The sequence below is a fragment of the Spirochaetales bacterium genome, from assembly GCA_016930085.1.
GTDB lineage: Bacteria > Spirochaetota > Spirochaetia > SZUA-6 > JAFGRV01 > JAFGHO01.
Window position 1 is genome coordinate 1 of the sequence record JAFGHO010000092.1, and the last position, 57,671, is coordinate 57,671.

The window sequence follows — 57,671 nt, forward strand, 5'->3', positions numbered from 1 at the left end:
GAATTTCCGTGGAGGACGGAATTTCCGTGGAGGACGGAATTTCCGTGGAGGACGGAATTTCCGTGGAGGACGGAATTTCCGTGGAGGCTGAAATTCTTCTCGTTCTTCTCTGGTACAAGGGAAACTCGTATTATTTTCTAGACCGATACAACGAAGCCCGGGAATGTTATCGGCCCGTCGCTGATCATTATCCCTATCCGGACGGTTATCTCTATGCGTATTATGCCTCCGCCTTTTTCAAGGACGGGAAGAAGGATGAGGCGGTCTCATTGCTGGACGAGGCACTTTTAAAGCTCGAAGACAACGGGGCGAAGGCTGTCGTTTACTGGTATCTTTCCTCGTTTCATTATGCAGAGGAAAATTATGAAGGGGCGATAGAGGCGGCAAACAGGGGATATGAAGCCGATCATAGCCTGATGGGACCCGTCTATTTCGGACTTCTCTCACACCTTACCCAACGCAGTAATACCGATGCACTCCGCTCATTGCTTATCATTATCAACCACTGCTTCCATAATCGCGTCTTCGACTACCTCCCTGAAATCTATGACGACATTCTCCTCTTCACGAAAAGCGATCCCGGACATAGCGGGGCATACACATGCCTCTGGTTCCTCGCTTGTGCCATGGAAAAGCCCGACGAAACCGGGATTTTCAAAAATATCGACCACTCGCTCGTAAGCATGGACCTCCTGAACGGCATCGATTATCCCCATGGCATCCTCTACTCATTACTCGGCCGGTATTACTCCCTTACCGGAAACGACACTATGAAGAAAGCGTGCGCGTATTATTGTTATACCACGCCATCCGGTCTCGCCGGATATGACGGCAGTCCGGATGGATATTTTTTCATCTGGGAGGAAAACGGCAGATTGCCATGGTCAGCCGAAAATTATCTCCTTACCCGGGCTCGCGCTGCAGGGAGACATTTCCCATCCGATCATACAAAAGAGGCGGAACTTGTCGTGCAGCAGGGCCACTCCCATGCCGTCTGGGGCCTTGATTACAATCGTGAAGGAAACCTTATCCTCACCGCATCCCTTGACAACACAATCAGACTCTGGCGGACGGACGGAAGGCTTCTCAGAATAATGAAGGCCCATACGGATGACGTAAACAAGGCCGTCTTTATTCCCGGAAGCAACCTCATCGCGTCGGCGGGCCAGGATCGTACGATCCGTTTCTGGGACATGGAGGGGAGACTCCTTTCGACAATCGAATCCGCTCACCCGGATGACGTGGATACGATCGCAGCGGCGCCTGACGGTTTGAGTCTCGTTACGACCTCGACATTTTACAAAGCCGAATCGAATGACGAGGTGTCCTTCGATTCGACGGCAAGTAATAACGTGATGATAAAGTTCTGGTCTGTCGAAGGGGACTGCCGTAAAACCGTCGAGATCGAAAATATGGAACGGATCAACGATATCGCATGGAGTCCCGACGGCTCTTTTTTTGTTACCGGACACGGCCATTTCTTCCTCGGCCGGGGAGATAACGCGGTCAGGCTCTGGAACCCGGACGGCGTGCTGCTGGCGGAAATGACAGAACATATCGATGCGGTCAATTGTGTGGCCCTCAGTCCCGACGGCATGACAATCGCATCGGGCTCGAAGAATGGGGAGATCATTCTCTGGAATCCGGAAGAATCGGGAAACCCGCCCCGCATTATCGGCGGAAGCACCGACAGCATCAACGATATCGCCTTCAGCCCCGACGGAAAACTCTTTGCAACGGCATCGGGTGCCTTTTCAGGCGGCGATGGAGACAATACCGTGAAGCTCTGGACTCGTGCCGGAAAACTTCTCAATATCATGGAAGGTCATATCGACAGCGTCATGACCGTTTCATTCGAGCCGGAAGGACATATACTGGCATCAGGCTCCAAGGACGGGACGGTTAAACTCTGGACCCTGGACGGTTCCCTCATCCGTACCTTCGAAGCCAACTGGAACTTCCTTTACTGTTGCGCATGGAGTCCCGCGGGAAATATCATCGCGACAGGATCGAATGAAGACCGGATCTCATTCTGGGAAACTTCCGGGGCACTCTATTCATCGATCGACCCGACATCCGAATATGTCGGTGTCCTCGATTACAACCCGGACGGCACAATCCTCGCGTCCGGTTCGGGCGACGGTAAAATAAGGTTGTGGGACAGGGAAGGAAGACTGCTTTCGTCCTTCCAGGCCCATGAAACGGGATTCAACGATCTGAAGATAAGTCCGGACGGGCGCATGATCCTCTCCTCGGCATTCGATAATACCGTCTGCCTCCGGGATATGAACGGCGGGATCCTCCATGATTTCGGCAAACCGGATTCGAGTGCGGAAGCCATCGGGTTTACACCGGACTGCACACACATAGTCCTCGGTATAAAAACGGAGATAGTCTTTTACGGTCTCGACGGAAAAGAACGCAACCGTATCCGGTACCAGGACGAGATAGAAGACTTCAAACGGCCTTTCGATTATATACGCTCCCTCGCCGTCAGTCCGGACGGCCGCTATGTGGCCGCAACCGCCGACGATCCATTCGGCAATGGAAATCATGCGGTAAAGGTGTTCGACATCTCGGGGAGACTCATCCGCGATTTCAGGGGTCATACGAACGGTATCGCCCGAATCACCTTTTCACCCGATTCGCGGCTTCTCGCTTCAGGTTCCATCGACACGACGGTACGGTTGATGAATGTCGAAACGGGAGAGGTAATGGTCCTTTCCGGCCATCACGATAAAATCGAGGACCTTGATTTCAGTCCGGACGGAAGGTTTCTGGCAAGCACCGGCTATGACGCGACACTCCGCATCTGGAATACGCAAACGGGAAAAGGATTCGCGATACTCAGTGAAGGCGATGAATGGATATCCTATACGGATACCGGGTACTTCGACTCATCCCGCGGCGGGGGTGAGTTGATCAATATGGTAGAAGGTTTGAACGCATACGGTATCGACCAGTTTTCCGCATTCAAAAACAGGCCCGATATCGTGCTTGAAAGCGCGGATATCGCCGAAGATGCCGAAATGCAGCACTTCCGGATGCAATATATAAAACGCCTGCTGAAAAACGATTACGTCCCCGACCGGATACCCCTCTCCGCTTTCAGGAAGATACTTGAAGAAGTGACTGACGCGGTATGGAAGGATCTTCTTTCATCGTGCTACGCTTTCCGGGAAGGTGATACGGTGATCCGTTCCCGTGATCTGTCATACGGGGAAAAACTTGATCTCCTCCGGATACCTCCTTATCGCCTTTATATTGAGACAACATCGGTCCATGATTACCATGTTCCCCGCGCCGTGATTACCGGGACGCGAAAGTCCGGCAATCGTCTTTTTCTCGAGTTCACGTTAAGCGACTCACGTTACGATATTACCGGCTATAATATTTTCGTCAATGACGTCCCCGTCTTCGGTTCCGGCGGCCACATCCTCGAAAAAAGCGGAAGACGGGTGTACGCACACAGAATGCTCGAGCTGACACCGGGGAGGACCAAAATCGAAGTAAGCTGTATCAACGAAAAACTCACCGAGTCCTACAGGGATCTTCTGATCATCGATCATAAAGGCATTGAAAGGGGCGATCTCTATTTTATCGGCTTTGGCGTGTCGAACTACCGGGACCCGTTACTGAACCTCCTCTACCCCCGCAAGGACGTCGAAGACCTTGCATCCCTTTTTGGAAAAATGCGCGACGGTTTTGAGAATATTTACTGCCGCACCGTGACCGACACCGATTGTACGGTACGGGCCATTAAAGAGGCGACGTCATTTCTCGATGATGCACAACCCGAAGATACGGTCGTGCTGTTTATTTCCGGCCACGGCGTCCATGAACGGAACGCCGAGGCAACCTATTATTTCCTCACGAATGAGACGGATGTTTCCGATCTTGCCGGCAGTGCGGCCGAATTCGGCCTGATCGAAGACATTCTCGACGACATCAAGCCGAGAAAAAAACTCTTTCTCATGGACACCTGCGAATCCGGTGAAGTCGACGAAAACTATGTCGATGATTTCATGACTGCCTCGGAAATCGAGGGAATCAGACCGAGGGCGATTATCCGCCTCAGGGAGGGTAAACGGGAACAAACGGGAATGATGCGTGCAGACGGCAGGACTTACCTCTTGAACAAAAACCGGTTCATCTACAACGATATCTTCCGCAGAACCGGGGCGATTGTTTTTTCCAGTTCACGCGGGGGAGAATATTCTTACGAACCCGGCGTCTATATGGAAAACGGAAACGGCTTTTTCACCGCAGCACTTCTCGAAGCCCTCTCAGCCGGGGAAACGGATACGAACGGGGACATGAGGATTTCGATGGATGAACTGAAAACATATGTGATCGGCGCGGTTTCCAAACGGAGCGGGGGCCTGCAGAACCCCACGGTCGACAGGGACAATATTTTCATCAAACTGGGCTTTCCGCTTGTGGAAGAAAATCAATAGCACCGGTTGAATAAATGCATGGAATGTGAGAAAATAATGTGAACAAGACATCGCGTAATCAAAGGAAATCGTCATGTCATTCATTAAAAGCAAAATTGTTATCGCCCTGCTTTTGATTTCAGCTTCCGTCGTATTGTACTTTTTTCATTATCTGATGTTTCATGATTCACATCATATATTCATCTACCTCCTCGGAGATATCGCCTTTCTTCCCCTCGAGGTACTCCTTGTCAGTCTTGTTATTGAAAACCTCCTCAGCCGCAAGGAGAAACGGGAAAAACTAGAGAAACTCAATATGGTTATCGAAACTTTTTTCAGCGAGTTCGGAAAAGACGTACTGAAACAATTTTCGGCCTGCGACAGAAACCTGAATCAGGTACGAAAATATCTTGTTATCGAAGACTGTACGAAAAAGACCGATTTCAAAGCGATCAAAACCCTCATGAAAACATACAATGCGAATATCGATATCGCGACTGTCGATTTGCCGGAACTCTCACACTTTCTCAGTGAAAAACGGCATTTCCTCCTCAACCTGCTTCAAAATCCGAACCTTCTCGAACATCAGTCGTTTACCGAAACCATCATGGCGATCTTCCATATCACCGAGGAACTCGCAGCGCGCGATCTATCCCGCCTTTCCGAAGACGATCGCTCACACACGAAACAGGACATCGAACGGGCATACCGGCATCTGATCTTCCAGTGGCTGGGTTACATGTCGTTTATTCAGAAGCATTATCCGTATTTTTTCCTTTTCGCAGCGAAAACGAACCCGTTTAATAGAGAGCGTCAATAATAATGGAAGCAGGAGTAAGAAAATCATGATAAAAAACAACCGTTTTCTGTGTATGGCGGCTTTTTTGTTTGTCTGCCGCATCCTCACAGCGCAAAACGGCGGTCCCGTCGTATTTATCCTCGCGGGACAGTCCAACATGGTCGGGACGGGAAACATTATGGATCTGCCTGAGGCATTGAAAGCGGAACAGGTGAATGTTCTCATCTATACGGCAGGAACATCGGAATACGGCTGGACGACGTTACAGCCTGGTGTCGGGGCGCAGACCGGGTCGTTCGGTCCGGAGGTAACATTCGGCCGCGATATATCGCGGGGTCTTCCCGGAAAGACAATCGCACTCATCAAGGTCGCATGGAGCGGGTCCAGTCTCGCCTATGATTGGCGTCCCCCTTCAGCCGGCGGAACATTGGGAAACCTCTACACCGAGTTCGTCGATCATGTACGGAACGCGTTGAATACACTCCCTTCAGGCGGGGGAGCCGGGATCGCGGGTATGTGCTGGATGCAGGGGGAATCGGACGCGTGTAATATCTACCCCGCAAGCGAGTACAAGACAAACCTCACCTGTTTCATCAATGACGTGAGGGCGGAGTTCGGCGTCCCGCAGATGCCGTTTGTCATCGCCATGATCGAACGCACCGATGTCTGGCAGGAATACGAGGTCGTACGCGAAGCCCAGGCAGCGGTTGCGGCGGAGCTTCCCGATGTCGGAATTTTCGACTGCGACGGGTTCCCTTCGGACGGTTCCCACTATCAAGCCGCGGGATTGATCCTGATGGGCGAGGCCTTTGCCGATGCGATGCTCGGTCTTTTGCCCGGAATTGTCGAACCGGAAATCACCAAAGGCGACGTCAACGGAAACGGCGGCATCGATATAGTCGACGCCCTCCTGATAGCCCGGTACTACGTGGGACTCGGACCGTCCGGCTTTCCCGCAAACGCAGCAGATACCGACTGTAACGGCCGGATCGATATCGTGGACGCACTCCTGGTCGCGCAATACTATGTCGGTCTTAGAAACGGTTTTTGCTGACGCCGTCGAACCTCGCCGGCCGGCTGCCGTTATATTTCTTTCGGGGATTTCCGCGATTTTTTTATTAACCTATGGCCGGTTTCTGATGAAAAGTGGTATTATTAATACGAACGGGACCGGATTATGAAAAATACCCTCATTGTTACCGCTTTCACGGCGCTTACACTCATACTCTTTGTTTTTTTCTGCTGCGACCTCTCTTTCCCGCCTGCTTCTTTCGAAGGACCGTTCGATGCGCCCACCCCCACCCCGACCTTCCCTCCCGTTCTTTCACCCTCACCGACCCCCACCATCCCCCCGGACGGAAACATGATCTACAATGCCGATTTTGATAACGGCATGGACAGGTGGTCGCAATGGATCAATACCGGTGAAGGGACAAACGCATCGATCGCTTTGGATTCGGGTGCATGTCTCATCGATATTACCGACGGAAGGGATACAAGCTGGTATATTCAATTGTATCAGCATTCGCTTACTATCGTAGCCAATAAAAAATATAGCCTGTCGTTTGACGCACGTGCGGCTTCACCGAGGATTATCGATATCGGGATACAGGAAAACGACAGGGACAATAACGGCGACGGCAACAATTACACGGGATACGGCTGGTTTGTCGTCAATCTGTCGAACACCATGACGCATTACGACGGCCTTGAATGTGTGATGAACGAGATCACCGACCCGGCCGCACGGCTTATATTTAATTTTGGAGCTGATAATAATAATGTCTGGCTGGACAATATCATGCTTGTGGAATCAGACCCATAGAGAATTTTACACCCGCTCAATAAGAGTCTTCGACATCTTGAAGAACAAAATCTTTTCTCGCCGTGATATAGGGTTTGATACCGTGAACCCATGAAAAGTTTACCTCGATCGCATTATCGAGATCCGATTCCGTGATATTCTGATACGTATCTTCCAGCGCGGCATCAACGATAAGGGCTTTGATCCTTTCGATACGGGGATAGAGGTAGTCTTCATTGAAAAAATGTTCGATATGATATTTCAGGCATTGCCGGTAATACTGGCGAAACGAGGGAACGAGCAGGATTCTGTCGATCAACGGCCGCCTGCCCTCGGAACTATCTGTATTTCTTGGTTCGAACGCATAAACGTCGGAGGTCTCCACTTCGAATCCCGCCCACATAGCCCCGAAACAGTGATCGAGGTCCCAGGGTATCCACATAAATCGCCCGCCATAATTATAGAGGAAGAAATTATGCGCATAGTACCAGTAATCATCGATCGTTCCGATGAGTGCATTGATTGCGAGCGCGGAGAGAAACTCATGGACACAGAAATAATACTGTATCCTCTCTTCAAAACTGCCGTCCACCGTATTGTTCAATACCGATATGAACCCGGCAATATCGGTACAATCGAAGCTGTCCGCATTTGTCATTATTTCGAGTGCGGGGGAAGGATTCGCGGCGGTTGCGATATAGGATTGCCGGTCTGCAGAAACCCAGCTGAGTTCACTCCAGTTGTCCTTGTAACAATTACCGACGGGATTCCCGAAACGCGACTCGAAAAAACGGTGTTTCACCTGCTCGACGACCAGATACAGGCCTTTATATTCATTATTGATGTACAACCGGGCATAGGCCGTTCTTCCGGAAGGAATCCCCGCGGCGTTAAACAGATCGTATGCGAGCTTTTCCCTCATCATCGAGTTATCGCCATAGTTCGAATTAAGATTTATCCGTTTTAAACCCATAAAAAGATTTCCCTCGTCGGGGAAAATTATTTTGTATTTCTTTTTCGTCGCATTGTCGAATGAATATCCGCCCCTGCCCCTCATTCCGATACCTTCGATCACGACAGGTGTACCGTACCCTTCCTCGCTCCAGTAGAAGGAAAACACGGCAGGAGAAAAATGGTCGCTTGCGAGATAGGTATAATCCACCCCGTCATCGTTATCCCAATCAAAAAGATCCTCTGCAACATCGACCTCGATACGGTACACATCTTCCTGCGGTCCAAAAAAGAAAGCGGCTTCATCATCGATATATCCCTGATAAGCGACGGGGACAAAGGGAACGGGTTTCATGGAGGGGAAATCGTAGGGTGTACATGAAGAGAGCACCAGATATACGATTATTATCAAAAAGCCGCGGCCATATCTGCGCACATTGCTAATATACTATCTAAACGTTTATTTTTCAATTTTTTCATCCTTTCAGACACCCGCCATTCGGACTGATATGCCGTCTTCGTATTCTTTTATTGCATAAAGCCCCCGGATATGGTATAGTAACGTGACATACCCGATAAGGCTGTCTTTGGAAAGCATAACAATTATGAATAAACGGTTTCATTTACCTGAATTCACATCAGGCCTTTTTACTTGCATCGTATTACTGATGAACCTTTATGGCTGTGCAGGGGAATACGGTGCGGAACGCATACATGCCGATCTCGAGGGATACCTGTTCATCAATGAACTCGTCGCCGCCTCCTCGGACTCATCGGACTGGATAGAACTATACAATCCGACCGATACTGCAATCGACCTCTCCGGTTTTTATTTGAGCGATACCTTCTCGAAACCCCTCAAATGGGCATTCCCCGACGGTACGATTATCGAAAAAGAGGGTTTCCTGGTTGTCGAAGCGAACAATCCCGAAGCGGAGATACAGATCGATTTTCGTCTGGATAACGATGAGGCGGTGATCCTCACCACACCGGGAGGAACAACGGTCATCGACAGTGTGGATTATCTCAGTTTCCATGTTCCCGAAGACATGTCATACGGACGTCATCCGGACGGCGGGGCGATCTGGATGACCTTCCCCGACCCGACAAAAGGAAAACCGAACAAACCATGAAAAACACCGTCGTTATTTTCTTTATTATCCGGTTGCTTGTGACGGCACATGCCGCGGGTGCGGCCGGTTTTAAACTCGTCGACGACAATGACGCCGAATTAATCCTGCACATGGGATACGAGATTTCCGGAGAATACGAAATCGATGATGAACAATATACATTATCTCTTTCAACGATCTCCTTTTCCCTGAAGAGTGAATTGTATAAATCCCTTTCACTCAAACTCTCAATGGAATTCGTAGAATCTCCGTCCGGAGAACCTGATGTCTACCTCCTTCAGCTGGAAGACCTCTATGCCGGCTACGGGTTCCACGATTTCCTCTCGATGCGTATCGGCAGATTCAAGGTGCCTTTTGGTGAAGAAGTGTTCGACGGCGCGGATGAGCGGCCGTATATCGATCACCCGGACACGACGGAAAAAATCGCGTGCGGCCGCGATCTCGGAATTATGGCGTCGGGCGAAAATATCTTCAATCTTTTCGGTTATGATGCGTGTCTTTCCTCGGGAAGACTCGAAACGGTGTCTGAAGACGCAGAATCCGCCTTGCTTTTGACGGGAAAGATCTTCATGCGTCATTCGATACATGATATAATCGATATCAGGGCCGGCTATTACGGATATTATCATTACGTCAACGATATCGTCTCCCGGCAAGGCCTGGCCCAGGGAATGTTCGCTTCACTTGCATGGGAACCGGCAGCCTTGCATACCATATCGCTACATATCGAATATATGGAACGGCTTCGCATGAGAAACGTCAGCAACCGGACCATGGATTGGCGCCGCGGGCTTTTCGGGATTCTGTCGTACCGCTACGATTTCATCGAACCGGTGGTCGTCATGGACTGGTACGACAGAAGCCTTCTCGACACGGACAGTGACGAGGGACTGGTGACGACATCGATAGGCGCTGCCGCCTATTTTCTCGAAGATGATATCCTTATCTTCAAACTTCTCTATGTGTGCTCCTGCCCGCTATCCGGCGCCCCCTCCGAAAATATCGTCTCCGCCGTCGTCCATCTTGTATACTGAAAACCCCGGGGCAGCAGACGCATTTCACGATACAAACGATCCGAAGGGCATCGTAGCGTTCTCGTATCCGTTATACGGTAATTTATTGAACCGGAGAAAGCACGACGATATACGCATCGTCTTCACCCGCCTCCGGTAATACGATAACGATCCGTCCGCCTGAGACTTCATCGATATAATCGGCGACGGCAACCGGTGCGGATAAATTGTTTCCTGCCGTATACGGTATTTTCTTTATCACAACGCGCACCATGCCGTTCAAAGCCGAATCCGGCGGCAAGGAGGCAATGGCCAGCCGCACGTCTCTCGCTTCGCCGTTCCGTCTCATATAACGGCCGACAATGACGGATACCGTACCTGCTTCCGGATCATAAGCGGCGACACCCTCAACGGCAAGCGGCGTATTCGAAACGACGACATCGCATTCGTATCCGGCCACATCCGCATACTCCCTGAACGTCCACCAGACGGACCTCGGCTTTCCATGGACGGGATCCAGCAGGCCGTCGAGTGAACAGATACCGCAATTGCTTATACCGTCGTTCGGAAACGGTTCCGTCCAGCAGCTCTTGGCGGCCGCCTCGATCCCCGCACGGTGGATTTTCGCCATGACGCCGACCGCATGGCCCGGCGAATGCTGATATGAAGCGTCGATGACTTCCGTGATCATGATACGGGAAACCGGATAGGCGCGTTCAGCGACATGAGTCTTTACCGATTGAACGCGCCCTGGAATCGTATCGATCATCGACGGCGTCAATTCGTGCCAGTTCAGTATGTCGGGGAGAACATTGTTACGCGATGCATAATCAAGAAAGTCGATTATTTTTTCCCTGTCGAACACCGACAAACTCGGACCCGTAACGAGCGCGTCCGGGTCGAGTTTTTTAATTTCAACGACCCCGCGCCTGTATGTTTCGAGATACTGCTTCCAGCTCCGTTTCCAGAAATCCCGTATGTCCGGTTCGTTCCAGATATCCCAGACAACCCCGTCATATCCTTTTGAAAGGGACTTTTTCACCGTATCCCCGACACACGTCTCCCAGGCATCCCAGTCGCCGCCGTCGCCCGGCCATCTCCCGTCTCCGATTCCCGTTTCAAAGCTTCCGCCTTTCAGATACAATGCCGCGTACGCGACCGGGAAGAAATATAAAAACTTCGCATGCAAACGCCGGGCGCGTTCATATACGTCCAAATTCGTGCTCCGTATGATCGACGGCTTCAATGGGACGATGTACTCATCGGGGGGTTCGCTGTTTGAAAGTGAATCGAGAACACCGTATGCGTGATTCCGGAAGGGTCGTTCCGTATCAGAAACGAAAACGGTAATGTCCGCTTTTGCCGCATTATCGGCCAGCGCCGTTATCCGCGCATGCGAAAGCGCATCCGAGTATATCCTCACTTCATCGATAATACCGTGCGCCGGGTAAGGATAATCGGGATTTGAAGGAGAGGCAATACCGATACGAACCCGGTTGCGGCCAAGCGGCTGCGCTATCGCTCCCGGATCGAAAAACCGTTCTCCGAAAAGCAATCCGTTCACATAAAGGCGGACGAATCCGTTTTCGCGGTCGACACTGCCCGCAATATGATAAAAAGTCCCGGGCTCGAGGGGTGTTTCCGAGGTAACGCCCGCCCACACTCCCCCTTCCAGAAAATGATACATGGAAAACTTCATGGCATAATCGTAGGCCAGACCGATATGATACCCTTCCTGCATCACGATACCGAATGAAGGATTTCCGGATGCCGGGGTTACTTCGGGAACCGACAATGGCATAAACCATGCACATATCGTAAAGCTGCCCCCTTCCATGTCAGTCAGTGAAACGGAATCGGGAAGTTCGACATAATCGACTCCGTCGGACGGATCGCATTGCAGTCCACCCCCGATAACACCCTTTGTCCACAGGGGATTCCCCCTCAAAACGCCGTGATTGCCGTTGTCTGAAGCGTCGTGAACGGAAGTCCCCCGTCCCTCGTCGAAACTCCAGTAACCGACGAGTGCTTTCGACATCGTTTTGTCCGTATCCGGTCCCTCCCGATCACTCCTTCGCCGGTCTGTGCCGGACATACAGGTCACAAGGAAAAAGACAATACAGAAACAGAAGACGAGTTTACCTGCCGGTTTCAAGTTGGCGTTTTCCCCGCCTGTAGATCTTTGAGTGCGACATGTCACGAGAGGGTGAACGACCGGTAATGTGTTCATGCCGCGGGTCTTTTCCGTGCATTTCATTCGCCCAACGCCGCTTCAATACGCTTCGTTACCGCCTCATCATCCGGTTTTGTTTTCGGTTCGAAACGGCCTATGACCGTGCCCTTTCTGTCAACAAGAAACTTCGTGAAGTTCCATTTGATCGAACCGTGAAAACGGGGATTGGTTTTTTTTCCCGTCAAAAACCCGTACAATGGAGCGATATCCTTTCCTTTTACCGATATCTTTTGAAACATTGGAAAACCGACATTGTAGGTCAGCGAACAAAACTGTTTGATTTCTTCGTTACTGCCGGGCTCCTGCCGGAGAAAATTATTCGCGGGAAACCCGAGGATATATAATCCTCTCTCCCGGTAGTGTTCGTATATGTTTTGAAGTCCTTCGTATTGGGGCGTGAAACCGCACTTGCTTGCGACATTGACGATAAGCAGCACGCTTCCTTTAAAACGCTCAAGCGACACGTCGTTGCCGTCGATGTCGGTAACCGTAAAATCATATATCGTATGTTCCATATCCCATGGCCTCCCGGTTCATGTATGACAATACTTTATCCCTTTTGACGGCGATAGGCAAGCCTTCTTTTTTACATGAGGGGAATAGTGAAAATCATTTGATGAGGCTTGACAGATGTGACGCAGCCTGGTATAGTTACATAACATTATTAAATCAGTGTACATACCGGTTTGAACCTTCCCGAATTAAACGAAAATCAGGCAATAGCATTGCATGAAAGAAACTTGATAATCAATCACGAGGAGATAACAATGGAATCACCTATTATCGACGAAATGATGCGTATTATAACCTCTCAATGGATTTCCGCCCCGCTTTATACGGCGGTCAGACTGGGAATTCCCGACCTGTTACTGGATTCATCCCGTTCTGTCACCGATTTGTCCCGGGAAACCGGCGCAGATGAATCCTCCCTCTATCGCATACTCAGGGGATTGGCTCACGTCGGTATTTTCAGTGAAGAAAGGGACCGCATTTTCAGTAACACGGAAAAATCCCGTCTTCTTGTTTCCGATTCGCTTGCCCCTATCGCGCTCATGTTCCTTTCAGAATGGCATACCGATGCAATGAAAATGCTCTGTGACGGTGTGCTCAACGGAAAATGTCCGTTTGAACTGGCATTCGGAAAGGACGCCTCGACCTGGCTTTCACAACACCCCGAAGCCGCATCAATCTTCAACAGGGCTAATTCAATAAAAACAAAATCGATTGTTTCATCTTTATTGGAAGCATACGATTTTTCCCGAATTCGAACGGTCACCGACATCGGCGGGGGGACGGGCGGCCTTCTCGCCGGGATCCTTTCGGCTTACCCCTCGCTTTCAGGTACAATCCTGGAGCTTCCGCATGTCATTCCGCAGACACGAGATGAAATCGGAAAAGCGGGGCTTGAAAAAATATGCGGCGCGGTATCCTTTGATTTTTTCAACGATGTCCCCGAATCCTCGGACCTTTTTCTTCTCGTCAATATCTTACATGACTGGGATGATATACGCTGCGGAAAACTATTGGACAATTGCGGAAAAGGGATGAAGCGGGACACCCGGCTGCTTGTTATCGAAATGCTTATCCCGAACTCCGGCAACCGTTCGTCCGCCGTTTTTATGGATATCGAAATGCTCGTCATGGGGAATGGAAGGGAACGGACAAAAGACGAATTCGAGTGTCTGCTTGTAAAAAGCGGACTTGCCCTTTCCGCATGCATTCCCTGCGGCGATTATCATATTCTTGAATGCACGCTGTCCGATAACACCTGAAAAGCGTTTATTCAGAGATCGACGAAAGCGGGAAGGAGAAGAAAATGAGTCATTGGAGTGATAATGCCATATTTTACCATATCTACCCCCTCGGTTGCTGCGGCGCGCCGTTTGCCAATGAACACGGTAAAGCGACGGAGGTCCGCCTTGCGGGATTGAAGGAGTGGATTCCGTATCTGAAAGACCTGGGGGTTAATGCCCTGTTTCTCGGGCCCCTTTTTGCTTCCGACACGCACGGGTATGACACTATCGATTATTATTTTGTCGACAGAAGACTCGGGGCCAATGAAACACTTGCCGATCTGGTCCGGACATACCATGATCACGGATTCAAGATCATCGTCGACGGCGTATTCAACCATACGTCCCGTCATTTTTGGGCGTTCCGGGATATCGTCCGCAACGGACAGACCTCACCCTATGTCGGATGGTATGCGAAAATCGATTTTTCCGGCCGCAGCCCCTCGGGCGATCCCTTTTCTTACGACTGCTGGGAAGGGCACTACAATCTCCCCAGACTGAACCTTGAAAACGGCGATGTCGTCCGGCACCTTTTCGGGGCGGTCAAAAAATGGATAACCGAATTCGGCATCGACGGTCTTCGTCTCGACGCTGCCTACCACCTGAATCATGCCTTCCTGCGGCAATTGAAAACGTACTGCCGCTCCCTGAACCCCGATTTCTGGCTTATGGGCGAGGTGATCCACGGCGATTACACCATCTGGGCGAATCCGGGAATGCTGGACAGTACGACCAATTATGAAACCTACAAGGGACTTTATTCTTCACACAACGACCGCAACTTCTTCGAAATCTCCTATTCGCTGAACAGGCAATACGGCAATTCGGGGATCTACAAAAACCTGATGCTCTATAATTTTGCGGACAATCACGATGTCGAGAGGATTTCAAGCAGACTCGCCGACGTCAATCACCTCACGACACTTTACGCGCTTCTTTTTACCATACCCGGTATTCCCTCGATCTATTACGGTAGTGAAACGGGCATCGAAGGCGTCAAAAATCACGATGATTCGGGTTTACGTCCACGACTGAGCGCCGAAAAGATAAACGGGCTGGCGCGCGATAATCCGCTGCACGAGTGGATTAAAACACTGATCGCGGCAAGAAAATCCCACCCTGCGCTTCAAACCGGAAGCTACCGCCAGCTTTACGTTTCACACCTGCAATTCATCTTCAGCCGGTCACGTGCGGACGAGGAAATCGTCGTCATCCTCAATGCCGACAGCGCAGAAAGCCGTGTTCGCTGCATGTGTCACGGCCGATACATCGAATTGACCGGCCCTCACCGTACGTTTTTCTTCGATCATCCGCAATCCGAACTGACACTCGCCCCGTACTCGGCGATGCTTCTCAAACGGGTTTGATGCACCTGATTATCGAGGATGACCTGATCCAGGGAATATCCCCGCGAACGTGAGGCATAAAGAAGGTAATGTTCGGCGGGGAGTATCTCGTATATCGACGGGGCCGGCATCCATTTTTTGCGCGTTTCCCAGAGGGAGAGTTCATGGTGCGTTCGCGGCTTTCGCGGAACACCCGTTCGGGATACTTCCCTGTAAAACAGCCTGTTCGACCTGATCGTGCGTCCTGAAACCGCACAAAGTACTTCCCGCCCATCGATGATCAACCCGTAAGCGCGCGCGTTTGCGGCAAAGGGGGTGTTTTTATAGAGAACGAATCCGCTTTCGGTGAACCTGTCCGTATACGGCGCCGCGCGACCGATAAATTCGAAAGTAAGTTCGAGATCTTCGTCGGTGCCGCCGGGAAGACCGAAAATCATCATGCAGAGATTGTTGATCCCCGCCTCGTGGGATTGCTGCAACACGGCGGCGATATGGCGTGCGGACGTTCCCTTGTTTGCCGTATCAAGCAGTCTTTGGGAACCGCTTTCGACTCCCCAGCTTATCCAGCGGCAGCCTGCCCGATATAGTTTTTGAAAAAGGTCGTATGAATAATCCGCAGAAGGCCGTCCCATGAAATGAAAAAAAATCGGCAGGTTTTTATATAGCAAAGCGTCTGCGAGACGGTGAAGATCATGCGTATCGATATACTGATCGGTGAAATAAAAATGGCGTGCCCCGTTTTTTTCGATATGGGATTCCAGTTCGCCCGTAAAATTACCGATATCCTTTATCCGATAACCAGAGAAAGAATGATTATGGGCGCAAAACCGGCATTTTCGCCATCTGCACGACCGCGATAATTGCACGGGCAAAACCGGAACAGGATTGGCGTAGCCTCCGGTATGTATCAATCCGCTGAAATCCTGAACCGGTAGTGTTTTCAGACTGAGTGTTACCTGGTATGAAGAACGGATGATCCTGCCTTCCGCCCGGTAAACGATACCGGGAATCGTCGCAAGTGGCCTGTTTTGACAATATGCGGCGATCCCGATCTCCGCTTCACCGGTAAATACGACATCTATCCAGTTGCAGGCCAACAGGATGTCATCGCTTGAAAGCGCCGACATCGCGGCGCCGCCCATGATAATTCCGGGGTCCCCGTTTGTATTGAGGGTTCTTATTTTTTTTGCAAGGGCAATTGAATAGATAAGCTGTGAATAATACATGACGGAAAACCCGACAAACCTCGGTTTACAGCCGGCGATTTGTTTCAGGTGCCTTTCGGTGACCGCTTTAAATTCTTCCGACTCACGGCCCGTATCGCAATAATCAGCTGCATCCAGGAGAAGTCGACCGCATTCTTTCGATACACGATGAATAAACGGATGGATCCGGGTTCTATAATCGGTTTCATTGAAAAAAGCTTCATCACGATGCAAAAGTATCGACCTGAAATCATAAACATCGTTCGTTGTGTGCGCGTAATGATTCCAGACTTCGATATTGAGATCGAGAACTACCGGTTCTATACAAGGGACATGCCGATTCAGATATGCGGCAATCGATGTTATCCCAAACGGTATGTATGTCGGATGCACTTTCGGAGGGAATACCAGGACGATTCGTTTTTCATTCTTCATATGTAGACACTTCCAGCCTTTCTTGAAAGAGGGGTGTTTTGATTGTGTGGAGGAGATGGTTTATAGATAATCTAAAACGATATCGTATAATCGTTGTATTCGCTTCATGATATATTCCTGCAGCAAGAAAATAACTATATTTCCGAATTTTGGCAAGATGCCGGCCTTTTTAAGCATCCTGGTTAGGTTACGGGTAACGTCTTTGACCGTCACCTTAAGAGTCCGCTCGAAATCCGGCCGTTTCCGCCTGCATTCAGGCACGGAGTGCGCGTCAATGAATGAAATACGACAATTGTCGTAATAAACGATCTATCGAAGGTATATAAAAAGACCTTACGCCGCCGTAATCGTTTGAATCATGAGGTTTTTCTCTACACTTTTTTCCTCGAGTGATGTACACTGTAAACAGGTGAAAGCATGGACGATTATTCGATAATCAGGGATGAATATTTCTATATCAAGGAAAAAGCCTTCAAGGATATCGGTAAACTGGTCAATACCGACAACACGCATCCGGTGAGGGAGCACGAAGAAAATGTCCCTGAAAAACGGAAAAAATCGGAAAAAAACAGGGAAGCATCCCTCGACACGAACCGGACGGATTTTTCTGAGAAGAAAGACCGATCCAGAGGATTATTCTGTCCGATGGACTCGGCCGAGATGAAAACACTCCTCCTTGAAAATATTTACATCGATTACTGCCCCGCATGTTATGGCATATGGCTTGATTTCGGCGAACTGGAACGGCTGTTGCAGAAACGGCTCGACAAAACAGCGCTTTTCAGGGAAAAATTATTATACAAGGTTCACGACAAACCGGAACGCCCGCTCAGGTGTCCGCTATGTGACGCTGAACTCGACAAACACAGGCATTACGAGGCCGGTATCACAAGCGATGTCTGTTCGGTATGCGGCGGCGTGTGGCTGGACAGCGGCGAGTTCGCGGCCCTCTATCTCGAAAAGCGGCATGAAGAGTCCGCCCGGGAAATTCTTGCCGGTGTACTCGGACGTTATGTCGATATCGATGCGTAGGGGCTGGCGGTCAGGTTCGATCCGTTCCGGGACGGATTTTTTTCATCCCGCTTTCTTTTTTCGTTTCAGATATCCCCGTATCCAGAGAAGCGTCTGTCCCGCGAAAAAGGGGATGATACTCGCGGTAACGGCGATTGCCCACCCTGCAGGCGGTAATGCCTGTAATCCGAGAAAAGCGCAGAGTCCGGGAACAAAAACGGCGAACAGAATCAGCGCGACACACAGGGTAATGGCGCACCAGACGAAACTGTTTTTCACGATCCGGTTGTCGCGCAATGTCGTATCCTCGTCCCTCATATTAAAGACATGCCATAACCGTGCAAATGCGATCGATAAAAACGCCACCGTGTTGCTGTGAGCGTGATCCATGCCGAATATAAAATGTACGACTGCGTATACCCCGAATACGGCGGCGAAAATAATGAATCCAAAAACGAGAAGGTGAATCCAGCTGCGTTTCGTTAAAATCGCTTCATTCGTGTCCCGCGGCGGGACTCCCATTATTTTCTCGTCTTCGCCGGTCAATCCCAAAGCAAGCGCCGGAAAAACGTCATTAATCATGTTGAGATACAATATCTGAAGGGGCAGCAGCGGTATCGGAAGTCCGAGAAGCGACGCCAGGGTCACTAGCATGATTTCTCCGAGATTGCCGGATATGAGATAAATAACGAACATCCGGATATTGTTGAAAACACTACGGCCGTATTTTACGGCATAGACGATACTGTTGAACGAATCATCCAGGAGAATAATATCGGATGCGTCCCTGGCGCTTTGTTTTCCCCGTTTACCCATGGCAATACCGATATCCGCTTTTTTCAATGCGGGCGCGTCATTCACACCGTCCCCGGTCATGGCGACGATTTCACCCGATTTCTGAAAACGTGATACGATGTCAAGCTTTTGCGCCGGTGTAATCCGGGCGAACACGGAGGTCCGGCTTATTTCCCCGGCCGACGGGAACCCTCCGTTGCCTTCTTCGTTTTCGAGTTCCTTTCCCGTCATGACCTTTATATCCCCGTCAGTCAATTCCAGGGTTTTCGCGATGTAGCGGGCGGTGTGTTCCTGATCTCCCGTGACCATCACCACCCTGATTCCCGCATTCCGGCATTGCCGGACAGCGGACCTGATTTCCTCCCGCGGTGGATCGATCATGCACAAAAGCCCGTAGAAGACCAGACCCTCATACGGGGCTTCAAAAGCCCCCCCGCTTTCCTTTCCGGCTGCGGCAAGCACCCGAAGTCCCTCAGCGGCAAACCGTTCGTTTTTATCAAGCCATTCTTTCCTCAATTCACTGGTCAACTCATGCATCCCGTCCACGTCCGAATAACGCGTACATGCGGGCAAAACGGCGACGGGGGCGCCTTTTACCGCGGTAAAAAATTTTTCTTCCGATCCATGTATCGTCGCCATCATTTTCAATTCCGGATCGAAAGCGACTTCCCTCACTTCAGGACTTTTTTCAAGCAGTGACGGCCTTTCGATATCCGCCTTTTTGCCGGCTTCAAGGAGACCGATCTCGGTCGGATCGCCGACGGCCCCTGTCTCCGGTTCTTCTTTATCCGGCAGCACTGCGTTATTGCAGAGGACCGCCGTCTCGAGAAGTCTGCGAAGGAGTGACGGAAAGTCCCTGCCGGCCGATACATCGTTCCCGTCTTCGCCGTTGAACCGGTCTCCCTTTATAAAAAAAGTCTGCCCCGGAACAATGATTCTGGTTACCGTCATTCTGTTTTCCGTAAGCGTTCCCGTCTTGTCGGTGAAAATCGTGGTGACCGAACCGAGAGTCTGAACGGCTGATAACCGCCTGACGAGTGCCTGCCGCTTAGCCATGCGCTGCATCCCCCTGGCGAGGGCGAGGGACTCGACGATCGGCAAACCTTCCGGGACGGCCGCGACGGCGAGGGCGATCATCAGCTTTATCATCAGCAGCATGTCCCGCTGCATGAGAATTCCCGACACGCCGCTTACCCCCACGATAGCGAGAATCAGCCATATGAGTTTTTGACCAAGGCGCCTTATCCGTTCTTCAAGAAGATCTTTCTCCGTTTCCGCCTCTTCCACCATGCGGGCTATCCCGCCCAACTCCGTTTCTTCTCCCGTTCCGGTCACGACTGCCTTGCCGCTGCCGGCCTCGACGGACGTCCCTTTATAAAGCATATTCTTTCTGTCCGCCAGAATCGTTGTTTCCTGAAGGGTATCGGCCGTTTTCAGGACAGGGCGGGACTCCCCCGTCAGCGCCGATTCGTTCACCGTTATATTATTCGATTCCATCAGCCGCATATCGGCGGGAATCCCCTGTCCGCTTTCGACGAGGACGATATCGCCGGGTACCACCTTCACGGATGCAACAGATACCGTCTTCCCTCCGCGGAGAACCGTCGTTTTACGTTTATCGAGGTGCTGCAATCTTTCCATTGTTCTCACGGCCTTCAATTCCATGAAAAAGCCGATTCCCGCGTTCAGAAATATCGCGATGATGATGGCAACCCCGTCCGTCCAATGGGTAAACATGAATGCCAGAAGGGAGGCCGTCATCAATATAAGCATGATAATACTCTTGAATTGATTGATAAAAACAGCGGCTGCGGGCGTCTTTTGTTTCGTCTTCATACTGTTCGGACCAAAAAGGCGCGTTCGCGAAGCAACCGCCTTCCTGTTCAATCCTTTGGAGGGATCGGTCTGTAACTTTTGCAGCACCGACCTGACGTGAAGGCTCCACGGCGTATCCATATTGTAATACGATGTTATATGATTCTTATTTTCTTCCATACATAATTCACACAAATTCGATGCCGCCCGGGATTCCCTGTCAATCGGGTCGACGCCTCGCTTATGGTACAACAAAAAAGAATTTCTTTTCACGGTTTCATTTCTCCAATATGTTGACATCGTTCCCTATTTTGAATATGTATACCCGCAGGCAGTTAACAATCGATATTAGGGAATTCCGTCAATGACTTGTTACTTTCACTCAATGATTTTCCGTTGTTGTTCCGTGATAATAAAGTAAACACTGTTTCAGGATGAATGTATTCTCCGTACGTGAAAAGGAAGACCGATGAAAGACAAATCGCTTAAGGCATTGCAGTATAAAGGGAAAATACGCGCCGTAAAGGGAAGCGTGGTCGATGTCGAATTCCGGGACTACGCGCCATCCCTGAGAGAATTGCTTGTCACCGGCAGCGACAACGACGTCATGCTCGAAGTTCAGGTTCAGACGGATGCCACGATTTCCCGGTGCATTGCTTTTCATCCGACACAGGGGCTGAAAAGGGGAATGGACGTTCAAGCGACCGGAAGGTCTATCAGCGTCCCCGCCGGGAATGTACTGAAAGGGAGAATGATCGATGTATTCGGAAATGCCATTGATAAAAAAGGACCGATTCCGGAAACGATACGAACGGGAATATACCCCTCGGCATTACATATCGAAGACACAAGACCGCAGTCGGCCATATTCGAAACGGGGATCAAGGCGATCGACGTGCTGTCGCCTCTTGAACTGGGCGGCAAAACCGGATTATTCGGCGGGGCCGGAGTCGGGAAGACAATCCTCATTATGGAGTTGATCAATAACATGGCAAGCGGCCATGAAGGGATTAGCGTCTTCTGCGGCATTGGTGAACGGTGCAGGGAGGGAGAGGAGTTGTACAGGGAAACAGGGGAAGCGGGCGTACTCGATAATGCTGTCCTTGTCTTTGGACAAATGAACGAGCAGCCGGGAGTCCGTTTCAGGGTCGGCCATACCGCCCTGACCGTCGCCGAGTATTTCCGTGACAAAGAAAACAAAAACGTGTTGCTTCTGATCGACAATATTTACAGATTTGTCCAGGCGGGTTCGGAGGTCTCCGGTCTTCTCGGGAAGATTCCCTCGCGTGTCGGTTATCAGCCGACTCTCGGGACGGAACTCGCGGAACTCGAAGAACGGATCAAATCGACCGAACGAGGTTCGATCACCTCCGTGCAGGCCGTCTACGTACCCGCAGACGATTTTACCGATCCGGCCGCCGTTCATACGTTTTCCCACCTGTCTTCCTTTCTCGTTCTTTCGAGAAAAAAAGCGTCCGAAGGTCTCTACCCCGCGGTCAATCCGCTTCAATCGGGTTCCTCCATGGTCGTCCCGCACATCGTCGGACAAAGGCATTATACAATAGCGCGGGCGGTTCGGAAGACACTGGTTGAATACGCGGAATTGAAGGACATTATCGCCATGCTTGGAATGGATGAACTGTCCGAACATGACCGGCGAACGGTGAAAAAGGCGAGACAAATCGAACGTTTTCTTACACAGCCGTTTTCAACCACAGAACAATTCACAAACCACAAAGGCAGATATGTTTCACTCCGTGACGCATTAACGGGCTGTGAAAAGATTCTCGATGAAACCTTTCTCGATTATCCCGAAAGCGCGTTGTACATGATCGGTACGATAGATGAAATCCGCAAGGACTCCTGATACCGGACGTTCCCGTCTGCAAACCCTGGCGCGGCGGCCTGTTCTTGACGGAATTGACGTACATGAAACAAGCGGCGGTCCGAGATCCTTCTGGAATCAGATCAGGAAAAAAGGGAAGCCGCCCATTTATACCGGAACCGGCGCCGCTTAGAATGTATCGGGAGATGCATATGATTCAGTTTTTATCACACATACGACCCGTATTCGTTCGATTTCACGACGACAGACGATATCGATCAAGGCGATTATAAATTCAGACGGAAGAAGTATGATGAAAGCGAGGATTAATTTACCGACAGGGATATTCATGGAAAAAGAGATCGTAAAGATCTCATCCGAAGCTTCTCATGGTTCATTCACCATGTATCCCCGCCATATCGACTGCGCGATGTCGTTGAGTCCGGGGATTCTTATCCTCGACGACGGGAACTCGGAAACCTATATCGGTATCGACAGCGGCATTCTCGTTAAAAAAGCCGACGATGTATCGATTTCCGTTCGTTATGCGATTAAGGGTGAAAATCTGCATACCCTGGATACCGCCATGGAGAAAGCCTTCGCGGTACGGGAAGAAAAAAACAGGGACGTACGAACGGCTCTCGCGAAACTCGAAATCAGTTTTTCCAGACGGCTTTTGGAGTACGATCGATGACAAAGAATAAAGGCGATTTGAATAAAGAATACAACAGGTCGGTACTCGAAACAATACGAAACAGGAAAAAAAGAAAAGAATACGCGCGCAGGCACCGGCCCGATCATATATGGTTCGGCCTGGGTATGTTCGGATTAATCGGATGGTCTGTCGCCGTCCCGACAATCGTTCTGACATTGGCCGGTATATGGATCGATGCAAGCTTCAAATCACGATTTTCATGGACGCTGATGATGATCACAGCGGGAATCATTCTGGGATGCCTTAATGCCTGGTTCTGGATTAAAAAGGAAGAAGAAGCGATCCGGAGGGAAAGAGACCTCCCGGACGACACGGCGAAAAAAAACGGGGAGGAATAACCGATGAGTATCATGAATATGTTCGTCAACAGTTTTCTCGGATTCACCGCCGGCGCTGCGGCAGGAATCATTTTTTTTCTTGGCTTATGGTTGACCGTAAAACAAAGCGTTTCGAAAAAATCCGGTAAATCCCTGTTTGTCATCAGCTTCGTTATCAGGTTCCTTCTTGTCGCGGTCTTTTTTTATCTGAGTTATTCTTTCGGTTCGGCTGTTTCCCTGATAGCCGGATTAACCGGATTTTTGACCGCTCGCATCGTCGTCACAAAACACGTGAAGCAGGCCTCGAGAAAGGAAGAAACGGGCGTATGAGCGATACGACTATAAACCTCACACCCGATTCGATCGTCTTTTGCCGTATCGGTCCTTTCACGATTTCGGGTACGATCGTGTTCTCATGGATCGTGATGGGCATTATCGTGGTCGTTTCGATTTTAGCGACGATGAGGCTCAAACGGGGACCCGATATTTCACGCCGTCAGGCGCTCCTCGAAGCCATCGTCGGTATGATCAGGGATCAGATCACAACCATCATGCACGTAAAGACGGATGACTATATCGCCTTTCCCGGCACATTGTTTCTGTTTATATCGATTTCGAATCTGCTTGATTTCATCCCCGGCTATTCGGCCCCGACCGCTTCTCTCTATACGACCGGCGCTCTCGCGGTGTGTGTGTTTTTCGCGGTTCCTTATTACGGCATACGGAGCGGCGGGTTTTCCGTTTATTTCAAAAAATACATAACACCGAATCCCCTCATGCTGCCGTTCAACATCATCAGCGAAATATCGCGGACATTGTCTCTGGCGATTCGACTCTTCGGCAATGTGATGAGCGGAAGTCTCGTCGCCGGAATACTGCTTTCCGTCGCTCCGCTTTTCGTTCCGGTTATCATGCAGGCATTGGGGCTTTTGATCGGGCAGATTCAGGCATATATTTTCGCGGTGCTGGCAACGGTGTATATTGCTTCGGCCGTTCGCGCGCACAACGACAAAATAAACAAAAACATGAAAGGAGATACACATGAGTGACATCTCTCTTATCGGTTCGATATCGATCATTATCGCGGGGTTGACCATCGCCATCGGTTCCATAGGGCCGGCCCTGGGGGAAGCGAAGGCATTGGCGCAGGCGCTTACGTCGATCGCCCAGCAGCCGGATGAATCACAAACCATTACCAGAACACTGTTCGTCGGACTGGCGATGATAGAATCCACCGCGATATATTGTTTCGTCATCTCGATCATTCTGATTTTCGCGAATCCGTTCTGGAACAGCGTCACGGGCGGTTGAGGAGTCTCGAGTGAATATAGACTGGTTTACCATCGGCGCCCAGATCGTCAATGTCCTCATCCTCGTTATCCTTCTCCGGCTGATTCTTTTTAAGCGGCTATTAAAGGTTATGAAGGAGCGAAAGGCCCATATCGCAGATCGATTTTCCGAAATCGAATCGAAAAAAAAGGAAGCGGACGACCTTCACCAAAGATACGGAGAGAAACTCTCAGGGTGGGAAAAAGAAAAAGAAACATTGATAAAAGAAAACGAAAAGGAACTGAAAGCGCATTATGATAAACAATTCGCCGAACAGAAAGACACGGTGAATGAATTGAAGCTGCAATGGATACGGACACTGGAAGAAGAAAAAGCATCATTTCTCATCGATTTGCGGAACCACATCGCAAAAGAAGTAATATCCGTGGCAGGCAGAATTTTCAATGACCTGGCCGGCACCGATATCGAGGACCATATCGCCCGCGCGTTCATTGATAAACTCGACGGTTCGGATATCGAATCGCTTTTGGGAAACGGTGCCGGTCAAAGCGGCGGCGTTATTACGATTCACTCACGATCTGAAATAAAGACCGGCGCAAAGAGGGAAATCGAAAAAGCGATTGCCGCACGGACCCATCGGAAACCGGAAATCGTGTTCAAAACGGGAACGGAACACGGCTATGGAATAAGCGCGGAATGCGGCGGGAAGCGGCTATCATGGAACGTGGACGATTATCTCGACGATCTCCTAAAAAAGATCGAGGGTCTCATCGATGAAAACTCACGCTCACATAAAACGGAAGCGTAATACGTCCCCAAAGCTCATAACCCGGAGGAAAAAGGAAAAATAATGGAAAAACCGATGACGCAGGAAATGAATAACACGATGTCCATCATCGACGGCGCCCTTACCGGGCATACGCCGCGACTCGGGAAAGAGGAGACGGGAACGGTGACCGCCATGGGCGGCGGTATCGTGCATGCGGACGGCCTGCCCGGTGCATCCTATCTAGAGGTCATGGAGTTTCCCGACGGCAGTCTCGGCATGGTTTTCAATCTCGAACCCGAAGATACGGCGATCGTCCTCTTCGACAACAACCCCGGTTTCCGTATCGGCGACAGGGTCAAGAGGACGGGGCGCCTGCTGGACGTTCCCGTCGGCGGGGGTCTTCTCGGGAGGGTGATCGATCCGCTCGGCCGTCCTCGCGACGGAAAAGGCGTAATCCGCGCTTCCGAACGGATTCCCGTCGAACGGACCGCCCCGCCGATCATGGAACGTCTGCCGGTCACGGTCCCGCTTCAGACGGGAATCGCCGTCATCGATGCCCTTATCCCGATCGGCCGCGGGCAGCGGCAGCTCATACTGGGCGACCGCCAGACAGGTAAAACGGCGATCGCCCTGGATACGATCATCAACCAGAAAGACACGGGTGTCGTGTCCGTTTACTGCGCCATACGGCAGCGAAGCGCGGCCGTAAGCGGGGTTATCAAGGACCTCGAAAACCATGACGTGATGGACCGGTCGATCGTTGTCGTATCCACAGGCGACGATACGCCCGGATTGAGCTTTGCCGCCCCTTACGCGGCGGCGAGTATCGCCGAGTATTTCATGCACCGGGGACGGGATGTTCTCGTCGTTTACGACGATCTCACCAAACATTCGAGGGCCTACAGGGAAATATCCCTGCTGCTTCGCAGGCCGCCCGCGCGCGAAGCCTACCCCGGGGATATCTTCTATATCCATTCACGGCTGCTCGAACGATCGACCCACCTCAAAAAGGAACTCGGCGGCGGTTCGATGACGGCCCTTCCGATATGCGAAACCCAGGCTGAAAACATATCCGCCTATATACCGACAAATCTCATATCCATTACCGACGGACAGATATACCATTCACCGTCATTGTTTCAGGAAGGGGTCCTGCCGGCCGTCGACATAGGAAAGTCCGTTTCCAGGGTCGGAGGGAAAACGCAGCTTCGGGCGTACCGGCATGTAGCGGGAGATCTCCGCCTCGCCTATTCACAGTTTATGGAACTGGAAAGCTTCTCCCGTTTCGGAACACGACTCGACGAGAAAACCATGAAAACGCTGGAACACGGGAAACGCGTACGGGAAATATTGAAACAGGACCGGTATAGTCCGCTTTCGGTTACCCAGCAAATCATAATACTCCTCGCCGTCAAGGAAAACATGCTCGATGATATTCCACTTACAGACATCAGGGAAGTGAAAACGGAGATAACCGGGATGGCGCGCGACGAATTCGGCAGTCTCGATGAGGTCTTCAATCGGGGAAGCGATCTGATGGAGGACATGGAGAAAAAAATCATCGATGCGATACGGTATCTGCTTGAAAACTTTCAAACGAAAGGCGGTCATGGAACAGATCCAGGGGATTAAAAAGAAAATCAAAAGCACGAATGAAATGCATGGCATCGTCAAAACCATGAAGACGCTCTCTGCCGTGAACATCAGACAATACGAACGCGCGCTTGAGTCTTTGCGGCACTATTCCAAAACCATATTCCGGGGATTTCATATCGTCCTGAGGGCGTTATCGGAACAAGCCGGTAGTCCCGGAAATTCACCGCCATCGTTTTTCCCCGCGGCGGGGAACGGACGGAGAAAGGCACTTCACATCATCATCGTTATAGGAAGCGAACAGGGTCTGGTCGGCCGTTTTAATCAACGGCTTCTGGACTTTCTCAAAGAAAAGGGTAATCTTGTCGCCCTGTCCGAAGGCCGTCTGCGCTCCGTGAGTATCGGTTATAAAATCGGCGGACTGCTCCGAAACGAAGGAATCGCGGTGAACGAGGAGTTTCCCATGGCCGGAAGCCTGGACGATATCACCCCTTTGCTTGCCGATATATTGCAGATTATCCGTGTATGGCTTGAAAGGGATAATGTCGGGCGGATAACCATCTATTACAACAGACTGCATCAACATCCGTTCTACTTTCCGTCGTCATTGACGATCTATCCCCCGTCTCCGGAGGAACTGAACGGACTAGGCGGCAAACCATGGGAAGGCGGAAGTCTCCCCGTATTGTTCGACCAACCGGAAAAGATCCTCAAGGCGATGATCCGCGAATATATCTACATCGAATTATTCAGGACGCTTGTCGAATCCTTATCGAGTGAGAACTCGAGCAGGCTCGCGACAATGGACAACACGGAAAAAACCATAGGCCGCCGTCAGAAAGAGTTGACTGCCGCATACAATCGTCTCCGCCAGACGGCGATTACCGGCGAACTTCTCGATATCGTTTCAGGTTTCGAATCGATCACCGGATAGGCGCCACCGACGGATCCCGAAGAAAGAGGAATTATGCGGGAGAAAAAACGAATATAACCATTAACGGCGGAAAGCCCCGTCATTATACTGTTATACATGAAGGGAATATCATATTCAGGAAATGGAGGAAACAATCATGAACACCGTAAAAAGCGCTTTGAAAGACCGCCGCTGCGTGCAGCCAAGGGAAGGGGACGAACCGCTGCGGGAGGACAGGGTGAAACTTATGAAAAAGGAAATACATCCGGATTGGGAATTAAAAGACGGCCATCACCTTGAACGAACGTTCAGGACAAAGGATTTCAGGGACGCCCTTGGATTGACGATCAGTATCGGTAAACGCTCGGAAAAAGCGGGCCATCATCCCGATATATCGCTTTCATGGGGAAAAGTAAAGGTGACGTTGTGGACGCATAAAATAGGGGGCTTGAGTGAGAATGATTTCATCCTCGCCGCGAAAATCGACGATATCAAGACGCCGGCATCGGCATTTTAATAACCGGTGAGTCTGACTACATTTCGAAGGGCAGCCTGCCGTTTTCGATGACAATCGCTTCTTCGGGGCACGTTTCAACAGCCTCCCGTACGCACACCTCGATGTCATAGGGAACCCTGTTATTGCCGCTGTAACCGGGGGAGGCATCGATTGTGTTGCAGCATACGGTCACGATGCCCCCCTCCACTCTGAATGTATCCGGACATAGTTCTGCGCACAATCCGCATCCTTCACATAGATCATCTTCGATCCATATATTAATAATCGAAACCTCCTTTATTTCACAATAAATCCGCCGTCGGCGACAAGACAATGACCGGTCACGAACGAGGACGAATCCGAACACAGCCACAAAACCGCCGACGCTATTTCGTCCGGCCTGCCCATCCGTCCTATCGGTTCGAGTCCGATAAAGGCTTTTTCCTTTTCAGGGTCCCCGCCGGTCACCCTGTCGATCATCTCCGTGCGTATGACGCCGGGACAGACGGCATTGATTCTGAGACCGTTCGCCGCGTAATCCAGCGCCGCCGTCTTTGTCAGGCCATTGATGCCGTGTTTTGAAGCCACATACGGGGCGAGGCCGGTGAATCCCACCTTCCCCGCGACCGAAGACGTGTTGACGATCGCCCCCTTTCCCCTTTCAAGCATGTGCCTGATCTCGTATTTCATGCTCAGCCAGACACCCTTGAGATTGATTGAAATAACCCTGTTCCATTCTTCTTCGCCGTATTCGGCGATCTTTCCCTGTCCGCCTTCTATCCCTGCGTTATTGAACGCGTAATCGACACAACCGAATCTGTTAATGGTCTCTTCGATCATCTGCCTGACATCGTAGTCCGACGAAACATCGGTCTTGATAAAATACCCCGCACCGGGTTTCCCTTCCATCAAAAGAAGCGTCTCTTTCGCTTTATCTTCCTGCACGTCGGCGATTGCGACATTGACCCCGTTATCCGCGAAAGCGAGGACCGCCGCCCTGCCGATACCCGCGGCGCCGCCGGTGACGACGGCCGTTTTCCCCTTTATGTCTTCATATAATGTCATCTTCATCTCTCCTTTCTTCGTGAAGTGCGCCGGAAGCGCACATATGAATAACCGGTTATGATACTATACGAAGGGCAGATGTTCTTGATAATCACGAGGTTCGTTAATTTACTGATGATTATCCCCGGAGGGAACGGGGAAAATACGCTTTCTCCTCATATCCGGATTCTCAATGATGACGATTGAGTCCTTTCGCCCTTCTTCTTACTGCGGGCCAGCCCGGAACCGCTTCCTTGATAATTCCCCCTTTTATCCTGTCCGAGTAGATGAAACTTCTTTTATAGGCAACGAGTGTTTTTTTAAAGAGTCCGTAGGACATACTCAAGGTCATCTCTCCCGGCGTCATATACGGGCGGGCCGCCGGATCGAATACCCCGATAACGGCGTTTTCCTTGTTTTCCTGTTTGAATTTCATGGGCCAGCTGAATATCGACGCGCATCCGGATGAAAAAGGAGAACAAACCGCGTCCGCGCGGTCGGTCGTGAACCGCACGAGGCCCACGAGTCCCGCGAGGGCTTCGGCGTTGCAGAAAAAAACGACGATGGCCGGGTCGACATCCGGCGGAAGGTTGTCCATGGCGTCGAAGACAAGGTATCTCCCCCCCGGCATTAGTCCTTCGAGCAGTTTGGCATGACGTTGGGACGAGGAGGGTGACGGCGCGAACCGCTCCCCCTTATAGAGCATCGGGAAACCGGTGGACGTAAAAAAGTGATTGAACAACGGAAGTTTTTCCGTATAACCGCTGTAAAATCGAAAGCCGGGGCAGCCGAAATTATCCTTATCGAAGACCGATGGAATATGGTCCTTCCTCGTTATCGCCAAAAACTGAAACAGACAACGAAAGCGCTTCCGTTTTTCTTCCATCAGGGAGGCCCCCTTGCCGGCCAGACGAAACAGGTCGCCCGGCCCTTTTATATCGATCGAAAATCCCCCCCGCGGTCCCACGGAACCTTGCGGTTTCGTATCGGTATAATAGACGGCGAGGGGGTCCGGACAGCAATCGAACACCGACATGAACTCCCTGAACTTCCTGTATATTCCGTGCTTCATGCAAACCGCCTTACGTTTCCCCTGCGACGACACGGCGGGTTTTTGATTGTATAAATCCCGCAATCGTTCCGACATCCCTGAAATTATCCTCGATGAGTTCTTCGGGCCTGATGACGATCCCGAAGGCCTTTTCGATGAATGTCATCATCTCGAGAAGTCTCAACGAGGAAACGATCCCCGAATTGTATATCGGCAGGCGGTCATCGATATCTTTTTCTGGCAGATGTGCCGCTTTTGCTATGAAAGGCACCAGTCGCTCCTGTATGGTCATGTTTTTACTCCCTGTATGGTTGTTTTCTTTATCGGAACGCGCGGCATCGTCTTATGGCCGCTGCGGTACCATGAATCGAAGACATGGGCGATATGACGGGCGAAAAACAGGCCGGTCGGGGTGATCTTCACGATGTCATCCGAAGTAAAACAGAGGAGACCGTCTTTTTCGTATTCACGCAGCTCCTCACACTCACGGGCGAAATATCGGTCGAAATCGATCGAGTACATCGCATTGATATGGTTTTTATCGATCTCTCCATCGCTTAATATACTTTTTTGAATAACGCCGTTCCTAATCATATCGTCCGGCGACATCATGTGCGACATGTCCGGCCGGAGTGGAAGCCTGCCTTCGTCAATCGCGGTGAAATAGTCTTTGATCGAAGTTGCATTGTGAAAATAACCGTTTCCGGAAAAACTGATGGCGGAACTGCCGAAACCGATAAAGGCACGCCGGGCGTCCCGGGAATACCCCATGAAATCCTTGACGATTCTTTTTTCACAAGCCGCACGCCAGAGGGGATTTTCGGGTTTCACGAAATGGTCGATACCGATTTTCCGGTACCCCGCGGATATCAAAGCCGCTTCACACTCCATGAAGACAAGCACCTTCATAAATGAATTCGGAACGCCCGATTGAGGTATGAAACGCTGCATCGGGAAAAGCGCCGGATAATGGGCGTACGGAAAGAGCGCGATACGGTCCGGATTCATGTCGATCACCGTCCGTATCGTCGTTTCGCTTTCGTGCAATCCCTGAAACGGGAGTCCGTAACAAAGATCGATGTGAACCCGCAATCCGGCTTTTTTGGCATTCGTGACGATCCGCCGGACCGTTTGTTCGTTACAATCCCTGTTGATCGCACGCTGGATACGGTTGTCGAAATCCTGAATCCCGAAACTGATTTCATTAAAGCCAAGGTCGCGGAGGAGTTTCAATTTATCGAACGGGAGGTCCGTTTCATCCGGATAGGCCTCGATCGATATCCCACCCCCTCCGGCGTTCTCTACCCGTATATTATCCGTAATGGCGGTAAAGACATCCTCGATCTGTTTGCAGCCGAGATAGGTGGGGGTTCCCCCTCCCCAATGCATCTCACGGAGTCCGCCGCGGATGACGGATGAAATAAGGGGAAGTTTTTGCAGCAACTCCTTCTTGATATACCGGATGTAGGTTTCCTTTTTTTCTTCATCCCCGGTCGCTTCCGAATAGCAGCAGCAGTAATAGCAGTGTTTTTTACAATAGGGAAAGTGAAAATAAAGGAACGATACGGACTCATCTGAAAACGAACGATAATAGACATCATCATCAGACCTCGACCCCCAGAAGGCGGTCGTCGGATAGCTGAGATAAAGGGGTATATTCGTTTCATTATATTTTTTGCAGAGATATTCCAATGCCAGAAGATCACGCGTATTCATCGTGCCGCTCCTGCAGCGTATTCCTCCGCCGTCTGCCGGTTGTTCGCCCGTTCCTGGAGTTTCAGACGGTCCGTTTTTCCGTTTGTATTTTTCGGCATCGACCCTAAAACGATTATCTCTTCCGGAATCATGTACCGGGGGATGACACCTGCCAGAAACGATTTCAGTTCGATCGCCCTGATTTCAGCAGTTCCCGTTACCGTAACGAATGCCGCCAGGTACCCGGCATTGATCCGGTCCGAGTCATATACCGGAACAACGACGGCCTCCCCCACCCGGGCATGTTTGAGAAACGCCGTCTCCACTTCCTGCAACTCCACGCGAAATCCCGAACATTTGACCATCAGATCCTTCCTGCCGACATACCGGTACTCCCCTTCACCGACAACCCTCACGATGTCCCCCGTCCGGTAGAACAACGCCCGGTTGTGGCGGGGAAGCGGACTCTCCCTGAAACACGCCTCTGTCCTCACCGGATCCCCGTAATAACCACTGCACACGAGCGGTCCCCTTACCAGAAGTTCCCCTTCTTCGCCTGGTAAAGCCTCGGTATCGTCAACCTTGACGACGATCGTTTCCGTGCCCCGGCACGCGCTTCCGATCGGGACTGGGATATCGGTAACGGAATCCCTGTCACGGACGTGATAAAACGTACAAACATTCGTTTCCGTGGGGCCGTAGAGATTGTAATACTCGGCGCGGGGAATCAGGCCCATGAGCCGTCTGAGATGCCGTGGCGGGAAGACCTCGCCCGCGAACAATATGTGGGTGAGGCTTTGCATCGAATCCCGGTGAATATTCGCATAGTGCAGTATCGAAATCCAGACGGAAGGAACCGAATAAAAATAGGTAATCCGGTTTTCTTCGATCCAATCCACAAGAGCACGGGGATTGCCGCTCGCCGTCTGAGGAAGAATCCTCACGGACGCGCCGCAGGCAAGTGGGACGTAAATATCGAAGACCGAAAGGTCGAAATGCAGCGGCGCTACATTGGAAAACACATCACGATTGCCGGGTCTGAAGGTCGAGAGCGCCCAATCGACGAATGCGCGTGCGTTCCGGTGTGAAATGACCACCCCCTTCGGATCTCCGGTCGACCCGGATGTATAGAGGATATACGCAGGATCGCCATCCGTGACAGCAGGATCGATATCGATCGCATCCGCGTCCGATCCGTCACAATGATGAAAACACACGAGGCCGTCGTTTTTTGATACCGCCCGGGGTGTTCCCCCGCCCGCGCCTGCGTCTTTTTCGAGAAGATTATCGACCAGAATGACATGCATTCCGGAAATAAGGCCCGATTCCACGCCGGAGATCTTTGATACAAAGCCTCCCCATAATCCCGATGTCGTGACGATATACCTCGTCCCGCTTGATGCGATAATATTCTTGATGCGGGCGGGCGGCGAATAGAACGCATCGAGCGGGATATAGATGCCGCCGGTTTTCAGAACCGCAATCATTGTGACGATAGCCTCAATCGACTTGTCGATGTATACTCCCGCGGTACTTCGTGGCCCGAAGCCCAATGCGATCAGCCGGCGTGCGAGGGCGTTGCTTTTCTCCCGTAATACCCGATAGGTGATCTCGATATCGCCGGCCCCGACGGCAACCGCACCGGGATAACGCCGGGCTGATTTTTCAAAAAGATGATGCAACAGACGATTCATGCGTACTCACTCCTTATTTTTTCCGAAATTATTCTCCTTTGAATCTCCGATGTCCCGGAATACACGGTCGCCGCGATCGAATCACGCAATTGTTTTTCGACCCTGCTTTCTTTCATGTACCCGTATGCGCCGAAAATATGCGATGCCGACATACTGTTGGCCACCTTCGATTCGGAAGCGTACAGCTTCACCATCGCGGCGTCCGGGAGATCCGCCTTGCCGCGATCATAATCCCAGCACACGCGATAAAGAAGCAGCCGTGCGGTTTCGATCCTCATTTTCATATCCACGAGCCTGTCCGCCACGCTCTCGAACCCGATGATACTTCGGCCGAATTGTTTGCGCATCGAAGCGTACCCGGCGGTCAGTTCGTATTGCTGTTCCATCGAACCGATATGATAGGCCGCCATAATGACCCGTTCCCACATCATACTGTCATTGAATATCTCCATTCCCATACGTTCCCTCCCCAGAAGACCGTTTTCATCAACCGCACACTCATCCAGAACAATCTCACTCAGGGGAGCCGTACGCAATCCCATTTTTTTGAACACCTGCCCCACGCGTAATCCCGGGTTATCCGTTCCCACGATAAACGCCGAAACGTCGAGCATCTTCATTCCCTGCGGATGTTTCGCGTATATGACAAGCAGGTTCGCGACGGGACCATTCGTAACGAATATCTTTGTTCCCTCAAGCCGGTACCCGCCGGCCGTTTTTTTCACCGTTGTTCGCATTGACGACACGTCCGATCCTGCTTCCGCTTCGGTGATACCATTGCCCCCGATATACTCCCCGCTGCAAAGCTTCGGAAGGAATCGCCGCTTCTGTTCCTCCGTTCCGAAACGGAAAACGGGGACAACGCATGTAAGCATGTGGGCGCAGAGTGAAAAAACAAGTCCCTCGTCGTGACAGCCATACCCGAACGCCCGAATCGCCATTGCGGTCGAAAGCATATCAAGGCCGATACCGCCGTATTCCTCGGGGATGGGCAATCCCGGCAGACCGAACTCGCCGCACGCCTTCCATTTTTCCGAGGGGAAAACCGAGGTTTCATCATCTTCATGGACATGATGGTTCAGCCGTTTGCCGCAAAGCGTGAGGATTGCCTGCCGTATTTCATCCTGTTCTTCCGTTATCGTAAAATCCATTCCGTTGTCCCCTTTCATACATTCCGTATCTATCGATCCATGACGCTCCATAGCCGAATCCAAAAACGATCCGCCGTATTAACCGACGCCGGCGATCGGGATATCGTTAAAAAGCAGACGGTTCCGCACGGGAATCCCGATTACGGCCCATTCGGCGAGTACGTTTTTGCGTACCTTTCCCGACATCAGTACCGGAAATTGCGAAACAAAATAAACTTCATCGGGTATTTTGTAATTGGCGATTTTGCCACGGCAGAAAGCCTTCACTTCCCCCGGCGTCATGCCGAAGTGCGGGTCCGGTATGACAAACGCGACAATGCGTTCCCCTAAAATATCGTCCGGCCTTCCGACCACTGCGGCGTCCTCGATACCCCGGCAGGATAAAAGGCACTCCTCGACGTCGATGGGATACACATTGAAGCCGCCCCTGATTACCATATCCTTGCACCTGCCGACGATTTTAATGTTGATCCCGTCGTCGTGGTAGCATGCGAGATCACCCGTGTACAGCCACCCGCCGTCGTCGATGACTTCCGCGGTTTTCGCCCCGTTTTTATAATAGCCCGCCATCAGGTATCCCCGTACCGCGAGTTCACCTACTCCGCCCTTCCCTACTTCCCGCCTGTTTTCATCCACTATCTTCACCTCCACACCCGGTATCGGCCTGCCGACCGTGTTCAAGCGGATCTCCTCATCGTCGTCCGGCCGTGTCGCGGTGACGACGCCGGTCGCCTCTATCAGGCCGTACGCGTTGAGAAGCGGGCACCCCACGGCTTCCCGTATTCGGGAAGCAAGGTGAGAAGAACAGAGAGAACCCGAGACGACGACTTTTCTCAGGTGAGAGAAATCGATATGGCGGAACGCCGACAGGGACACAAGAATGGCCCACATTGTCGGTTGCGTATGAAACGCGGTCACTTCTTTCCGGGCCAGATGCTCGAGGATATCATTCGGGTTGAAACGGGATATCCATTTCATCGTCACGCCGGCGACAAGATCGATCAACACGGCGAGAAATCCCTGAGCAGCATAAAGGGGCGCGACGGAAAAAGCGACTTCGTCTTCGACCTCCCAAAGCGCAGCCGTATAACAGGACGTCAGCACCAAATTCTTGTGCGGAATCATCACACCTTTCGGTGTTCCGGTCGTCCCCGATGTATATGCCAAAAGCGCGATATCGTCGGGGTCGACGGCCTCTTCCCCGTCTTCGGACACCCGGCCGTCGTCTCCTGCCGTCAAATCGCCGTCTTCGATTGTCAAATCGCCGTCTTCGATTGTCAAATCAACGTCTTCGATTGTCAAATCGCCGTATTCGGTTTCGGATTCCCGAATCAACCTGTAAAACGGCACACTTCCCGGCAGGGTACCCAGACCCAGACATACGGTGACATGGATGCGCGGCGATGATTCCGTTATCCCGGCCAGGATATCGTTATAATCGAATGTTCCGACCCTGTCCTGATAGACAATTGCGACCGCGTCCGAATCGTCAATGACGGATCTCAGTTCATCGAGTTCATAACGGGTACTCAAGGGAACCGCCCATGCGCCGATCATAAACAACGCGAAATAGACATACATGTATTCGAGGCAATTGGGAAGCAGTATGGCGACTTTATCATGCTTCTTTATACCGAGACGCCGCAGCGAACGCGACAACCTGTTCGAATGCGCATGAAGTTCCCGGTAGGTGATTCGTTTTTCGCAGAATATGATCGCCGGTTTATCCGCATATTTTTTCGCGACGGACGAAAGCACACAGTCCAATGTCGGTGTTTCAAACATCATAATCTTCTCCTCGCCTCTTGTTGTGATCGATCCCCTTATATGAGATCGCCGGTATCGAATCCCGGGAAATAGACAGAGGCCTCCTTTTGATCAAGCACGGACCCGATACACAACGGCACTTCATCGTTTCTCTGTAATGCGGTGAGGACGTGCATGATATAGCGGTAATTATCGTTGAAAAGCCGGATCGCGATCGATTGAACCAGCATCCCGATATACGCCCCCGGATACAGATTCGTGTTGAAAAGACGGTGACGGGGCCCGATACAGAAAAAACGCTTCATATGTGAAATACACATAAAAAGAAACCTGCCTATATCAACATGACCTGTTTCCTGATTGTTGACCGATACAGTCCCGCTTTCAATAAGGGTTCCGTTCAGACTGAAATCGGCCCCGATGCCGCCTGAAGTTTTCAGGATTCCGCCGGCGCTGAACCCGACATTCTTCATGATGTCGTGCAGGACCAGCCTGTAACGAACGGGCGGCTTGTTTTTTAAAAGGTACACCCCTTCCGAACATAGGGTGTCGCCGTCGATCACGCTGTCAATTACTTCTTCTTCAAAGGCGAAGGATTCCGGCCGGCAAACCTCATACCCGTTTTTTTTCATCAGCGTATCGCAGGAGTACATTCCGCTCAACACCTCGAATACATGAAAACAATGGGTATTTCTCACCTTCGCTTTGTTGATGATTGTTCCGTCAAACACATGGCCGGTCAGCTCGCGCTGCAGCCGCCGGTTCAGATGATTCCGGGAACACATCAGTCCCTTGCTGCCCCTAAAAGAATCGTCGAGTTCGACGGATTCGATCCTGTGCTTTTCGTTCAGAGCCACCGTTATAACAGCCGGCAAAGAAACATCCATGCCACCTATCCTTCCAACGTTTCGCTGCCATCCCGTTATCCTCGGACGGGCCTCCCCCTCCCGCAGATCGACCACCGTTCCGCGATACCTGCATGTGGGTGACGTCCGATCCATCGTGACGGCCGGCGAATCAAGCACCTTCTTTCTCAGATCATCGACAGCATCATATTCTCCGATCAACAACCCGGCATTCTTCTTTTCCATTATTGTTCTCATATATTGTTTTCCTTTACCGTCATTACCATAATATGTGAAGGAATGAATAGGAGAGGCCGCACGCACTGCTTATGAGTATGACCGAATCTCCTTTGTCGATACACCCGCGTTCCCGGGCTACAGCAAGATTGACCGGAAGATTGGCACTCCCCATATTTCCGTATTCGGAGAATGTGTTGACGGGGGCTTTACTTCCTGGAACCTTAAGCGCATCGAGTGTTCCGAACGTCACATTGTTTCCGAGTTGATGCATCACAAAAAGATCGAAATCTTCCGTCTTCATTTTCCACTCCGCTAATGTCCGGCCGAAAAATACCGGAATATCCTTTATAACCTGTGCCGCGATCAGTCGCGCGTTCGTCAGCATGCCGGGACTTCCCGGACCCGACGATGAACCGGGTACTGAAATACCGGGAACGGTCAAAATCGATGCGTCCCATTGCCGTGTTCCCTTTTTTTCACCGGTATTGACGATCCGTTTCCCGGTTTGACCGCTGATAACGGCGGCCGCGGCACCGCTTCCGGCAATAAAACCGGAAAACCGAACATCCGCCTCCTCCACCGTTTCGAGCCGGTAATCGATACCGAGACCCGCAGCGAGTTCATAGGGATTTTCACTCGAAACGACCAGAACATTGCCGTATTTTCCCGTCCGAATGTATTGGGATGCGATATCAATGCTTTTCATGAAGCCGTTACAGGTATCATTGATATCGAAGTAATCCGCCGGTTCCATTCCCAAAGAGGCGGCGACCGCCAGCGACAGGGGGGGTTCGCGGAAAGGATTGGTCACGCCGCAGACGATGACGCAGTCGATATCCCTTCTATCCAGAGACGCATCTCCGAGTGCCAGTACGGCCGCTTTCCGGGCCATGGAGACCGAGTTGTCATCGCTTTCTTCCGGACAGAAACTCCGCGTCCGGATGCCCAGGAACTCGAACTTTTTTCCCGTGCCGTAGACCAGCAGGCGGAGATCATCCTTACCCATATGGCCTTTATTCGCTTTTTCGAGTGCATGAAGCACATCGTCATTCGTCAGTCTTCCTTCCGGTATATAATAGCCCAAAGATCTGATATATACATTATCAGTTCTCATTCAATACCGCCTTTACCTTGTTGATCGATTCTTCGCCGTTTTCGGGTGCTTTTGAGGGATCCTTTTCCCGGAAAAATACCCTGTAAGCGTCGCCGACATTCTTTATCGTCCATAATGTGTCCATTGCACAGTCGATCTTGTATTCCGTTTCGAGCCTGATGATGAAATTCATGAGACTCAACGAATCAATTCCCAAATCCTCGACGAACAACGCGGTATCCGTTACGCTGTCCCGGTCAACCCCGAGATATTCCGCGACCATCGCTTTAAAGGATTGAAAACTTACATCCCCTTTAAAACGTCCGGAATCATGATTCATGTCGCTTTTCATTTTTCCTCCTTGCGGATAAATCCGGCACCTTCAAAAAACTCTATGGAATGTTCGCCGATGATCCCGCCGCAGGTAACGGTAATACCGCCTCTCACTCTGCCGTCCAGCACACCCCCGGACATATTCAACGCGATATTCCCTCTGCCCGTAAGGTCAAGTGTCGCATTGGATATGGCGCAGTCATCAAAATCGAAATCCAGCACACCCGTTCCGGTGACCGACAAATCAGTTATCCGTGAATCGCTTCCCCTGATCCGTTTACTGTAGCCGGTCGTCTCGATAGAGAGAGACGATTCGTCGAATCCGGAAAAGTCTATGTCGGCACCCCCACTGCATGTTATTCTTTTAAGCCCCGGCATAGAAATCGTAATTGCGATCTCTTTCGGGGGTATGCCGGTAAAAAATGCCTGGTTTACTTTAAGCGTACGGTCCACGCTCGCTATCCTTATGTATTTTATAACATATTCGGGCCCCACAACTGTTACCCGGTATGCTTTATCCGATTCTATCTTCGTTTTCCAGAAACCGGTCAGGTCAATCACGTCGAAGTCTTTGATCTCATACTCCTTTCGAACGATTGTTTTCGTACCTTTTTCAATTTTGACGAGATCGGAATTATTATGAATAAAGAATAATCCGATACTGACGATCATCACCCCCGTGATCACGCACACTATGGCGATCGTTACCAGCAAGATGGAAGTGCTTGTTTTCATGTTTTCTCCTCTGATGCAGGTCTCGTTTTTTCCGAAGCCCCGTCCTCCTGACCGTCTTTGTGCAGACGGGCGCTTTTATATTCTTTATACATCTTCTTCAGTTCGGCAATATCGATATCCAGAAGGATCATACTTTTGAGCATCCGGGGTAACTGCTCGTGGAAAAAGGCTTCCCTCCCCAGTTTTCGGGTGCTTTGCAGCGCCTCCCCGGCGATAAAATAGCCGATACCGCGCTGGTTATAGACAATCCCCTTTTCCTGCAGATAATTGTATGTGTGCATCACCGTATTCGGATTGACCTCGATACTGACGGCCAACTCCCTGACGGACGGCAGACGGTCGCCTTCGCGCCAGTCCCCGGACAGAATATGCTCGGTAATATAATCCGCTATCTGCAGGTATATCGCCCTGTCCTGCTTGAAGTTCATTTTACACCTCTATTTCTTTCAGACGGAAATATGATGTGACCCACAATAACGGCGCAAGGCCGAACCAGAAGAAAATATTGGCATTATATGCAAGCAGGACGGCGATCGTACGGATAACGGACGGTTCACCGAAACCCTTCGGCCCTGTTTGAGTAAAAAGTTCGAATGAAAAATAGATATGACCTCCGGCAGACAACACCAGATACATGGTTAAAAAGACCGCCGCGGCGAAAAGCACGTAACATGTCGCCAGACCGAACAATCCCAGGATCGTCTTGACAAATGCGCTTCTTCTAAAAAAAACCGCGCCGAACAGAAAGACGGACTGCGTAATGCAGTACACCCTGATGCAAAGCCATATGACCGGGTGAAACGGATTGAAGATACGGTGCGCAAGCCCGAATATGAGGGTATTGACAAAGAAAACCAAAACGGAAAAAAGAAAATAGACAACAAGGGAAAAAATGACATACCCGATACTCGTGATAATAAGTTTGCTTGAGAATTTTTCCAAAACCGATGCGGGAATGACGATATAGGAAACTCGGCCCTGCTCGTGATAGAGTTCATTGAAACCGAGACTGGTAAAAATAAAACCGCCGATAAAAAGGGTAAGCGGATAAAATACCAGGTTGAAATTCCAGTATTTGGCACTTGCTATGGAAGCGACATTGACAATCATGAGAATACAGAAAATCGCACCCAGCCCGATGAGATACGTCCGGTATTGCATATACACATCCCGTTTTATCAATAACCAGAATCGCTTGATATTAAAAAAATCGGTGATTCTCATTTTTTTCCTCCGGCTGCTTCTCTTTTTTCATAAAAATGGCATTCATTCTTTCCCTGTCGCTAATCACTGCGTTAAAGAGTATTTCGAGATCGACCGACGATACTCCGTTTACCGTATCGTCACAGAGCGCCGCGTACCCGCCGATCACCTTTTCGTAAAAAATACATTGTCCGGGGCCGGGAGTATCGGGAAGAAGCTTTACGGTCAGCCTGTCGTTCACCTCTTCCATCGATTGATGGAAGATAATCTCCCCATCATCGAGGATAAGAATCGGGTCGATCAATTGCTGCATGTCCCTCGCCTGATGTGTCGATACCAGAAAAATGCGATCGTCTGTGACATTTGAAACCAGTAATTTTCGAAACTGGCTTTTACTCGGGATATCGAGTCCATTGGTAGGTTCGTCCATGATAAAAAGGCGGCAGTTCGTCGCAAGCCCGAACGCAATCAGGAATTTCTTCCGCTGCCCGTATGAGAGACCGGTCAATGTATCCTTTTCGGAAATTGCAAACTCTTGCAGATAACCTTCGAGTTCATTCCTGCTGAATCGCGGATAAAAAGGGCCGTAGAGAAATATGTATTCTCCGACGGTTAAATTCGGCGTGAAAAACTCCTCTGTAATGAAATAGATATCTGAAAGAAGGACAGGATTTCGATCTTTCGACATATATCCCATTACCCGGCACTCGCCATTATGAGGGAACAGGGTGCCGCAGACGATCTTCAGGAGGGTTGTTTTCCCCGCCCCGTTTTTACCCAGCAATCCGTAAATGTTGCCCGCGGCAAGATTGCAGTTGAGCTGCGAAAAAAGCCTTTTCTTTTTTCGATAGCCGAAAGAAAGATTGGTAATCTGTATCATTGCTTCCCTTTCCTACTGTACTAGACCACTAGTACAGTAATAATGTAGCACATGAATAACAGGAAGTCAAGAGAAAAAAGAATTTTTTTTGGGGAATGAAAAGAATTATCCGCCCGGATATATTTGTATTTTAAAAAAAGTCATGGATATCATTTATTTTTCAATGCGTGTCTGCGCGCAGGCTTTACTTTATCGTTCTTTGCGGTTATCTTCCCTGTATTCCGACGGCGACCGGCCTTCCTGCATCTTGAAGATATTATTGAAATACGAGGTACTGTTGAATCCAAGATTAAATGCGATATCGGTAATTCTGAGATCGGTCTCCTTGAGCAGCCGCTTTGCTTCCTCGATCCGCATTTCATTGATGATTTGCTTGAATGTACGATTATATTCTTTTTTCAATACCTCGAATACCCGTGAAGAAGGAATACCGAGCGCCTTGTATACCATCGTGGTCGATATCTGCGGATCGATGTAATGTTCCTCCAGATAGGTGTTGATGCGGTGAAGTTCCTGTTCCCGGTATGAAGCGAGTGCGAGTGATTTTGGCCTCGGTATTTGACTTTTCCGCTTTTTTATCAACCACCGCACTCCCATGACGGCAAGAAAAATATAAAAAAGAACCGCCGCACCTGAAAGCAGGGCGGTGGCAAGCGAAGGGTTGTGCTGAAAGGTAATCCGTTCGATAACGATATGTTCCGGTTTGTCGATGATATAATCGGACCCCTCCCTGTTGAACTGAATATCGAAGGCAATCACTTTTTTAAAAGATTCTTTGGGAAGGAGGCTTTTATTCACCTTCATCATCGTAATCCACCAGGGGGGAGTCATAAAATCCTCGAGCGGGATATTATATTCAATCTTTTGAGGATCAAGCTTAAGGATATATTGATTATGCCTGAGTGTATGCGCGTTGGCGGCTTCCGGCATGGATACACCCGGCACAAAGGTTTTCAGAAATATCTGTATCCGCTTCATTGTCGCCTCCCTGATATACAGGGAAAGCGTGTCATATGAGGAAAGATCGAGAGGATGTTCGACCGTCCCTATATTAAGGGTAAAAAACACTAAGACATTTTGCGGCTCCTCTTTTAAGGTATATTCTTTCAGGGTATAATCGAGTTCTATCACTCCGCCGTCAAATGAAAATTCCTGAATCCGGGAATTTCCGTCCCAGATATTATCGGTAAGTGCGGCAAGCCGGTTTTCCAGGTTCTCTGCGGGAAAAACCGTCAGTGGCTGTCTCAAGAAATCAAGGAGCGGGAAAACGGATAAAACCAAAGCCGCGACGATAATGCAAAAGAGTATAATACTTTTTTTATTAAAAATATCGTTTTTGTTTTTCTGTTGTATCGAAGTCATTGCCCACCTGTCACTACGATCGGGAAATAGTATGATCCGGATTGATGCGGTAATCCTCTTTTTACTAAAAATAATGTAAAGCAGTGAAAAATGCAACTATCTTCATTCATTTGTCCTCTTTTTCTGCCATAAATTCAATATAAAAAATAAAAAAAAAATTCTATTCCTTGACTATTTTAATAAAATAGATTACTTTAAGAATTATTCCGATTATTACCATAATGAGGGTAGAGCGATAGAAAAGGATAAAAATTTCAAGCGAAGCAGACAGCGGGACAAAATTCTCGCCCTGCTCAGGTCGACGGCATCGCACCCTACGGCGGACTGGTTGTACGGCCGTCTTAAAGACGAATTTCCACACCTTAGTCTGGGAACGGTCTACCGTAATCTCAATATCCTTATCCGGCAGGGTCTCGTGAAGAAAATAGACTTCGGGAGTACCTTTGATCGTTTTGACGCGAATATAGACAGGCATTATCACTTTGTCTGCGAACGGTGCGGTACGGTCATCGATCTTGCAATTCCTTTTGACGAGGGATTGAACGAGCGTGTCGCCTCGGTCACACCCTTTACCGTCACCCGTCACCGGATCGAGTTTTACGGAATGTGCGATCAATGTAAGGAAAAAGAATAAATCAATCAGTATTATCATTGTCTTTTACATTGTAATATCTGATAATAACAAAAAACAGGAGGTACATGAATGAAAGGTAACAAAAATCTGATCGATACGCTCAACTCCCTTCTTGCCGACGAGTTGACGGCAATAAATCAGTATATGGTGCATTCGGAAATGTGCGATGACTGGGGATATGAAAAACTCCACAAACATTTCGAAAAACGCGCCATCGACGAGATGAAACATGCCGAAAGACTGATCGGCCGTATCCTTTTCCTCGAAGGAATGCCGACCGTCACCAACCTGAACAAAATCATGATCGGCTCCGATATCACGAAGCAGCTCTCGAACGACCACCTTGCCGAAGAAGGCGCGATCAAGGCGTACAATAACGCGATCGTTTTAGCCGGTGAAGTGAAAGATTTCGCGACCCGCGATTTCCTGCAGCAGATTCTCAACGAAGAAGACGAGCACATGGACGGCATCGAGGAACTGCAGAGTCAGATCGAACAGATGTCGCTGCAGGTCTTCCTGACCACGCAGGTCAGTGAATGATCGCCTTATAGAAAAAAGCCCGCTTTGGCAATACCGTCGCTGCGGCGGGAAGAGACGTACCGTGCGGGATGGAAATCCGCCAAACCGAAACCTTGCCGAAACGGGAAGCGTTCGCGGTGAGAAATGCCCGGGTATCCGGAATTCCGTAACGGAAACCGCATAGAGAAAATCCGTATCGCAGACGGTAAAAAGCGGCAGCGGCCGCATGGTTCGCCGCAGCCGCTTTCTCCGGCCCCCAAGGTGCTGCCGAAAGGAGACTGTCGTGAAAAAATTTATCCTGCTTGCGGCGGGAAACATATCGCTTTCGCTCGGTATCGTGGGGGTCTTCGTTCCGCTTCTTCCCACCACGCCGTTTTTATTGCTTGCCGCCGGCTGTTACCTCCGCAGTTCCGATCGCCTCTATACATGGCTGATCCGACATAAACGTTTCGGCACGTACATCCGCTGCTATCTGAAATACAGGGCAATGGCGAAACATTCAAAAATCATATCCCTTTTTCTGCTTTGGGGCGCTATTTCCGTTTCCATGATTTTTTTTATTCCGACTCTCTGGGTTCGGATTCTGCTTGCGGCCGTCGCCATTGGAGTGACCGTCCATATCGTCAGTCTCCGTACCCTTACACGGGAAATGATCGAGGAAGTAACGGTACCGCCCGTAAAAAACGTCTCCCGAAGGGAGCGGCATAATTGCCGAAACACCGGAAAACAAAACCTTGCGCATCAAATCCGTATCCCGCAAACGGGAAAACCGAACGCCTGACACCCATACGCCCCACCCGTCCATGTAAAAACCTAAAAAAAAGCTCACTCATCGTAAAAAGATGAACTTGAAAAGAAAAGGGAGAATAGTGTACACTCTCATACGGCATATAACGAAAAACCCGTTGCGGTAACGGTGAATGGCCGTCGGGGCGAGTGGACATCCGGTAACATCTTAATGACCTGCCGTGAAGAAACCGGCAGTCCGCCGTCTTTTTGTCAGTCGTCACGGCGGGCCGATGTTCCGAAAGGAGGTCGAAAGAAACGATATGAGTCTTTTCAAGCGGTATTTTCTTTATCTCCTCAGGTGGCAATTGTCGACGCCGATTCTCGCCGCATGCGTATACCTGTTGACTAAATCCCTCGGTCCGACCATTACGACGATCATCGCGAATATCATCGGGGGCCTTCTCTTTTTCTGGGTCGATTCTTTTATCTTCAGAAGGTCGAATATCCTTTTTACCGGTGAACTGTGGGAAATCAAGGACCATATTTCCTGCGCCGACTGTGAAAAAAAAGACATACGCGGCTACCGCCTGATCAAAGCGGCCAATTACGACAAGACGCAGGACAGGCACCCGGAGTTCCGCTGCCATGAATGTTCCCGCGCCAAATACGAAAGAAGGAAAAAAGGGGGCAGCTAAGGTCCCTCACCGTCCTTCTAACCCCGAAGCCGGGAAAATCGTCATGAGACGATAACGGCTCTGTGCGGGTCTGCTTAACAAATCGATTTCAAGGGGGAAAACGCATGCCGAAAAACATGTTACATAAACTGTTTGACGATATCGAGGTACCGCCCGACCGGAAAGAAATAATTACAAGCCTCGCGGCCTTCGCGCTGACCGTTGTCGTTGCATTATTCGAGGACTGGAAAGCGGCGGATATCGTCTGGGCGTCATGGCTTTCGAGCCTCCTTGTCGGTCTTTCTTTTTATCTCATTATGACGGTTAAACTCTTGCGCGACAAATCCCGCGGCGCTCGCCTCAAGGAAGAAGAAGGTTCCGGCCCCGGCTGTCTCGGAACGGCGGTCTTCGTCTTTATGGGCCTTATCGCCTGGCTCGCGGGACCGGGGCTGCTTCGTATCGGTCTCATATGTCTGATGATCATCGATTGTGCCGGGATATTTCTTAATATCGCCGCATCGAAAAGCCTTTTTGGAATCGATCCTGAAAACCGGACGATCAGGGTTCTGCTTTTTATTCCCACCGCCCTTTTTATCTTCTTTTTCTTTCTCGCGCACTTCGGGGGATTTCATCTTGGCCATGCACTTTTCCTGAGTATTCTCGTTCCGCCGCAGATCGAGATTCCCGGCACCATGGAGACCCTCTCCGGCATGCGGGATGCCTTTCTCTCCTTTCTCGGCCTCCTCTTTCTCGCATACTGGCCTTACGTGCTTTCCGTAGCACTTTCACGTTTCAATGCATACAGAAAGGCGCTTGAGTCCAACGATAAAGATTATATGATCGGTCCATACCGCGCCGTGATCAGAATTCATATTCTCATTTTTATCCTTGCCCCGATTGCGATGGCCGGATTGGGAAAGGCGGTCATGCTCACGGCCCTTTTCTTTTTCCATTTCCCAATCGAACGAACGGTCGCATGGTTGAAAACGAGAAACAAGTGAAGCGGGACGGCGGCGGCGGCGCGAGGCAGGCGGTTATCGGGGCGTAAAATAACGCCCGGCATAACACACAGGAGTAGCAGCAATATGTCGAATACGGCAAAAACAGATTATAAAAGCCGCATCAACCGCGTGATGGATTACATCGAGACGCACCTTCACGAAGACCTCCCGCTTGCGCGGCTTGCCGATATCGCCTGTTTTTCCAGATTTCATTTCCATCGTATTTTCAGATCGATGACCGGTGAACGGCTGGCCGAATGCATCCAGCGGATACGAATGGAGAAAGCGGCGGCTTTACTCAAACAAAATCCCGGCCGATCGATCACCGGAATCGCGATGCTCTGCGGTTTCGCCTCATCCGCATCATTTGCCAATGCCTTCAGGAATCACTTCGGGATGTCCGCATCCAGGTACAGAAACGACCCGGCATCAGGCAGGCAACAGGGCTATATCGTGGTACCTGAAGAGGAAGTCGAGACGCTCGATATGCGTGTCGAACATCATAGAGAAAAACAGATCTTTCATATCAAGGGGAAGGATTACGAGCGAACGGTTTCGGTCGTCGATCTGCCGGTCCGGCATCTGGCCTATGTCCGTTATACCGGCCCGTATAAGGGCGATTCCGAGCTGTTTTCCTCACTCTGGAAACGTCTCATGAAATGGGCCGTCCCACACGGCGTTTTGAACAGGCCCGACAGCGTGTATATCGCCCTGTATCACGACAATCCCGAAATAACGTCGGAAGAAAACCTGCGGGTCAGCGTCTGCGTGAGTATCGATGAAAAAACGGAACCGCGGGGGGAGATCGGAAAATTGCGGCTTCCCGGGGGGAAATATGCCGTCGGCAGGTTTCTCCTCGGCGCCCGGGATTATTCTGCGGCATGGGGGTGGATGTACGGCGCATGGCTTCCGGCAAGCGGGTACGAACCGGACGACAGACCCGCATTTGAATGGTTTCCCGTCGATGAAGAAAAATGCGAAGGCAGAATGCCCGTCGACATCTGCATACCCTTAAAAAGCACCTGAAAAAAGCAATCTCGATAAACCGTTTGGCAAACCCGATAAAGTAAACCCTGCATGAATCCTGTAATATTTGGAAAAACAGAAACAGGAGGTATGTATGAACAATGAACAGTTTACGGTAGAAAGCCTCGGCATTGTCGCTGCCGCGGGAAACGGATTCCGCCTCGTTTTCAGGCCGGAATACAGGGACGCATTGACAGGACTGGAAGGTTTTTCTCATCTACAGGTACTGTTCTGGTTTCATTTGCATGACACACCGGAACAGAGAAAAACAATAACATGCAGTAAACCCTACGCGAAAGCCCCCGATGTCCTCGGAATTTTTGCGACCCGCTCCGATTATCGGCCCAACCCTATCGGTCTTTCCATTTGTCCGGTAAAAGGAGTTAACCGCGCGAAAGGATTTATCGAGTTGTTTTATATCGATGCCGAAGATGAAACACCGATAATCGACGTCAAGCCGTATCATCCCGCCGTCGACCGCGTACGGGAGGCGGGGGTTCCCGGCTGGTGCCGCCACTGGCCGCAGTGGTATGAGGATTCGGGTGATTTCGATTGGGGTTCGGAGTTTATGTTTCCGGCATAACGGAACCACGCAGAAAAAACTCTGAAGCCGGTTTTTTTCGTCTCGCGGAAATAACGCCTGCTCCCGCCGTCCGTTATGGAAGTTTCCATTTCCGGACGGCGGCTTTTTTTTGAATAGTGCAATCCGGCGGCGTCATGAGCCGATATTCCCTCTGAGTCACCCCGCCATATCTGAATGCCGGTGACCCCCGTTTCCGCCTCCCTATCGCCGATCGCCCCGATCATTTCTTTCAATTTAAGCGAGAACCCGGAAATCGTATTGATGCTCGCATTGCCCTTCTCGATGAGGGAACCTGTCTTCTCCATCGATTCGGTAACTTCCCCGGAAAGATTCATCACGCGGCTGACCCCTCCTGTCACGTCTCTTGTTCCCGCGGCCATCTCTTCAAAATTGCCGGCGATTTCGTGTTCGCGTATGTCTCTTCGGAAAGCTTCCTGATCTCATCGGCCACAACGGCGAATCCCCTGCCGTATTCCCCGCGTGCGCAGCCCCGGTCGCGGCGTTCATGGCGAGCAGATCGGTCTGACTCGCGATATTCTCGATCATTCCGGCCATAGCCACTCCTTTGACCCGGGAACACCGGTTTCGAAAAAAGAAGGGATTCGACCTTCAGTCGGTACCGATTTCCCGATTCATGAGATATCATGTCTCTGTATTAATGATAGAAAAAGCTATATTCCGTGTAACGTCAATTTACCAAAAAAAAGTCGAGACGAACGTGTATTTTCGAGCCGGAATGAGCACCGAAGCATAAAACCGTCCATAACAGGCGTCAAACGGGCAACGGCACCGTATGCCGGGAATTTTAGCGGACGCCCGGTTTACGTTACCGCTTCATCCTTTTTGCCGTCCGCCTTCGCATGTTCCTCCGGGGCGTCTTTGATTCCTTCTTTGTAGCCTTTCTCGAGTTCGGCCCTGGCCTGTCCGAGTGATTTCATGAACTTGGGAATCGCCGTGGCGCCGAACAGGACAAGAACGACGATCGCAATGACCATAATCTCGGTTCCGTGCACCATATCAGTCTCCTTTCTCTTTAACGGATGCCTCATCCCCTTCTTCCCGAGGGGGAACGATCCGTACATTGGTTTCCGTTTCAATTTCCTTTATTGTATTGACAACGGTTTTTTTCATATGTGTCATCTGTGCATAAAACCTGCCCAGACGCCGGAAAGCCTTTGGCAGGTCTTCCGGTTTTAGAAATACCATCGCGATTAAAACGATGAAAAGAATTTCAACAATATCGAGTCCAAACATCATCACCCTCCGAGTCTGAAAACCCTGGCAACCAATATTGCCGCGAAATAAAGCAGAACGAGCGGAACCGCCATGCAAAGCTGCGAAACGAAATCCGGCGGGGTCAGCACGGCGGCAATAATGAAAATGACGACGATCACATACCGGCTGAATTTCAGCAGATCCCTCCGCTTCACGAGATCCAAAGCCATGAGAATGACGAGCACGATGGGTGTCTGGAAGATGATGATGAAGGCGAAGATGAATTGCAGGACATAGAGGATATTCTTCTCGAAATTGAGCAGCATACCCACAATCGACGGGACGAACCCGCCGCCCGTCAATACACGGATTGAAAGAGGTATGACATGAAAATAACCGTAGTACAGGCCGAGTCCCGCGAGGACGCTTCCCGAAGCAAGCGTCATGATTACCACCTTTTTCTCTTTATTGCTCAATCCGGGGAAGAAAAAACGTATGAGATGAAAGGCGTAAACGGGAACATTCATGATGATGCCTCCCAAAAAGGCTATTTTCATCTTCATGACAAAACCCTCGAAGATCGTGGTGACATAGAATTTGTTCTGCAAGGATTCGAACGACTCCAGGTTCCGAAAGGGATAATAAAGCAGATCGACGACGGTATTACTGAAAATGTAGCATACGATCCCGCCGGTCAGAGTGAACATCAGACTGATAATGATCCTCTTTCTGAGTTCCCTCACATGTTCGAGAAATGTCATCGCGCGTCCCGGCGCGTCCGCAATCCTGTTCATATGCCGCTTCTCTTTCGCTTCCCGGCGGAAACGGGATCTCCCCGCTTCGTTTTTTCCTGTTGGAAAAAACCGTCTATCTCCATTTTAACCAGGACAATCACCTCCGGTATCTTCTTCTCTATCACGGGTGAAAGATCGGTTCCCGTATCGATACGTCCGGGTTGTATGCCGATAAGTGATATCTCCGGTATTTTCATCTCCAGCAATAACGCCGCCTCGATGATGTGGCCCAGGGACTGCTCATGCATCGAATGGCTGTGCTTATTAAACATTCGGTTTCCTTCGCGCAGCGGCATACGAAACAGTGTGCCCGGCTTCTCCTTCGCATCAATGGCATCGATCAGTATTATTTTTTTTCTCGCTTCCATCCAGGCCAGAAGCCCCAATCCGCCTGTCCCCCCGTCCAGAAGTTCAACCCCGACCGGAAGGGGTATCTTCCCGAGTGCCCCGATCACATGAATCCCGAACCCTTCATCCCGAAGGAGGACATTCCCCATTCCCATGACGAGTACGGGGGATCTCACGGGACGATCCATTCTCTTATATTGCCCTCCGGCGTATGAAGGTGCACGGCGCAGGCCAGGCAGGGATCGAAGGAACGGATCACACGGCCGATATTGACCGGATTGCTTATGTCCGCCACGGGCGTTCCGATCAGCGCCTGCTCGAACGGTCCCCTTATTCCTTCACCGTCAGCGGGAGAAGCGTTCCATGTCGTCGGAACGACACAGGAATAGTTTCCGATGGTCCGGCCGTCGATCCTTACCCAATGTCCCAATGCGCCTCTGGGCGCTTCGGTCATGCCGTAGCCGATTCCGGTCTCGGGCGGATCCCAATGCTCGGTATCGTGGATAATCACCCTGCTGCGATACCTGTCACAGAGGTCGGTCAACTCCGAAATCCATCGCACCATCGCGTCGCACAACATCGATGTTTCGAGTGCCCTCGCCGCATGCCGCGCAAGTGCCCCGGGCATCATCCCCCGGCCGAGAAGGGATATGAATTGCTGTACCGACGGATGCGTGAAGGAGAGATGTTCCTGCCGTCGAGAAGCGACCATCATTCTGGCCAACGGCCCCACTTCCATGGGCCTTCCTGCGAAACGCGGTGCCTTGACAAAGGTGTATGCCCCCGCTTTGCCCGGATCGAATTCCTGGGTAGATATTGACGGATGTCCGTCCGTTCCCGCCTCATACCATGCTTTGGTCACATCCTCGTTGATAGCAGGTTCCATTTCCGCCCGTGTTCCGGCCGTCAATACATCCTCGACAATCGCTCCTTCAGGATACAAAAAACTCCCGTCCGAACAGGGGAATCCCCCGTATGAGAGGTAATTACGGTAGCCGGCACCAAGGTCCGATGCCGCAAGGGGCCACAGGGCTTCCGCCAGAAACACGACGTCATTCAGGTAAACATTATTGATAAACGAACCGACCTCTTGAAGCAGTGATTGATAAAGACCGATTTGCGCGGGATTGGGAAGCTGTGTCACCCCGCCAACGATAATGCCGGACTGGTGGGGCTGTTTGCCGCTGAAAACGGCAGACATTTTTTTCGCCTTTGCCTGGACGGCGAGTGCGTCCAGATAATGCTGCACCAGGACAGCCACTGTCTTTACATCCTTGACGCAGTAATCGTCGGCGCGATACGCGGGAAGGAAAGGTCCGGCGTATTCGCCTTCGACGGGCGGATTGTCCGTTTCATTGGTGATGAGGTCCTTTATTTTCAGAATGAACGGATCCGAGCCTTTGTAATTGATGAGAACACCCAGATCGAGGTAATCCAGCGCCGAAAGGTGGTAAAAGTGAAGAACATGGTCGTGCAGCCAGCATGCACCGACAATCAGATTCCTCAGGACACGTGCTGCGTCCGGAAGCGCGGCCGTACCATGCGCCATTTCAACCGCCAGGCTCGATGTCCATCCGTGCGCGGCGAAACAAACCCCGCAAATCCGTTCCGTTACATAGACCGCGTCCCGCGGGTCCCTCCCTTTGAGCAGTTTTTCAATGCCGCGCGCCATGGTGCCGCTGACACGGGCATCGGTGACGCTGCCGTTATTCACATCGACTTCCACCTTCAGATGGCCTTCTATTCTCGTCAAAGGATCAATTATTATCGTACTCATCATGACTTTCCTTTCTTTTATTTTTCTCCGGTATAAAGCGGACTCAATTCATCGTAGAAACGCGGCTCGGTACATCCGGAACAGGGGGCCCCGTTTGCAGTGCAATAATTGACCCCGTCGTTCCATTTTATCAGTGGGCAATCCCCGTATGTCGTGTATCCCTTGCAGCCTTTGTGCAAAAGACAGTAACTTTCTCTTTCCATCGGATTGTTCCAGTCCTCGAGGAATTTATTGGCATTATACCTCGGCCGCCGCGGACAATTATCGTGGATCGTCTCCCGGAAATGCCGTAGCGGACGTTTATACGCATCGAGTGAGATGACCGACCCTTCGAGAAAGTCTGCAACCGTGTCGTAAAACCATAACGGATGACACGGACATCCCGGAAGATTAATCAACGTCTTGCCGATACCGTGTCTGGCGAGGAAAAACGAAACACTTTGTCCCCCGGTAACACCGGCACGGGGGATTCCGCCGTAGGATGCACAGGCACCGATCGCGATAATGACAACCGCTTTCTGTGCGGCCCGTATAAAGGTTTCCTCCACGCTTTTACCGCCGACCATGCAGAACCTGGCGTCAAAGGCTGGAATGGAACCTTCGACCACAAGGACATACCCTCCTTCTTCTATCGCCGCTTCAAGCGCCGATTCGGCAACGACACCTTCGGCCGCCATTACCGTTTCATGGTACCTGACCGCGACCGTATCGAGAAGGAACGGCCGTATGTCGGGGGAAAGGCATGAAAGAACTGATTCCGTACAGCCGGCACAATCCTGTGCTTCAAGCCATACCACAGCAGGTTTTTTGGAAAGCGCCGGCGGGAAGAAATGCGATCCCCTTGCCCTTGGGGAAAGCCCCAACGCGGCAATGCCGCCGGAAACCATCTTGATAAACTGCCGGCGGGTGATTGTGTGAAATTTCATTTTTACTACTCCCTTCCATTTTTTTTACCTTTCGGGACACAATACCCCAATATGTCAATGATTTACGCAGGGAAGCGGGTCGCGGTTTCAAAAAACTTCAAATCCGCACGAATACGACAATTGTCGTACGCCGGCCGGAAACAACGGCTGAAAAAGGAAACCGTCTCCTCCCATTAATGAGGGAAAACGACGGTATCAGGATTGCATATCGCGGCACCATACAGCGTGCGATCAACAAAATGTCCGAACAGAATTATTATTATAATATCGATATACTCGGCACGAAAAAGGAATGGAGAAGCAAATACGTTTCCGAAACGTACTGGACGACGGAAAGGGTTCAGGTTTCCAAAACGAGATCGGTTCAAAAATATGTTCCGGTCACAAAAACCCGCCAGGTCTATGATTCGTTTACCAAAACCTGGACGACGGAATTCTACACCGATTACGAATGGCAGACGCAGATGGAAACCTATTGGGATTTGGAAGACAGGAGTATGCTGAAAACCCGGTGGGTATGGAAAGACGTTTCCGTTACAATCGTCGATATTCCCGAATACGATATTTATTTGTCCCAGCTCGATGACGGCAACAAGATAGCCGTCTATAAAATAGAAGAGGATGGTCAAACCGCCTGTTATTTTCAAAATGTCAGTTATCTCACTTCACGGGAAACCGAAGAAAGTATCTGGGGCAGCAAGGAAATCAAACTGATATTCATCGATACCGATTCCAATGGGATTTTCTTCGAAGACAATGACGCGATGCTCTTCAATACATGGAATCCGTACGCCGAAGATTCAAAATATCAGAATATCACCGCGTTTATGGATAACTACCGGTACAGGATGTCAGATTCGGAAAAAGAGGCTTTTCTCACATTCAACACTCCCGATGATTATCATTCTCTTGTTATACGGAACGCGAATACCGCCTATATCGATACGGATAAAACGGGAACGATCAATATCGACAATGTCGATCCCTCGATGACAATCCTCATCAATGGCAAAGAATACCCGATGGCAAAATCATGATTTACCAGTAAAATCGAATACGGCATATTCCATCCGGTGATACGCTACAGGGGTTTCATCGATTTCGAACAAACCTTTACCATCGATGATTCGCATCCCGTTTGCAGCATCACCTACAGTCAGACGGAACCGGCGGGAGTATGTCTTGTCGAGAATCATAATTTTAGAAAATGGAAACTATCATTTACGGACTCAAGCGGTCATGTCGTCACTTTTTTCAACACGAATACCGTTTCCCTGAAACCCGGGGCATACAGTGTCAACTTTTCCGCGGACGGCAACTGTTTCATCAACGAGATACGGATAGACAAAGGGAAGACAATCGTTTACGATTTCACCCGCAATTCGATTTACGAACGGAAAAATTGAGTGGAAAGACATGGAAGTATCAATGATAGGGCTTGATAAAATAAAGCAATACAGTTAATGTAACAACATCATTATATGCTGGATTTCTTGAAAATCCACGGAAACCGAAAGGAATAAGGATGATAACGGTCGGTATATTCGGCGGATCGGGCTATATGGGCGGGGAAGCGGTCCGCGTCCTCCTCGAACACCCCGAAGCGGAAATCGCCTGGATCACCAGCAGGGGTGAGAAGCCGGTCGAATATTTTCACCGGAATCTGGCAGGCAAAGGGCTGCGGTTTATCAAACCGGATGAGACCACACAATGTGATGTCGTCTTTGCCGCATTGCCTTCCGGCCATATCATGATAATGGCTGAAAGATTACTCGGTGAGGGAACGAAAATCATCGACCTCGGCGCCGATTTCCGTTTGAAAAACAGATCCGACTGGGAAAGGAAATACGGCAAAAAACACGCCTGCTGGTATCTGGTCGAAGAAGCGGTGTACGGTATCACGGAACTGCATAAGGAAGAAATTCGGAATGCACGCCTCATCGCCAATCCGGGATGCTATGCTTCGGCGTCAATCCTCGCGCTGGCCCCCCTGGTGAAGCACGGGGTGATCGATACCCGGCGTATCGTTGTCGACGGATTGTCGGGGACGACCGGTTTTGGCGCGGAACCGGACGTTCCCTCCCACCATCCCGAAATCGCGAACAACATCGTTCCCTATAATGTCGTCGACCACCGGCACACCTACGAAATCGAACAGGAACTGCAACACCTCTCCGCAGACCCCGTTACCATACACTTCACCTCATCATATGTCCCGATTACACGGGGGATCCTCTCGATCTGTCACTGTTTTCCAAAAACATCCGTTTCCCGCAAAGCATTAATCGGGATGTATGAAGCCTTTTATAACGAAGAGCCCTTTGTCACCATCCTCGATCTGCCAAAAGAAGAAAATGCGGCATGGCAATACCTGCCCTATCCATGGGTGGCCGCGGTTTCCGGATCGAATTACTGCCACATTGGTCTCGATATCGACGAAAAGCGGGGAAGGATCGTGGTCTTCAGCGTCCTGGACAGTATCGGTAAAGGCGGCGCCCAGGTCGGGGTCCAGAACATGAACATCATGTTCGGTTTGCCCGAGGAAACAGGGCTGAGGAGAGCAGGACTGCATCCATATTGACGGGATTTCGCTTCCGGCCATGGATAAAAGCCGATGTCCGCTATAAACCTCTTGCCTCACGTCGAGTTTTTTGGTATATCTTTTTATCTTCAATTTCCGGAAAAACAGGAGAAAAGCGATATGCGAATAGGACTCATCGGTCTTGAAAAAAGCGGGAAGACGACTATCTACAATGCCCTTACAAAACGGGAGATGAATACCGATCTCTTTGGAGGGCAACAGGATGAACCGAACATCGCGGTCATCGATGTACTCGATCCCCGTATCGAGGTTCTCTCTATGATGTACGAACCGAAAAAAACCGTGTATGCGACCATCGAGGTCATTGACTTTGCAGGCGTCACATCAGGAAGCGGGAAAACCGGGCTGTTTACGCCCGTTGCGATGAACATGATCAAACAGAGTGACGCACTCGCCCTTGTTGTCCGGAACTTCCGGGACGAGGCGGTCACCGGCGCTTTCGGCCCCCCATCCCCGCTTGACGATATCGGGACGGTCATGACCGAACTCGTTCTCTCCGACCTCGTTATCGCCGAGCGGCGGCTCGAACGTATCGAATCGGAATATAAAAAGGGAAAGAAAACCCCGGAACTCCAGTCGGAGGAAAAAACGGTGCGGAAGGTATACGAGGCACTCATTACGGGCTCATCCGTCCGGAACATCTCCCTCACAGCGGAGGAGCTGAAACGCCTGAGCGGTTTTCAATTCCTCTCGATCAAGCCGATCCTGGTCATTCTCAATTCGGACGAAGACAATTACGGAAAAAACTCATCCCTGCTCGCCTCGATACATGAGACCTATGAAGCCGTCGAGTTTGCCGGAAAGTTCGAGATGGAACTCGGCCACCTCGATGCCGGTGAAGCCGGGGCTTTCATGGAAGATATCGGCATCACAGAATCCGCCCGTGCGCGCCTCACCACCGCCGCCTTCGACATTCTGGGCTGCATCAGTTTCTTTACCGTGGGAAAGGACGAGGTGAGGGCGTGGACAATACACAAAAGCGACAACGCGGCAGCGGCCGCGGGGGCCATTCATTCCGACCTTGCCAGGGGATTCATCCGCGCCGAATGCTTTACCTTCGACG

The 57,671-nt window shown here is 50.6% G+C and carries 58 protein-coding genes (1 of these 58 running past the window's edge); 30 read left to right on the plus strand and 28 right to left on the minus strand.

The window, feature by feature from the left end:
• Positions 1-26 precede the first annotated feature (26 nt).
• From JW881_15595 to JW881_15610, 4 genes are all read left to right on the plus strand, one after another.
• On the plus strand, positions 27-4,457 hold the full coding sequence (locus JW881_15595; protein MBN1698941.1) for a caspase family protein: 4,431 nt from the start codon (positions 27-29) through the stop codon (positions 4,455-4,457).
• Between the two features lie 73 nt (positions 4,458-4,530).
• Positions 4,531-5,256 (plus strand): hypothetical protein, encoded by a 726-nt coding sequence (locus JW881_15600; GenBank protein ID MBN1698942.1) that lies wholly within the window; start codon positions 4,531-4,533, stop codon positions 5,254-5,256.
• Between the two features lie 25 nt (positions 5,257-5,281).
• The gene (locus JW881_15605) at positions 5,282-6,289 is read left to right on the plus strand and encodes a hypothetical protein (protein ID MBN1698943.1); all 1,008 of its coding nucleotides are present in this window, start codon (positions 5,282-5,284) and stop codon (positions 6,287-6,289) included.
• Positions 6,290-6,412: 123 nt separating this feature from the next.
• Positions 6,413-7,060: a carbohydrate binding domain-containing protein gene (locus JW881_15610; GenBank protein ID MBN1698944.1), complete on the plus strand. Its 648-nt coding sequence runs from the start codon at positions 6,413-6,415 to the stop codon at positions 7,058-7,060.
• Between the two features lie 16 nt (positions 7,061-7,076).
• Here JW881_15610 and JW881_15615 read toward each other — a convergent pair whose 3' ends face one another.
• Positions 7,077-8,402: a CotH kinase family protein gene (locus JW881_15615; protein ID MBN1698945.1), complete on the minus strand. Its 1,326-nt coding sequence runs from the start codon at positions 8,400-8,402 to the stop codon at positions 7,077-7,079.
• A 256-nt stretch (positions 8,403-8,658) separates the two neighbouring features.
• On the opposite strand from JW881_15615, the gene JW881_15620 reads away from it, so the two are divergent.
• Positions 8,659-9,123, plus strand: a complete 465-nt coding sequence (locus JW881_15620; GenBank protein MBN1698946.1) for a lamin tail domain-containing protein — start codon at positions 8,659-8,661, stop codon at positions 9,121-9,123.
• Entirely contained in the window at positions 9,120-10,157 is a 1,038-nt protein-coding gene (locus JW881_15625; GenBank protein ID MBN1698947.1) for a hypothetical protein, read from the plus strand. The genes JW881_15620 and JW881_15625 overlap by 4 nt, the downstream gene beginning before the upstream one ends.
• An 82-nt stretch (positions 10,158-10,239) precedes the next feature.
• Here the strand turns inward: JW881_15625 and JW881_15630 are convergent, their stop codons facing one another.
• Together JW881_15630 and JW881_15635 are read right to left on the minus strand one after the other, a co-directional pair.
• Positions 10,240-12,174: a hypothetical protein gene (locus JW881_15630; protein ID MBN1698948.1), complete on the minus strand. Its 1,935-nt coding sequence runs from the start codon at positions 12,172-12,174 to the stop codon at positions 10,240-10,242.
• A gap of 215 nt (positions 12,175-12,389) precedes the next feature.
• Positions 12,390-12,884, minus strand: a complete 495-nt coding sequence (locus tag JW881_15635) for a glutathione peroxidase (protein MBN1698949.1) — start codon at positions 12,882-12,884, stop codon at positions 12,390-12,392.
• 252 nt (positions 12,885-13,136) lie between these two features.
• On the opposite strand from JW881_15635, the gene JW881_15640 reads away from it, so the two are divergent.
• Positions 13,137-14,141 carry a hypothetical protein gene (locus JW881_15640; GenBank protein ID MBN1698950.1) on the plus strand — a complete coding sequence of 335 codons (1,005 nt, stop codon included), beginning with the start codon at positions 13,137-13,139 and terminating at the stop codon, positions 14,139-14,141.
• Between the two features lie 44 nt (positions 14,142-14,185).
• Positions 14,186-15,529, plus strand: coding sequence for a hypothetical protein (locus tag JW881_15645; GenBank protein ID MBN1698951.1), 1,344 nt, complete (start codon positions 14,186-14,188; stop codon positions 15,527-15,529).
• Here the strand turns inward: JW881_15645 and JW881_15650 are convergent.
• Positions 15,469-17,148, minus strand: a complete 1,680-nt coding sequence (locus JW881_15650; GenBank protein MBN1698952.1) for a radical SAM protein — start codon at positions 17,146-17,148, stop codon at positions 15,469-15,471. The genes JW881_15645 and JW881_15650 overlap by 61 nt on opposite strands.
• 417 nt (positions 17,149-17,565) lie before the next feature.
• Between JW881_15650 and JW881_15655 the strand changes: the two genes are divergently transcribed.
• On the plus strand, positions 17,566-18,180 hold the full coding sequence (locus JW881_15655) for a zf-TFIIB domain-containing protein (protein ID MBN1698953.1): 615 nt from the start codon (positions 17,566-17,568) through the stop codon (positions 18,178-18,180).
• A 42-nt stretch (positions 18,181-18,222) separates the two neighbouring features.
• On the opposite strand, the gene JW881_15660 is transcribed toward JW881_15655, so the two are convergent.
• Positions 18,223-20,949, minus strand: a complete 2,727-nt coding sequence (locus JW881_15660) for a cation-transporting P-type ATPase (GenBank protein MBN1698954.1) — start codon at positions 20,947-20,949, stop codon at positions 18,223-18,225.
• A gap of 289 nt (positions 20,950-21,238) precedes the next feature.
• Between JW881_15660 and JW881_15665 the strand changes: the two genes are divergently transcribed.
• The 10 genes from JW881_15665 to JW881_15710 all read left to right on the plus strand — a co-directional run bounded on the left by JW881_15665 (position 21,239) and on the right by JW881_15710 (position 28,708).
• Positions 21,239-22,636 carry a F0F1 ATP synthase subunit beta gene (locus tag JW881_15665; protein ID MBN1698955.1) on the plus strand — a complete coding sequence of 466 codons (1,398 nt, stop codon included), beginning with the start codon at positions 21,239-21,241 and terminating at the stop codon, positions 22,634-22,636.
• Between the two features lie 268 nt (positions 22,637-22,904).
• Positions 22,905-23,288 (plus strand): hypothetical protein, encoded by a 384-nt coding sequence (locus tag JW881_15670; protein ID MBN1698956.1) that lies wholly within the window; start codon positions 22,905-22,907, stop codon positions 23,286-23,288.
• The gene (locus JW881_15675) at positions 23,285-23,647 is read left to right on the plus strand and encodes an AtpZ/AtpI family protein (protein ID MBN1698957.1); all 363 of its coding nucleotides are present in this window, start codon (positions 23,285-23,287) and stop codon (positions 23,645-23,647) included. The genes JW881_15670 and JW881_15675 overlap by 4 nt, the downstream gene beginning before the upstream one ends.
• A gap of 3 nt (positions 23,648-23,650) precedes the next feature.
• Positions 23,651-23,956 carry an ATP synthase subunit I gene (locus tag JW881_15680; protein ID MBN1698958.1) on the plus strand — a complete coding sequence of 102 codons (306 nt, stop codon included), beginning with the start codon at positions 23,651-23,653 and terminating at the stop codon, positions 23,954-23,956.
• On the plus strand, positions 23,953-24,675 hold the full coding sequence (locus JW881_15685) for a F0F1 ATP synthase subunit A (GenBank protein ID MBN1698959.1): 723 nt from the start codon (positions 23,953-23,955) through the stop codon (positions 24,673-24,675). Before JW881_15680 ends, JW881_15685 begins: the two co-directional genes overlap by 4 nt.
• Positions 24,668-24,937, plus strand: a complete 270-nt coding sequence (locus JW881_15690; protein ID MBN1698960.1) for a F0F1 ATP synthase subunit C — start codon at positions 24,668-24,670, stop codon at positions 24,935-24,937. Before JW881_15685 ends, JW881_15690 begins: the two co-directional genes overlap by 8 nt.
• Positions 24,938-24,947: 10 nt before the next feature.
• Positions 24,948-25,724 carry a hypothetical protein gene (locus JW881_15695; GenBank protein MBN1698961.1) on the plus strand — a complete coding sequence of 259 codons (777 nt, stop codon included), beginning with the start codon at positions 24,948-24,950 and terminating at the stop codon, positions 25,722-25,724.
• A gap of 42 nt (positions 25,725-25,766) precedes the next feature.
• Complete coding sequence (locus JW881_15700; GenBank protein MBN1698962.1) at positions 25,767-27,317, plus strand: F0F1 ATP synthase subunit alpha; 1,551 nt, start codon at positions 25,767-25,769, stop codon at positions 27,315-27,317.
• Positions 27,295-28,212: a F0F1 ATP synthase subunit gamma gene (locus JW881_15705; protein MBN1698963.1), complete on the plus strand. Its 918-nt coding sequence runs from the start codon at positions 27,295-27,297 to the stop codon at positions 28,210-28,212. The genes JW881_15700 and JW881_15705 overlap by 23 nt, the downstream gene beginning before the upstream one ends.
• Positions 28,213-28,348: 136 nt before the next feature.
• A complete protein-coding gene (locus tag JW881_15710; GenBank protein ID MBN1698964.1) occupies positions 28,349-28,708 on the plus strand; it encodes a 4a-hydroxytetrahydrobiopterin dehydratase in 360 nt (119 codons plus the stop codon).
• A 16-nt stretch (positions 28,709-28,724) separates the two neighbouring features.
• Here the strand turns inward: JW881_15710 and JW881_15715 are convergent, their stop codons facing one another.
• From JW881_15715 to JW881_15790, 16 genes are all read right to left on the minus strand, one after another.
• Entirely contained in the window at positions 28,725-28,928 is a 204-nt protein-coding gene (locus JW881_15715) for a ferredoxin (GenBank protein MBN1698965.1), read from the minus strand.
• Between the two features lie 56 nt (positions 28,929-28,984).
• Positions 28,985-29,758: an SDR family oxidoreductase gene (locus JW881_15720; protein ID MBN1698966.1), complete on the minus strand. Its 774-nt coding sequence runs from the start codon at positions 29,756-29,758 to the stop codon at positions 28,985-28,987.
• A 163-nt stretch (positions 29,759-29,921) separates the two neighbouring features.
• Complete coding sequence (locus JW881_15725; protein ID MBN1698967.1) at positions 29,922-30,803, minus strand: DUF169 domain-containing protein; 882 nt, start codon at positions 30,801-30,803, stop codon at positions 29,922-29,924.
• A gap of 10 nt (positions 30,804-30,813) precedes the next feature.
• A complete protein-coding gene (locus JW881_15730; GenBank protein MBN1698968.1) occupies positions 30,814-31,053 on the minus strand; it encodes an acyl carrier protein in 240 nt (79 codons plus the stop codon).
• 17 nt (positions 31,054-31,070) lie between these two features.
• Positions 31,071-32,498, minus strand: a complete 1,428-nt coding sequence (gene hemN / locus JW881_15735; GenBank protein ID MBN1698969.1) for an oxygen-independent coproporphyrinogen III oxidase — start codon at positions 32,496-32,498, stop codon at positions 31,071-31,073.
• A complete protein-coding gene (locus tag JW881_15740; protein ID MBN1698970.1) occupies positions 32,495-34,171 on the minus strand; it encodes an amino acid adenylation domain-containing protein in 1,677 nt (558 codons plus the stop codon). Before JW881_15740 ends, hemN begins: the two co-directional genes overlap by 4 nt.
• On the minus strand, positions 34,168-35,340 hold the full coding sequence (locus JW881_15745) for an acyl-CoA/acyl-ACP dehydrogenase (protein ID MBN1698971.1): 1,173 nt from the start codon (positions 35,338-35,340) through the stop codon (positions 34,168-34,170). The genes JW881_15740 and JW881_15745 overlap by 4 nt, the downstream gene beginning before the upstream one ends.
• 60 nt (positions 35,341-35,400) lie before the next feature.
• Positions 35,401-37,110, minus strand: coding sequence for an acyl--CoA ligase (locus JW881_15750; protein MBN1698972.1), 1,710 nt, complete (start codon positions 37,108-37,110; stop codon positions 35,401-35,403).
• A gap of 35 nt (positions 37,111-37,145) precedes the next feature.
• A complete protein-coding gene (locus JW881_15755; protein MBN1698973.1) occupies positions 37,146-38,192 on the minus strand; it encodes a hypothetical protein in 1,047 nt (348 codons plus the stop codon).
• A 22-nt stretch (positions 38,193-38,214) separates the two neighbouring features.
• Complete coding sequence (locus JW881_15760) at positions 38,215-39,288, minus strand: hypothetical protein (GenBank protein ID MBN1698974.1); 1,074 nt, start codon at positions 39,286-39,288, stop codon at positions 38,215-38,217.
• Positions 39,278-39,619 (minus strand): acyl carrier protein, encoded by a 342-nt coding sequence (locus JW881_15765; protein MBN1698975.1) that lies wholly within the window; start codon positions 39,617-39,619, stop codon positions 39,278-39,280. The genes JW881_15760 and JW881_15765 overlap by 11 nt, the downstream gene beginning before the upstream one ends.
• The gene (locus JW881_15770) at positions 39,616-40,335 is read right to left on the minus strand and encodes a DUF2807 domain-containing protein (GenBank protein ID MBN1698976.1); all 720 of its coding nucleotides are present in this window, start codon (positions 40,333-40,335) and stop codon (positions 39,616-39,618) included. The genes JW881_15765 and JW881_15770 overlap by 4 nt, the downstream gene beginning before the upstream one ends.
• Entirely contained in the window at positions 40,332-40,763 is a 432-nt protein-coding gene (locus JW881_15775; GenBank protein MBN1698977.1) for a GntR family transcriptional regulator, read from the minus strand. The genes JW881_15770 and JW881_15775 overlap by 4 nt, the downstream gene beginning before the upstream one ends.
• 1 nt (position 40,764) lies before the next feature.
• Positions 40,765-41,559: a hypothetical protein gene (locus tag JW881_15780; protein ID MBN1698978.1), complete on the minus strand. Its 795-nt coding sequence runs from the start codon at positions 41,557-41,559 to the stop codon at positions 40,765-40,767.
• On the minus strand, positions 41,537-42,418 hold the full coding sequence (locus JW881_15785; GenBank protein ID MBN1698979.1) for an ABC transporter ATP-binding protein: 882 nt from the start codon (positions 42,416-42,418) through the stop codon (positions 41,537-41,539). The genes JW881_15780 and JW881_15785 overlap by 23 nt, the downstream gene beginning before the upstream one ends.
• 189 nt (positions 42,419-42,607) lie before the next feature.
• On the minus strand, positions 42,608-43,780 hold the full coding sequence (locus tag JW881_15790; GenBank protein MBN1698980.1) for a helix-turn-helix transcriptional regulator: 1,173 nt from the start codon (positions 43,778-43,780) through the stop codon (positions 42,608-42,610).
• Positions 43,781-44,015: 235 nt separating this feature from the next.
• Between JW881_15790 and JW881_15795 the strand changes: the two genes are divergently transcribed.
• The 7 genes from JW881_15795 (at position 44,016) to tsaA (ending at position 48,946) form a co-directional block, all read left to right on the plus strand.
• A complete protein-coding gene (locus JW881_15795) occupies positions 44,016-44,414 on the plus strand; it encodes a transcriptional repressor (protein ID MBN1698981.1) in 399 nt (132 codons plus the stop codon).
• Positions 44,415-44,483: 69 nt separating this feature from the next.
• Positions 44,484-44,954, plus strand: a complete 471-nt coding sequence (gene bfr, locus JW881_15800) for a bacterioferritin (GenBank protein MBN1698982.1) — start codon at positions 44,484-44,486, stop codon at positions 44,952-44,954.
• Between the two features lie 262 nt (positions 44,955-45,216).
• A complete protein-coding gene (locus JW881_15805; GenBank protein ID MBN1698983.1) occupies positions 45,217-45,714 on the plus strand; it encodes a YbaN family protein in 498 nt (165 codons plus the stop codon).
• 187 nt (positions 45,715-45,901) lie between these two features.
• Positions 45,902-46,357, plus strand: a complete 456-nt coding sequence (locus tag JW881_15810) for a hypothetical protein (protein ID MBN1698984.1) — start codon at positions 45,902-45,904, stop codon at positions 46,355-46,357.
• Between the two features lie 104 nt (positions 46,358-46,461).
• Positions 46,462-47,337 carry a hypothetical protein gene (locus JW881_15815; GenBank protein ID MBN1698985.1) on the plus strand — a complete coding sequence of 292 codons (876 nt, stop codon included), beginning with the start codon at positions 46,462-46,464 and terminating at the stop codon, positions 47,335-47,337.
• Between the two features lie 84 nt (positions 47,338-47,421).
• On the plus strand, positions 47,422-48,363 hold the full coding sequence (locus JW881_15820; GenBank protein MBN1698986.1) for an AraC family transcriptional regulator: 942 nt from the start codon (positions 47,422-47,424) through the stop codon (positions 48,361-48,363).
• 94 nt (positions 48,364-48,457) lie between these two features.
• Positions 48,458-48,946 (plus strand): tRNA (N6-threonylcarbamoyladenosine(37)-N6)-methyltransferase TrmO, encoded by a 489-nt coding sequence (gene tsaA, locus JW881_15825; GenBank protein MBN1698987.1) that lies wholly within the window; start codon positions 48,458-48,460, stop codon positions 48,944-48,946.
• 384 nt (positions 48,947-49,330) lie between these two features.
• Here tsaA and JW881_15830 read toward each other — a convergent pair whose 3' ends face one another.
• The 7 genes from JW881_15830 to JW881_15860 all read right to left on the minus strand — a co-directional run bounded on the left by JW881_15830 (position 49,331) and on the right by JW881_15860 (position 54,006).
• A complete protein-coding gene (locus tag JW881_15830) occupies positions 49,331-49,501 on the minus strand; it encodes a hypothetical protein (protein MBN1698988.1) in 171 nt (56 codons plus the stop codon).
• 266 nt (positions 49,502-49,767) lie between these two features.
• The gene (locus JW881_15835; protein MBN1698989.1) at positions 49,768-49,962 is read right to left on the minus strand and encodes a twin-arginine translocase TatA/TatE family subunit; all 195 of its coding nucleotides are present in this window, start codon (positions 49,960-49,962) and stop codon (positions 49,768-49,770) included.
• Between the two features lies 1 nt (position 49,963).
• Positions 49,964-50,203: a hypothetical protein gene (locus JW881_15840; GenBank protein MBN1698990.1), complete on the minus strand. Its 240-nt coding sequence runs from the start codon at positions 50,201-50,203 to the stop codon at positions 49,964-49,966.
• Positions 50,203-50,955: a twin-arginine translocase subunit TatC gene (gene tatC / locus JW881_15845; protein MBN1698991.1), complete on the minus strand. Its 753-nt coding sequence runs from the start codon at positions 50,953-50,955 to the stop codon at positions 50,203-50,205. Before tatC ends, JW881_15840 begins: the two co-directional genes overlap by 1 nt.
• Positions 50,952-51,479 (minus strand): hydrogenase maturation protease, encoded by a 528-nt coding sequence (locus tag JW881_15850; protein MBN1698992.1) that lies wholly within the window; start codon positions 51,477-51,479, stop codon positions 50,952-50,954. Before JW881_15850 ends, tatC begins: the two co-directional genes overlap by 4 nt.
• A complete protein-coding gene (locus tag JW881_15855) occupies positions 51,476-53,080 on the minus strand; it encodes a nickel-dependent hydrogenase large subunit (protein ID MBN1698993.1) in 1,605 nt (534 codons plus the stop codon). Before JW881_15855 ends, JW881_15850 begins: the two co-directional genes overlap by 4 nt.
• Positions 53,081-53,097: 17 nt before the next feature.
• Positions 53,098-54,006 (minus strand): hydrogenase small subunit, encoded by a 909-nt coding sequence (locus JW881_15860; protein ID MBN1698994.1) that lies wholly within the window; start codon positions 54,004-54,006, stop codon positions 53,098-53,100.
• Here JW881_15860 and JW881_15865 point away from each other — a divergent pair.
• From JW881_15865 to ychF, 4 genes are all read left to right on the plus strand, one after another.
• Positions 53,991-55,043 carry a hypothetical protein gene (locus tag JW881_15865; protein MBN1698995.1) on the plus strand — a complete coding sequence of 351 codons (1,053 nt, stop codon included), beginning with the start codon at positions 53,991-53,993 and terminating at the stop codon, positions 55,041-55,043. The two genes, JW881_15860 and JW881_15865, sit on opposite strands and share 16 nt — an antisense overlap.
• Positions 55,044-55,079: 36 nt before the next feature.
• On the plus strand, positions 55,080-55,412 hold the full coding sequence (locus JW881_15870) for a hypothetical protein (GenBank protein ID MBN1698996.1): 333 nt from the start codon (positions 55,080-55,082) through the stop codon (positions 55,410-55,412).
• 119 nt (positions 55,413-55,531) lie between these two features.
• A complete protein-coding gene (gene argC / locus JW881_15875; protein MBN1698997.1) occupies positions 55,532-56,587 on the plus strand; it encodes an N-acetyl-gamma-glutamyl-phosphate reductase in 1,056 nt (351 codons plus the stop codon).
• Positions 56,588-56,707: 120 nt separating this feature from the next.
• On the plus strand, positions 56,708-57,671 hold the 5' portion of the coding sequence (gene ychF / locus JW881_15880) for a redox-regulated ATPase YchF (protein MBN1698998.1). The gene runs 116 nt beyond the window's last position; 964 of the gene's 1,080 nt are visible here — the first part of the coding sequence; it begins with the start codon at positions 56,708-56,710; the stop codon falls past the right edge of the window.

Excerpts from the sequence above, each read along its gene's own strand:
- JW881_15705 (MBN1698963.1), top strand. The coding sequence starts at position 27,295 with ATGGAACAGATCCAGGGGATTAAAAAGAAAATCAAAAGCACGAATGAA.
- JW881_15660 (MBN1698954.1), bottom strand. The coding sequence starts at position 20,949 with ATGGAAGAAAATAAGAATCATATAACATCGTATTACAATATGGATACG.
- JW881_15670 (MBN1698956.1), top strand. The coding sequence starts at position 22,905 with ATGATGAAAGCGAGGATTAATTTACCGACAGGGATATTCATGGAAAAA.
- tatC (MBN1698991.1), bottom strand. The coding sequence starts at position 50,955 with ATGAACAGGATTGCGGACGCGCCGGGACGCGCGATGACATTTCTCGAA.
- JW881_15685 (MBN1698959.1), top strand. The coding sequence starts at position 23,953 with ATGAGCGATACGACTATAAACCTCACACCCGATTCGATCGTCTTTTGC.
- JW881_15675 (MBN1698957.1), top strand. The coding sequence starts at position 23,285 with ATGACAAAGAATAAAGGCGATTTGAATAAAGAATACAACAGGTCGGTA.
- JW881_15835 (MBN1698989.1), bottom strand. The coding sequence starts at position 49,962 with ATGGTGCACGGAACCGAGATTATGGTCATTGCGATCGTCGTTCTTGTC.
- argC (MBN1698997.1), top strand. The coding sequence starts at position 55,532 with ATGATAACGGTCGGTATATTCGGCGGATCGGGCTATATGGGCGGGGAA.
- JW881_15700 (MBN1698962.1), top strand. The coding sequence starts at position 25,767 with ATGGAAAAACCGATGACGCAGGAAATGAATAACACGATGTCCATCATC.
- JW881_15635 (MBN1698949.1), bottom strand. The coding sequence starts at position 12,884 with ATGGAACATACGATATATGATTTTACGGTTACCGACATCGACGGCAAC.
- JW881_15775 (MBN1698977.1), bottom strand. The coding sequence starts at position 40,763 with ATGAACTTCAAGCAGGACAGGGCGATATACCTGCAGATAGCGGATTAT.
- JW881_15860 (MBN1698994.1), bottom strand. The coding sequence starts at position 54,006 with ATGAAATTTCACACAATCACCCGCCGGCAGTTTATCAAGATGGTTTCC.
- tsaA (MBN1698987.1), top strand. The coding sequence starts at position 48,458 with ATGAACAATGAACAGTTTACGGTAGAAAGCCTCGGCATTGTCGCTGCC.
- JW881_15790 (MBN1698980.1), bottom strand. The coding sequence starts at position 43,780 with ATGACTTCGATACAACAGAAAAACAAAAACGATATTTTTAATAAAAAA.
- hemN (MBN1698969.1), bottom strand. The coding sequence starts at position 32,498 with ATGAATACGCGTGATCTTCTGGCATTGGAATATCTCTGCAAAAAATAT.
- JW881_15625 (MBN1698947.1), top strand. The coding sequence starts at position 9,120 with ATGAAAAACACCGTCGTTATTTTCTTTATTATCCGGTTGCTTGTGACG.
- JW881_15645 (MBN1698951.1), top strand. The coding sequence starts at position 14,186 with ATGAGTCATTGGAGTGATAATGCCATATTTTACCATATCTACCCCCTC.
- JW881_15630 (MBN1698948.1), bottom strand. The coding sequence starts at position 12,174 with ATGTCGAAAGCACTCGTCGGTTACTGGAGTTTCGACGAGGGACGGGGG.
- JW881_15690 (MBN1698960.1), top strand. The coding sequence starts at position 24,668 with ATGAGTGACATCTCTCTTATCGGTTCGATATCGATCATTATCGCGGGG.
- JW881_15820 (MBN1698986.1), top strand. The coding sequence starts at position 47,422 with ATGTCGAATACGGCAAAAACAGATTATAAAAGCCGCATCAACCGCGTG.
- JW881_15745 (MBN1698971.1), bottom strand. The coding sequence starts at position 35,340 with ATGAAAGGGGACAACGGAATGGATTTTACGATAACGGAAGAACAGGAT.
- JW881_15600 (MBN1698942.1), top strand. The coding sequence starts at position 4,531 with ATGTCATTCATTAAAAGCAAAATTGTTATCGCCCTGCTTTTGATTTCA.
- JW881_15655 (MBN1698953.1), top strand. The coding sequence starts at position 17,566 with ATGGACGATTATTCGATAATCAGGGATGAATATTTCTATATCAAGGAA.
- JW881_15760 (MBN1698974.1), bottom strand. The coding sequence starts at position 39,288 with ATGAGAACTGATAATGTATATATCAGATCTTTGGGCTATTATATACCG.
- JW881_15665 (MBN1698955.1), top strand. The coding sequence starts at position 21,239 with ATGAAAGACAAATCGCTTAAGGCATTGCAGTATAAAGGGAAAATACGC.
- JW881_15725 (MBN1698967.1), bottom strand. The coding sequence starts at position 30,803 with ATGAAGCACGGAATATACAGGAAGTTCAGGGAGTTCATGTCGGTGTTC.
- JW881_15710 (MBN1698964.1), top strand. The coding sequence starts at position 28,349 with ATGAACACCGTAAAAAGCGCTTTGAAAGACCGCCGCTGCGTGCAGCCA.
- JW881_15640 (MBN1698950.1), top strand. The coding sequence starts at position 13,137 with ATGGAATCACCTATTATCGACGAAATGATGCGTATTATAACCTCTCAA.
- JW881_15720 (MBN1698966.1), bottom strand. The coding sequence starts at position 29,758 with ATGAAGATGACATTATATGAAGACATAAAGGGGAAAACGGCCGTCGTC.
- JW881_15750 (MBN1698972.1), bottom strand. The coding sequence starts at position 37,110 with ATGATGTTTGAAACACCGACATTGGACTGTGTGCTTTCGTCCGTCGCG.
- JW881_15680 (MBN1698958.1), top strand. The coding sequence starts at position 23,651 with ATGAGTATCATGAATATGTTCGTCAACAGTTTTCTCGGATTCACCGCC.
- JW881_15650 (MBN1698952.1), bottom strand. The coding sequence starts at position 17,148 with ATGAAGAATGAAAAACGAATCGTCCTGGTATTCCCTCCGAAAGTGCAT.
- JW881_15765 (MBN1698975.1), bottom strand. The coding sequence starts at position 39,619 with ATGAAAAGCGACATGAATCATGATTCCGGACGTTTTAAAGGGGATGTA.
- JW881_15610 (MBN1698944.1), top strand. The coding sequence starts at position 6,413 with ATGAAAAATACCCTCATTGTTACCGCTTTCACGGCGCTTACACTCATA.
- JW881_15770 (MBN1698976.1), bottom strand. The coding sequence starts at position 40,335 with ATGAAAACAAGCACTTCCATCTTGCTGGTAACGATCGCCATAGTGTGC.
- JW881_15755 (MBN1698973.1), bottom strand. The coding sequence starts at position 38,192 with ATGAGAACAATAATGGAAAAGAAGAATGCCGGGTTGTTGATCGGAGAA.
- JW881_15785 (MBN1698979.1), bottom strand. The coding sequence starts at position 42,418 with ATGATACAGATTACCAATCTTTCTTTCGGCTATCGAAAAAAGAAAAGG.
- JW881_15830 (MBN1698988.1), bottom strand. The coding sequence starts at position 49,501 with ATGGCCGGAATGATCGAGAATATCGCGAGTCAGACCGATCTGCTCGCC.
- JW881_15620 (MBN1698946.1), top strand. The coding sequence starts at position 8,659 with ATGAACCTTTATGGCTGTGCAGGGGAATACGGTGCGGAACGCATACAT.
- JW881_15780 (MBN1698978.1), bottom strand. The coding sequence starts at position 41,559 with ATGAGAATCACCGATTTTTTTAATATCAAGCGATTCTGGTTATTGATA.
- JW881_15740 (MBN1698970.1), bottom strand. The coding sequence starts at position 34,171 with ATGAATCGTCTGTTGCATCATCTTTTTGAAAAATCAGCCCGGCGTTAT.
- JW881_15855 (MBN1698993.1), bottom strand. The coding sequence starts at position 53,080 with ATGAGTACGATAATAATTGATCCTTTGACGAGAATAGAAGGCCATCTG.
- JW881_15815 (MBN1698985.1), top strand. The coding sequence starts at position 46,462 with ATGCCGAAAAACATGTTACATAAACTGTTTGACGATATCGAGGTACCG.
- JW881_15605 (MBN1698943.1), top strand. The coding sequence starts at position 5,282 with ATGATAAAAAACAACCGTTTTCTGTGTATGGCGGCTTTTTTGTTTGTC.
- bfr (MBN1698982.1), top strand. The coding sequence starts at position 44,484 with ATGAAAGGTAACAAAAATCTGATCGATACGCTCAACTCCCTTCTTGCC.
- JW881_15840 (MBN1698990.1), bottom strand. The coding sequence starts at position 50,203 with ATGATGTTTGGACTCGATATTGTTGAAATTCTTTTCATCGTTTTAATC.